This is a genomic window from Sphingomonas sp. Leaf9 (assembly GCF_001421355.1).
In the GTDB taxonomy this organism is placed as follows: domain Bacteria; phylum Pseudomonadota; class Alphaproteobacteria; order Sphingomonadales; family Sphingomonadaceae; genus Sphingomonas.
Genome location: NZ_LMKC01000003.1, coordinates 1 through 57,461, shown reverse-complemented (window position 1 = coordinate 57,461; position 57,461 = coordinate 1). Strand labels below are relative to the sequence as shown.

The 57,461-nt window shown below is 68.3% G+C and carries 52 protein-coding genes and 1 tRNA gene (1 of these 53 running past the window's edge); 4 read left to right on the top strand and 49 right to left on the bottom strand.

What is annotated here, in order from left to right; translation table 11 throughout:
• The 25 genes from ASE58_RS08125 to ASE58_RS08005 all read right to left on the bottom strand — a co-directional run.
• Positions 1 to 34: the 5' end (the start) of a deoxyguanosinetriphosphate triphosphohydrolase gene (locus tag ASE58_RS08125; protein WP_055819798.1), read on the bottom strand. Its footprint begins 1,127 nt before the window's first position; the window shows 34 of its 1,161 coding nt (coding positions 1–34); the start codon lies at positions 32 to 34; the stop codon falls past the left edge of the window.
• A complete protein-coding gene (locus tag ASE58_RS08120) occupies positions 31 to 1,971 on the bottom strand; it encodes an SPOR domain-containing protein (RefSeq protein WP_055819795.1) in 1,941 nt (646 codons plus the stop codon). Before ASE58_RS08120 ends, ASE58_RS08125 begins: the two co-directional genes overlap by 4 nt.
• Positions 1,972 to 2,464: 493 nt before the next feature.
• Positions 2,465 to 3,964: a cell division protein FtsZ gene (gene ftsZ / locus ASE58_RS08115; RefSeq protein WP_055819792.1), complete on the bottom strand. Its 1,500-nt coding sequence runs from the start codon at positions 3,962 to 3,964 to the stop codon at positions 2,465 to 2,467.
• A 110-nt stretch (positions 3,965 to 4,074) separates the two neighbouring features.
• Positions 4,075 to 5,334 carry a cell division protein FtsA gene (ftsA, locus tag ASE58_RS08110; protein WP_055755658.1) on the bottom strand — a complete coding sequence of 420 codons (1,260 nt, stop codon included), beginning with the start codon at positions 5,332 to 5,334 and terminating at the stop codon, positions 4,075 to 4,077.
• Positions 5,335 to 5,349: 15 nt separating this feature from the next.
• Positions 5,350 to 6,285 (bottom strand): cell division protein FtsQ/DivIB, encoded by a 936-nt coding sequence (locus ASE58_RS08105; protein WP_055819787.1) that lies wholly within the window; start codon positions 6,283 to 6,285, stop codon positions 5,350 to 5,352.
• Positions 6,282 to 7,205: a D-alanine--D-alanine ligase gene (locus ASE58_RS08100; protein WP_268795066.1), complete on the bottom strand. Its 924-nt coding sequence runs from the start codon at positions 7,203 to 7,205 to the stop codon at positions 6,282 to 6,284. Before ASE58_RS08100 ends, ASE58_RS08105 begins: the two co-directional genes overlap by 4 nt.
• Positions 7,202 to 7,690 (bottom strand): DUF4262 domain-containing protein, encoded by a 489-nt coding sequence (locus tag ASE58_RS08095; protein WP_055819784.1) that lies wholly within the window; start codon positions 7,688 to 7,690, stop codon positions 7,202 to 7,204. The genes ASE58_RS08100 and ASE58_RS08095 overlap by 4 nt, the downstream gene beginning before the upstream one ends.
• Positions 7,690 to 8,571, bottom strand: coding sequence for a UDP-N-acetylmuramate dehydrogenase (gene murB / locus ASE58_RS08090; RefSeq protein WP_200909339.1), 882 nt, complete (start codon positions 8,569 to 8,571; stop codon positions 7,690 to 7,692). The genes ASE58_RS08095 and murB overlap by 1 nt, the downstream gene beginning before the upstream one ends.
• The gene (locus tag ASE58_RS08085; protein ID WP_055819781.1) at positions 8,568 to 8,762 is read right to left on the bottom strand and encodes a hypothetical protein; all 195 of its coding nucleotides are present in this window, start codon (positions 8,760 to 8,762) and stop codon (positions 8,568 to 8,570) included. Before ASE58_RS08085 ends, murB begins: the two co-directional genes overlap by 4 nt.
• Complete coding sequence (murC, locus tag ASE58_RS08080; RefSeq protein ID WP_055819777.1) at positions 8,759 to 10,165, bottom strand: UDP-N-acetylmuramate--L-alanine ligase; 1,407 nt, start codon at positions 10,163 to 10,165, stop codon at positions 8,759 to 8,761. Before murC ends, ASE58_RS08085 begins: the two co-directional genes overlap by 4 nt.
• A 52-nt stretch (positions 10,166 to 10,217) precedes the next feature.
• Entirely contained in the window at positions 10,218 to 11,363 is a 1,146-nt protein-coding gene (gene murG / locus ASE58_RS08075) for an undecaprenyldiphospho-muramoylpentapeptide beta-N-acetylglucosaminyltransferase (protein ID WP_055819774.1), read from the bottom strand.
• Positions 11,360 to 12,583 (bottom strand): FtsW/RodA/SpoVE family cell cycle protein, encoded by a 1,224-nt coding sequence (locus ASE58_RS08070; RefSeq protein WP_200909338.1) that lies wholly within the window; start codon positions 12,581 to 12,583, stop codon positions 11,360 to 11,362. The genes murG and ASE58_RS08070 overlap by 4 nt, the downstream gene beginning before the upstream one ends.
• Positions 12,584 to 12,588: 5 nt before the next feature.
• Positions 12,589 to 13,944, bottom strand: coding sequence for a UDP-N-acetylmuramoyl-L-alanine--D-glutamate ligase (gene murD / locus ASE58_RS08065; protein WP_055819771.1), 1,356 nt, complete (start codon positions 13,942 to 13,944; stop codon positions 12,589 to 12,591).
• The gene (gene mraY, locus ASE58_RS08060) at positions 13,941 to 15,011 is read right to left on the bottom strand and encodes a phospho-N-acetylmuramoyl-pentapeptide-transferase (protein ID WP_055820980.1); all 1,071 of its coding nucleotides are present in this window, start codon (positions 15,009 to 15,011) and stop codon (positions 13,941 to 13,943) included. The genes murD and mraY overlap by 4 nt, the downstream gene beginning before the upstream one ends.
• A complete protein-coding gene (locus ASE58_RS08055; RefSeq protein WP_055820977.1) occupies positions 15,011 to 16,381 on the bottom strand; it encodes a UDP-N-acetylmuramoyl-tripeptide--D-alanyl-D-alanine ligase in 1,371 nt (456 codons plus the stop codon). The genes mraY and ASE58_RS08055 overlap by 1 nt, the downstream gene beginning before the upstream one ends.
• 1 nt (position 16,382) lies before the next feature.
• On the bottom strand, positions 16,383 to 17,798 hold the full coding sequence (locus tag ASE58_RS08050) for a UDP-N-acetylmuramoyl-L-alanyl-D-glutamate--2,6-diaminopimelate ligase (RefSeq protein ID WP_055819768.1): 1,416 nt from the start codon (positions 17,796 to 17,798) through the stop codon (positions 16,383 to 16,385).
• A complete protein-coding gene (locus ASE58_RS08045) occupies positions 17,795 to 19,510 on the bottom strand; it encodes a peptidoglycan D,D-transpeptidase FtsI family protein (protein ID WP_055819765.1) in 1,716 nt (571 codons plus the stop codon). The genes ASE58_RS08050 and ASE58_RS08045 overlap by 4 nt, the downstream gene beginning before the upstream one ends.
• Positions 19,507 to 20,076: a hypothetical protein gene (locus ASE58_RS08040; protein WP_055819762.1), complete on the bottom strand. Its 570-nt coding sequence runs from the start codon at positions 20,074 to 20,076 to the stop codon at positions 19,507 to 19,509. The genes ASE58_RS08045 and ASE58_RS08040 overlap by 4 nt, the downstream gene beginning before the upstream one ends.
• Complete coding sequence (gene rsmH, locus ASE58_RS08035; protein ID WP_055819759.1) at positions 20,076 to 21,026, bottom strand: 16S rRNA (cytosine(1402)-N(4))-methyltransferase RsmH; 951 nt, start codon at positions 21,024 to 21,026, stop codon at positions 20,076 to 20,078. Before rsmH ends, ASE58_RS08040 begins: the two co-directional genes overlap by 1 nt.
• Entirely contained in the window at positions 21,023 to 21,493 is a 471-nt protein-coding gene (locus tag ASE58_RS18130) for a division/cell wall cluster transcriptional repressor MraZ (RefSeq protein WP_162233517.1), read from the bottom strand. The genes rsmH and ASE58_RS18130 overlap by 4 nt, the downstream gene beginning before the upstream one ends.
• A gap of 393 nt (positions 21,494 to 21,886) precedes the next feature.
• Positions 21,887 to 22,168, bottom strand: coding sequence for a hypothetical protein (locus ASE58_RS08025; protein ID WP_235513541.1), 282 nt, complete (start codon positions 22,166 to 22,168; stop codon positions 21,887 to 21,889).
• A 12-nt stretch (positions 22,169 to 22,180) separates the two neighbouring features.
• Positions 22,181 to 23,173: a cysteine synthase A gene (locus ASE58_RS08020; protein ID WP_055819754.1), complete on the bottom strand. Its 993-nt coding sequence runs from the start codon at positions 23,171 to 23,173 to the stop codon at positions 22,181 to 22,183.
• 112 nt (positions 23,174 to 23,285) lie between these two features.
• Positions 23,286 to 24,077, bottom strand: coding sequence for a LysR family transcriptional regulator (locus ASE58_RS08015; protein WP_055755626.1), 792 nt, complete (start codon positions 24,075 to 24,077; stop codon positions 23,286 to 23,288).
• Complete coding sequence (gene apaG, locus ASE58_RS08010; protein WP_055819751.1) at positions 24,074 to 24,472, bottom strand: Co2+/Mg2+ efflux protein ApaG; 399 nt, start codon at positions 24,470 to 24,472, stop codon at positions 24,074 to 24,076. Before apaG ends, ASE58_RS08015 begins: the two co-directional genes overlap by 4 nt.
• A complete protein-coding gene (locus ASE58_RS08005) occupies positions 24,469 to 25,677 on the bottom strand; it encodes a trans-sulfuration enzyme family protein (protein ID WP_055819748.1) in 1,209 nt (402 codons plus the stop codon). The genes apaG and ASE58_RS08005 overlap by 4 nt, the downstream gene beginning before the upstream one ends.
• Positions 25,678 to 25,765: 88 nt before the next feature.
• Here ASE58_RS08005 and recJ point away from each other — a divergent pair, with 88 nt between their 5' ends.
• Together recJ and ASE58_RS07995 are read left to right on the top strand one after the other, a co-directional pair.
• Positions 25,766 to 27,529 carry a single-stranded-DNA-specific exonuclease RecJ gene (gene recJ, locus ASE58_RS08000; protein ID WP_055819746.1) on the top strand — a complete coding sequence of 588 codons (1,764 nt, stop codon included), beginning with the start codon at positions 25,766 to 25,768 and terminating at the stop codon, positions 27,527 to 27,529.
• Between the two features lie 69 nt (positions 27,530 to 27,598).
• A tRNA-Glu gene (locus ASE58_RS07995) sits at positions 27,599 to 27,673 on the top strand.
• A gap of 208 nt (positions 27,674 to 27,881) precedes the next feature.
• Here ASE58_RS07995 and ASE58_RS07990 read toward each other — a convergent pair.
• From ASE58_RS07990 to ASE58_RS07885, 21 genes are all read right to left on the bottom strand, one after another.
• The gene (locus ASE58_RS07990; RefSeq protein WP_055819743.1) at positions 27,882 to 28,427 is read right to left on the bottom strand and encodes a cytochrome b; all 546 of its coding nucleotides are present in this window, start codon (positions 28,425 to 28,427) and stop codon (positions 27,882 to 27,884) included.
• A gap of 42 nt (positions 28,428 to 28,469) precedes the next feature.
• Positions 28,470 to 29,600 carry a serine hydrolase domain-containing protein gene (locus ASE58_RS17510; RefSeq protein ID WP_082467815.1) on the bottom strand — a complete coding sequence of 377 codons (1,131 nt, stop codon included), beginning with the start codon at positions 29,598 to 29,600 and terminating at the stop codon, positions 28,470 to 28,472.
• 99 nt (positions 29,601 to 29,699) lie between these two features.
• On the bottom strand, positions 29,700 to 30,254 hold the full coding sequence (locus tag ASE58_RS07975; protein ID WP_055820972.1) for a rhodanese family protein: 555 nt from the start codon (positions 30,252 to 30,254) through the stop codon (positions 29,700 to 29,702).
• Positions 30,255 to 30,259: 5 nt separating this feature from the next.
• Complete coding sequence (locus ASE58_RS07970) at positions 30,260 to 30,574, bottom strand: ArsR/SmtB family transcription factor (RefSeq protein ID WP_055819738.1); 315 nt, start codon at positions 30,572 to 30,574, stop codon at positions 30,260 to 30,262.
• An 86-nt stretch (positions 30,575 to 30,660) separates the two neighbouring features.
• Positions 30,661 to 32,052, bottom strand: coding sequence for a coniferyl aldehyde dehydrogenase (locus ASE58_RS07965; protein ID WP_055819735.1), 1,392 nt, complete (start codon positions 32,050 to 32,052; stop codon positions 30,661 to 30,663).
• A gap of 136 nt (positions 32,053 to 32,188) precedes the next feature.
• Positions 32,189 to 35,401, bottom strand: a complete 3,213-nt coding sequence (locus ASE58_RS07960) for an efflux RND transporter permease subunit (RefSeq protein ID WP_055819733.1) — start codon at positions 35,399 to 35,401, stop codon at positions 32,189 to 32,191.
• 3 nt (positions 35,402 to 35,404) lie between these two features.
• Positions 35,405 to 36,550 (bottom strand): efflux RND transporter periplasmic adaptor subunit, encoded by a 1,146-nt coding sequence (locus ASE58_RS07955; protein ID WP_055819730.1) that lies wholly within the window; start codon positions 36,548 to 36,550, stop codon positions 35,405 to 35,407.
• Entirely contained in the window at positions 36,550 to 37,821 is a 1,272-nt protein-coding gene (locus tag ASE58_RS07950) for a TolC family protein (RefSeq protein WP_055819727.1), read from the bottom strand. The genes ASE58_RS07955 and ASE58_RS07950 overlap by 1 nt, the downstream gene beginning before the upstream one ends.
• A gap of 55 nt (positions 37,822 to 37,876) precedes the next feature.
• Positions 37,877 to 38,206: a hypothetical protein gene (locus tag ASE58_RS07945; protein ID WP_055819725.1), complete on the bottom strand. Its 330-nt coding sequence runs from the start codon at positions 38,204 to 38,206 to the stop codon at positions 37,877 to 37,879.
• Positions 38,207 to 38,267: 61 nt separating this feature from the next.
• Complete coding sequence (locus tag ASE58_RS07940) at positions 38,268 to 39,329, bottom strand: LacI family DNA-binding transcriptional regulator (protein ID WP_055820969.1); 1,062 nt, start codon at positions 39,327 to 39,329, stop codon at positions 38,268 to 38,270.
• Complete coding sequence (locus tag ASE58_RS07935) at positions 39,329 to 40,810, bottom strand: tryptophan halogenase family protein (protein ID WP_055819723.1); 1,482 nt, start codon at positions 40,808 to 40,810, stop codon at positions 39,329 to 39,331. Before ASE58_RS07935 ends, ASE58_RS07940 begins: the two co-directional genes overlap by 1 nt.
• The gene (locus ASE58_RS07930) at positions 40,807 to 41,814 is read right to left on the bottom strand and encodes a cupin-like domain-containing protein (RefSeq protein WP_055819720.1); all 1,008 of its coding nucleotides are present in this window, start codon (positions 41,812 to 41,814) and stop codon (positions 40,807 to 40,809) included. Before ASE58_RS07930 ends, ASE58_RS07935 begins: the two co-directional genes overlap by 4 nt.
• Positions 41,807 to 42,514 (bottom strand): SapC family protein, encoded by a 708-nt coding sequence (locus tag ASE58_RS07925; RefSeq protein WP_055819717.1) that lies wholly within the window; start codon positions 42,512 to 42,514, stop codon positions 41,807 to 41,809. The genes ASE58_RS07930 and ASE58_RS07925 overlap by 8 nt, the downstream gene beginning before the upstream one ends.
• Complete coding sequence (locus tag ASE58_RS07920) at positions 42,507 to 44,042, bottom strand: tryptophan halogenase family protein (protein WP_055819714.1); 1,536 nt, start codon at positions 44,040 to 44,042, stop codon at positions 42,507 to 42,509. Before ASE58_RS07920 ends, ASE58_RS07925 begins: the two co-directional genes overlap by 8 nt.
• A 63-nt stretch (positions 44,043 to 44,105) precedes the next feature.
• Positions 44,106 to 47,108 (bottom strand): TonB-dependent receptor, encoded by a 3,003-nt coding sequence (locus ASE58_RS07915; RefSeq protein ID WP_055819711.1) that lies wholly within the window; start codon positions 47,106 to 47,108, stop codon positions 44,106 to 44,108.
• Between the two features lie 235 nt (positions 47,109 to 47,343).
• Positions 47,344 to 48,195, bottom strand: coding sequence for an archaetidylserine decarboxylase (gene asd / locus ASE58_RS07910; protein ID WP_055819710.1), 852 nt, complete (start codon positions 48,193 to 48,195; stop codon positions 47,344 to 47,346).
• Between the two features lie 68 nt (positions 48,196 to 48,263).
• Positions 48,264 to 48,923, bottom strand: coding sequence for an alpha/beta fold hydrolase (locus ASE58_RS07905; protein ID WP_055819709.1), 660 nt, complete (start codon positions 48,921 to 48,923; stop codon positions 48,264 to 48,266).
• A 16-nt stretch (positions 48,924 to 48,939) separates the two neighbouring features.
• On the bottom strand, positions 48,940 to 49,584 hold the full coding sequence (locus tag ASE58_RS07900; RefSeq protein ID WP_055819707.1) for a TerC family protein: 645 nt from the start codon (positions 49,582 to 49,584) through the stop codon (positions 48,940 to 48,942).
• Positions 49,585 to 49,588: 4 nt separating this feature from the next.
• Positions 49,589 to 50,890 (bottom strand): CitMHS family transporter, encoded by a 1,302-nt coding sequence (locus ASE58_RS07895; RefSeq protein WP_055819705.1) that lies wholly within the window; start codon positions 50,888 to 50,890, stop codon positions 49,589 to 49,591.
• Between the two features lie 22 nt (positions 50,891 to 50,912).
• On the bottom strand, positions 50,913 to 52,409 hold the full coding sequence (locus tag ASE58_RS07890) for an OprO/OprP family phosphate-selective porin (protein WP_055819702.1): 1,497 nt from the start codon (positions 52,407 to 52,409) through the stop codon (positions 50,913 to 50,915).
• Positions 52,409 to 53,479 (bottom strand): ABC transporter substrate-binding protein, encoded by a 1,071-nt coding sequence (locus ASE58_RS07885; RefSeq protein ID WP_055819699.1) that lies wholly within the window; start codon positions 53,477 to 53,479, stop codon positions 52,409 to 52,411. Before ASE58_RS07885 ends, ASE58_RS07890 begins: the two co-directional genes overlap by 1 nt.
• A gap of 96 nt (positions 53,480 to 53,575) precedes the next feature.
• Here ASE58_RS07885 and ASE58_RS07880 point away from each other — a divergent pair, with 96 nt between their 5' ends.
• Positions 53,576 to 54,241 (top strand): response regulator, encoded by a 666-nt coding sequence (locus tag ASE58_RS07880; RefSeq protein ID WP_055819696.1) that lies wholly within the window; start codon positions 53,576 to 53,578, stop codon positions 54,239 to 54,241.
• Positions 54,231 to 55,601: a sensor histidine kinase gene (locus ASE58_RS07875; protein WP_055819691.1), complete on the top strand. Its 1,371-nt coding sequence runs from the start codon at positions 54,231 to 54,233 to the stop codon at positions 55,599 to 55,601. The genes ASE58_RS07880 and ASE58_RS07875 overlap by 11 nt, the downstream gene beginning before the upstream one ends.
• A gap of 96 nt (positions 55,602 to 55,697) precedes the next feature.
• On the opposite strand, the gene ASE58_RS07870 is transcribed toward ASE58_RS07875, so the two are convergent.
• The 3 genes from ASE58_RS07870 to ASE58_RS07860 all read right to left on the bottom strand — a co-directional run.
• Entirely contained in the window at positions 55,698 to 56,117 is a 420-nt protein-coding gene (locus tag ASE58_RS07870) for a hypothetical protein (RefSeq protein WP_055819689.1), read from the bottom strand.
• A 327-nt stretch (positions 56,118 to 56,444) separates the two neighbouring features.
• The gene (locus ASE58_RS07865) at positions 56,445 to 57,056 is read right to left on the bottom strand and encodes a TetR/AcrR family transcriptional regulator (protein WP_055819686.1); all 612 of its coding nucleotides are present in this window, start codon (positions 57,054 to 57,056) and stop codon (positions 56,445 to 56,447) included.
• A 47-nt stretch (positions 57,057 to 57,103) separates the two neighbouring features.
• The coding region (locus ASE58_RS07860) for a glycoside hydrolase family 125 protein (RefSeq protein ID WP_156347671.1) at positions 57,104 to 57,461 on the bottom strand (358 nt) is incomplete at its 5' end.

Genomic DNA, 57,461 nt, shown 5'->3' with positions numbered 1-57,461 from the left:
GCGCCTGCGGGTCGGTGGCATAGGATGCCCTCACTTGACGGGCACCCGTGCGACCTTCTGCCCCGCTTCGCTGGAGAAGGCGAACGCCTGCACCCCCGATTTGCGCAGCGTGTTCACGAAGTCCTGCGCCTCGGCATCGCTCTTGAACGGACCGGTCAGCAGGCGGTTGGTCGCGCGCAGCGGCGTGGTCCACGCTTGCCGCCCCTTCAGCGCCGGTGCCTTGGCGGCCATGACACCCCAGGCGGCGGGCAGGCCCGCCACATTCGCGCCGCCGGCGATCTGGACCCAGTGGCGTTCGGGGTCGGCGCGCTTGATCTGGGCGAGGCGGGCAACCTCGGCGGCCTCCGCCTTCTTCTCGTCGGCGATGCGCTTGGCCTCGGCCGCTTTCTTCGCGGTGGCGGCGCGGGCGGCGGCGAGCTTCTTCGCTTCGGCCGCCTCTGCCGCGCGGTCGGCGGCTTCGCGCGCCTGCGCCGCGCGGCGGGCAGCCTCGGCATCGGCGGCGAGCGTCGTGCTGCTGGCCGGCACCGCGGCCGGGGCCGGGGCCGGCGGCGGGCCGACGCCCAGTTCGGATGCAGGGATGTCGAGGTTGCGGATGATGCGGGCCAGTACGTCGTCGTTGGACGGTGCGCGGGCGGCGACGGTCGCGGCGGCGCTGGAGGCGGCGGGCGTTGCAGCGGGCGGGGTTGCCGGCGGGGTGCTGGCCACTTCGACCGGGGCGGCCGGGGTCGGTTCCGCCGGGCGGTCGACGATGGTGACCGGGACCGGGGCGGCGGCGACCTGCACCGGTGCGCGCGCAGCCTGTTCGGCGCGGTCGCGGGCGGCGAGCGCCTCGGCAGCGACACGGCGTTCCTCGGCCTGGCGCGCGGCCACGCGCTGGGCCTCGACGCGGGTCGCCTCCGCGATGCGGGCCTGTTCGGCCTGTTGCGCGGCAAGCTGCTGGCGCTGGGCCAGCGCGGTGCGGCGCGCGGCTTCGTCGGCGCGGGCCTGCGCCAGCTGCTGCGCCTGCAGGTCGGCGGCGCGGCGGATGGCTTCGGCCTGGGCGAGTTGGGCGGCCTGTGCCGCGCGCTGCCGCTCGGCCCGGCGTTCGGCATAGGTCGGCGTGCGGGTTGCGGTGCGCGCCGTGGCGGCGGACGCCACCGGCGCGGCCGACGCCAGCGCAACCGGCGGCGCGGTGCGTACCGGAGCAGGCAGCGGCGGGGCGAGACGGGCATCGGCCAGCCGCTCCGGCGTGGGCGCGAGGCGGCCGTAATGGACCGCGAACGCGCGGTCGGCCCCGGCCAGCTGCGGCAGGCGGCGGAAGAAGGGCGAGAGGCTGGCCGAGAAGCCGGGCAGCATGCTCGCGGTGATCTTGTCCGCGCCGGCGGCATCGCCCGACATGGCGAGGACGAAGGCGCGCACCCGCCACGCCGCACGGTCGCCCTTTTGCAGCAGCGGGTTCAGCACCGTCGTCGATTCGGCCACATTGCCGTCGATGCCGAGCGACAGGGCGAGACGGCGGATCACTTCGTCATCCTCGCCCATGCGCAATGCCTGCCGATAGTCGGCCTGCGCCAGCGAGCCGCGTCCGAGCAGGTCGTAGGCGAGGCCACGGTCGGCGAGATAGGGTGTCATCGATACCCCGGCCCGCTCGGCCGAGGCGAACATGGCCAGCGCCTCGCCCGGCCGCTCCATCGCCACCAGAGCGACGCCGCGCGCGGCGCGAATACGCGGGTCGTTGGGCGACGCCCGTTCGGCGCGCGCCAGGAACTGCATCGCCGCATCGGTATCGCCGAGCTTGCCCGACAGCCGCCCCGCTTCCACCAGCGCCGACACGTCGTTCGGGCTGCGGCCGAGGATGCGCATCTGTTCCGACAGCCGGTCGGCATTGGGCGTCAGCGGCTGCACGATCGCGCCGGGCTGGGCCAGCGCGGGCAAGGGCGCGGCGGTGGCGAGCAGCAGGGCGATGGCGCGGAGCGTGGGGAGCTGGGTCATGGGCCTGCCCGCTTAACCATGGGACGACTGAACGGGGAATGTTCGGGACCGCGATCCGGCGGTGAAGCGAGTGGTGGTGACGATGAAGCGAGGCCAAGGCGGCCAAAGTTCACAAAGTTCACACTCGTGCGCGTTTTGCGTGTCGTGTGGCGGTTGGCCTAGGCGGCCATGGGGTTGCAGGAAGGGAGGCGGCAGGCTGGCAGGATGCCGGGTTGTAGGAAAGTGGTTCGGTCTGTCCGGACATGGCCCGCATGGCCGCTGTACCTCACCCTGCCCCATACTCGTCACCCCGGACCTGATTCGGGGTCCCGCTTTCCTGGACTGCCGAAACAGCAGAAGAAGCGGGACCCCGGGTCAAGCCCGGGGTGACGTTTCGTGTGGGGTAGCCGACAATGGCCTCCCGCGGAGTTGGGCGACCCGGCGCGTTGGGCACGCCCTCCACCGTCCTGCGGACGGCCCCCCTCCCCCGCGTGGGGAGAGGAGTTCAGGCGTCTTACTGGTTGTTCTGGCGGTGCAGGAAGCGCGGGATGTCCAGCGGTTCCTTGGCATCATCGGTGCCGCGTGCCGGCGCGCGGCCGGCATTGGCCATGCGTTCGAACAGCGTGCCGCCGGGCTTGCGCGCCGGGGCTGCTTCTTCACGCGGCGCCTCGACCGGGGCGTCCGGGGTCAGCCAGCGGCGGCGACCGTCGTTCGACGATGCGCCGAAGTCGCTGGCCGGGGTCGGCGCGGGGATCGGTGCGGCGGCCTGTTCGGCACCCAGCACCAGCTCGTCCTCGTCCTGCGCCGCCGTGGCGGGCGTGTCGTAGGTCGAGTGCGGTACCATCCGTTCCGACGCCGACGGCTGGCTCGCGCCCTGCGGGAAGCGGTCCATCGGCTGCGGCGCGGGCGCTTCTTCCAGATGCTCGGCGGCGGCACCGCTCGGCGCGACCGGCGCGGGCGCAGGTGCGGCGGGACGACGCGGGGCGTTGAACGAGAAGGCGCGGGTCGGTTCGGCCTGTGCCGGCTGCGGTGCAGCCTGCGACGGGGCTTCGTCCTCGATGCCGGTCGCGACGACCGAGACGCGTATCTTGCCTTCCAGCTCGGAATTGAACGCCGAACCCCAGATGATGTTGGCGTCGTCGTCGACCAGTTCCCGGATATGGTTCGCGGCTTCGTCCACTTCGAGCAGGCGCATGTCGTCGCCGCCGGTGATCGACACGATCACGCCCTTGGCGCCGTTCAGCGACACGCCGTCGAGCAGCGGGTTGGCGATCGCCTGCTGGGCGGCTTCGATGGCGCGGTTGTCGCCCTCGGCCTCGCCGGTGCCCATCATCGCCTTGCCCATTTCCTGCATCACCGACCGCACGTCGGCGAAATCGAGGTTGATGAGGCCGGGCATGACCATCAGGTCGGTGATGCCGCGCACGCCCTGCTGCAACACTTCATCGGCCATTTCAAAGGCTTGCTTGAAGGTCGTGTTGGCGTTCGCGATCAGGAACAGGTTCTGGTTCGGGATGACGATCAGCGTATCGACATACTTCTGCAGTTCCTCGATGCCGGCCTCGGCCGACTTCGCGCGGCGCTTACCCTCGAACGCGAACGGACGGGTCACGACGCCTACGGTCAGGATGCCCATCTCGCGCGCGGCCTTGGCGATCACGGGAGCGGCGCCGGTGCCGGTGCCGCCGCCCATGCCGGCGGCGATGAAGCACATGTGCGCGCCCTCAAGCGACTTCTGCACCTGCTCGATCGTTTCCTCGGCCGCGGCGCGACCGATTTCGGGGCGGCTGCCGGCACCCAGCCCCTGCGTGATCTTCGCGCCCAGCTGGATGCGCTGCGGCGCTTCCGACTGCTTGAGCGCCTGTGCGTCGGTGTTCGCGACGAGGAACTCGACCCCCTGCACCTCGGCACGGATCATATTCGCGATCGCGTTGCCGCCGGCCCCGCCGACGCCGATCACGGTGATGCGCGGGGTCAGCTCGTCGACGTCGGGTGCCAGAAATTCGATGCTCATACTCGGTCTCCCTGTCCCGGCCGGCACCGGGCACAAAATTCGATAGGCGGTTGTGCATCAAGCCGAAGGACGATCCTAGCCCCTCCACCCGGCCCGATGGTAATAAATCGTCAATAGTTGGCGCGAAATGCGGTCAACAGACGCTGGAACAGTGCCCCCGTGCTGGGGCGCGACACCATTTGCTGGGTCGGCTGCAACGCGCGCAGATCGACCGGGTTCGACGCGGCGAACATGGCGAGCCCGGCGAGCGTCGCGAATCCCGGTCCCGAATGCGCATCGGGCAGCGCGACCAGCCCGCGTGCGCGGCCGACGCGCACCGGGCGGCCCAGCGCCTGCTGCGCATAGTCGGCGATGCCCTTCAGCTCGGCCCCGCCGCCGGTCAGCACGACCTGTCGCCCGACGGGATCGTCGAAGTTCAACCGGCGGAGTTCCTTGGAGATTTCGGCGACCAGCCGGTCGAGCCGCTGGCGGATGACCGAGATCAGCTGTGCGCGGGTGATGCGCGTGCCCTCCGCATCCTCGTCCGCGCGAACCGGGGCGACGTCGATCATGTCGTGATTGTCTCGCGGGGACATGTTGGCCGAGCCGTAGAAGCATTTCAGCCGCTCGGCCTGGGCACGGTTGGTGCCGAAGGCCGACGCCACGTCATCGGTGATGTCGCTGGCCCCCATCGCGATCGAGGCGAGACCGGTCAGGACGCCATTGGCGAAGACCGAGACATTGGTGATCCCCGCGCCGATTTCGACCAGCGCGACACCCAGTTCGCGCTCCTCTTCGGACAGGCAGGCAAGGCCGGTCGCGACCGGGGCGGCGACGATCGACTTGGTTTCGAGATGCGCCGAGCGGACGCACAGATCGAGGTTGCGCACCGGCGATCCTTCGGTGGCGACGACATGGATTTCGACGCCGAGGCGATCGGCGTGCAGGCCCTTCGGCTCCTTCACGCCGCCGAGACCGTCGAGCGTGTAGCGCATCGGCTGCGCGTGCAGCACCATGCGCTGCCCCGGATCGATCGCGTTGCGACCGGCCTTCAGCAGCGCATCGATATCCGACTGTTCGACGCGGTGGCCGCCCAGGTCGACCTCCAGCTTCACGATGTCGGACACGAGACCGCCGGCCGAGAAGCTGACCCACACATCCTCAATATTGAAGCCGGCGATGCGTTCGGCCTGTTCGACCGCTTCGCGTACCGCCGTCTCGGTCGCCTTCATGTCGGCGATATAGCCGCGCTTGACGCCGCGACTCTCACGCTGGCCGGTGCCGAGCACGGTCAGTTCGCCGCCCTCGCCCGGCTTCGCGATCAGCGCGGACACCTTCGACGTACCGATGTCGAGCGCGGTGATGATCCCTTCCGGTGCTACCTTCGCCATGTCCCTGCCCCCTTGTCAGTCGCCGTCGGCCGGTTTCGCGGTCGCGGTGCTGTTGCCCTGTGCTTCGCCCCCGTCGTCGCCATTATCCGGCGTCGCATGTTTCATCCGCACGACCAGTTTGGTCGGATCGCGCAGGTCGAACCGGTCATACCCCTTGCCCAGCAGGCCGAGCGTCCCGTCCAGCTGCGCGAACTTCACCAGCGCACGGGCCGATTCCTTGTCACCTTCGGGCAGAACCAGCCGCTCGCCGGTCTGGAACAGGATGTCCCAGCGGCGATTGCCGACCCACACCGCCGCCTTCACCACCGGTTTGAGCGCGGGTGCTGCGGCCATCAGCTTGCGATAGGCCGGTTCCTGCGCATTGGCACCGTCGCCGATGACGAGGGGCAGGCGCGGCATCTTGTTGGGCTGCACCCCGTCCAACAGCACGCCGCCCTCATCGATCAGCATCAGCTGGCCCTTGTTCTGCCAGACGGCGGCGGGGTCGCGTTCGACCACATCGACGACCAGCGTATCGGGCAAGCGGCGCGAGACGCGGGCATCGGCGATCCAGCCATAGTCGAGCAGCTTCTGCCGCGTCGCGTCGAGGTCGACCAGCGGCATCGCCCGCGACCGCTGGTCAAGGGCGACGGCGTAGACCGAGGTCGCGTCCATCCGCTTGAGGCCGGTCACCTCGATCTGTTCGACGCGGAAGCCCGCCGCGCCGACCGCTTCGGCCGCCGCGACGCCGATCGCGCCGAACAGGCCGAACCAGTTGGCGAGCGCCAGCGCAATGGCACCGGCGCCGGCGGTCAGGCTCCAGCCGACGATGCGGCGCGCGGTAGCGGCACCGCCGGGGAGCGCGGCGACGGCCTGATCGAGCACCGAGGCACGCACCGGGCGCTTCGCCTGGACCCGACGCTTGGGTTTGACGGTGCGGGTCTGGACGACGCGCTTGCCGGTCTGGGTCATCGCATCGCCTCTTCCACGATCCAGCCAACGAGTTGCTCATAGCTCATGCCGACATGGCGCGCCTGTTCGGGGACCAGGCTCAAGGGGGTCATGCCGGGCTGGGTATTGGTTTCGAGGACGAACAGGCCGTCAATGCCCTGATGGTCGTCCCAGCGGAAATCGGTACGCGACGCGCCCTTGCAGCCGAGCACGCGGTGCGCGGTGACGGCATAGGCCATGCAAGCCTGCGCGATGTCGTCGGGAATGTCGGCCGGGCAGACATGTTCGGTCATGCCGTCGGTATATTTGCTGTCGTAATCGTAGAAGCCGCTCTTGGGCTTGAGTTCCGTCACGCCCAGCGCGCGGTCGCCCAGCACGGCGGTGGTCAGCTCGCGACCGCGGATGAAGGGTTCGGCGAGGAGTTCGTCGAATTCCTGCCACGGCCCCTTCGAGGCTTGCGCGATCGGATTGCCATAGTTGCTGTCGTCGGTGACGATGGCGACACCGACCGACGATCCTTCGCTGACGGGTTTCAGGACATAGGGGCGCGGGAGCGGATCGCGTTCGTGGAGTTCGGCCGTTTTCACGATACGGCCGCCGGGCATCGGCACGCCAGCGGGCACGAGCGCGTGCTTTGTCAGCACCTTGTCGATCGCGATGACCGAGGTGGCGAGGCCGCTATGCGTGTAGCGCAGCCCCATCAGGTCCATCATGCCCTGCACCGTGCCGTCTTCGCCAGGCGATCCGTGGAGCGCGTTGAAGACGAGGTCGGGCTTCGCCTCGGTCAGGCGCGCGGCGATGTTGCGGTCCATGTCGATGCGGGTGACCTTGTGCCCGAGCGATTCGAGCGCGGTCGCGACGCCGGCGCCCGACATCAGCGAGACTTCGCGTTCCGACGACCAGCCGCCCATGAGGACGACGATGTTGAGGGGGTCGGTCACGATAATTGCCTCGGTTCGTAAAGTGCGGGTTGGATTTCGTCGAGATCGGCGCCGGGTTGCCACGGAAACAGCCCGTGACCGGCACCCGGCCAGACGATTTGGAACGCCTGCGTCATCGGGCCGCCGGTGCGATAATTTTCGAACCACATTGCCGATCCAAAATGTTCGGCATCAATCCGATCGGACGGGATTTCTCGAACTATGCAGGCGAAACCTTCGAGGAGTCCGTCGATCCGGATACCATCCACCAGTTTCAAACCCGCCCGGCACTGCGTCAAGGTTTCGTTCACCATGGAATGCGCGAGCTTGCGGGGTAAACCGTAGACGAGGACTTCAGGCTGTCCGACCGTCTCAGGGAATCCGATGGAGTAGGTGAAGTCCGGCAATTCGCCTTCGGGATCGAATACCGACATGACATGGCAGCCATGATCGCGGATGTTGCCCAGAATTTTGCGTTCATGCGCATTCAGGCGTTCGGCGGTCATCACGCCCGCCCTACCCGCTGGATTTCCCATTCGAGCGTCACGCCGGACTGGGCCAACACCTTTGCCCGCACGTCCTCGCCCAGCGCCTCGATATCGGCGCTGGTGGCGTTGCCGGTGTTGAGCAGGAAATTGCAGTGCTTTTCCGACACCTGCGCGTCGCCGCGCATCAGCCCGCGACAGCCGGCGGCGTCGACCAGCGCCCAGGCCTTGTGTCCTTCCGGGTTCTTGAAGGTCGATCCGCCGGTTTTCGATCGCAGCGGCTGCGAGGCTTCGCGTGCCGCCGCGATGCGGTCCATTTCGGCCTGGATCGCCTGGCTGTCGCCGGTTTCTCCACGGAAGGTGGCCGATACGACGATCGCGCCCTTGGGCAGGTCGCTGTGGCGGTAGCGGTAGTTGAGGTCTGCGTGTCCCAGCGTGGTCAGCGAGCCGTCGCGGGTCACGACCTGCGCCTCGACCAGTACGTCGGCGACCTCGCGGCCATAGGCGCCGCCGTTCATCCGCACGAAGCCACCGACCGTGCCGGGGATCGAGCGCAGGAATTCGACGCTGGCGATACCCGCATCGCGCGCGGTCGAGGAGACGAGGATGCCGCTCGCCCCGCCGCCGCAGGTGAGGGTCAGGCCGTCGGCCGATACCTTCGCGAACGGCTTGCCGAGGCGGACGACGACGCCGGGCACGCCGCCATCGCGGACGATCAGGTTGGAGCCGAGGCCCAGCCCCATCACCGGCACCGCCGGGTCGAGCGCGCGGAGGAAGTCGCAAAGGTCGTCCGTGTCGGCCGGTTCGAACAGCCACTCCGCCGCGCCGCCCGCCTTGAACCAGACGAGCGGGGCCAAAGGTGCGTTCGCGGTCAGTTTGCCACGGACCGGCGGCAGCGTCATTTGCCGCTGCCCCAGAAACGCGCCCACGCGGTCCACGCCTCTGCCTGCGCGTCGACGATCTGCTTGCCGACCTCCGTCAGGTCGCGCTGTTCGGCGGTGTCTAGGAGCTTCTTCGCGGCGTCCAGCTGCGCCTGCTGCGCACGCAGGATCTCGCGCTGCATCTCGATCGCGGTGGAGAACCAGTCGCTCATGCCAGCTTCTCGCCAATCGCGGCGGGCAGGCCGGCGGCGATCTTGGTGATGTCGCCCGCACCGAGGCAGACGATCAGGTCGCCGTCCTGCCCTTCCGCCGCGAGTGCCGATGCCAGCGCGTTCTTGTCCGCCGCGACCTGCGCCGAACGGTGGCCGCGCAGGCGGATGCCGTCGACCAAAGCCTCGGCGCTGACGCCCTCGACCGGCGCTTCGCCAGCGGCATAGACGGGGAGGACATGAACGGCGTCGGCGTCGTTGAACGCCTGTGCGAACTCATCTATCAGCGCACCCAGCCGCGAATAGCGGTGCGGCTGCACGACCGCGATCACACGGCCACCGGTCGCTTCGCGCGCGGCGGAAAGCACGGCACGGATTTCGACCGGGTGGTGGCCGTAATCGTCGATCACGGTCATGCCGGCGACCTCGCCGACACGGGTAAAGCGCCGCTTGACGCCCCCGAACTTGGCAAAGCCCTGCGCGATCGTCGCGTCGTCGAGGCCCAGTTCTGCCGCGACGGCGATCGCCGCCAGCGCGTTCTGGACGTTATGGCGGCCGGCCATCGGCAGGTGGATGCCCGAGATCGTGCGGGTGTTGCCGTCGCGGTCGCGCACCACGCAGTCGAAGCGGTTGCCGTCGCGGCCCGCGGTCACCTCGATGCCGCGCACGTCCGCCTGTGCCGCGAAGCCATAGGTGACGATGCGGCGGTCGCGGATGCGGGGGATCAGCGCCTGCACTTCCGGATGGTCGAGGCAGAGGACGGCGGCGCCGTAGAAGGGCACATTCTCGATGAACTCGACATAGGCGTCCTTCGCCCGGTCGAAGCTGCCATAATGGTCGAGATGTTCGGGGTCGATGTTGGTCACGACCGCGATCGTGCCGTCCAATCGCAGGAAGCTGCCGTCGCTTTCGTCCGCCTCGACCACCATCCAGTCCGACGCCCCCAGCCGAGCGTTCGAGCCGTAGCTGTTGATGATGCCGCCGTTGATGACGGTCGGGTCGACCCCGCCGGCATCGAGCAGCGCGGCGATCAGCGAGGTCGTCGTCGTCTTGCCATGCGTGCCCGCGACCGCGACCGTCGATTTCAGCCGCATCAGTTCGGCGAGCATCTCCGCGCGGCGGACCACCGGGATGCGCTTCGCCAGCGCATGGTCGCGCTCGGGGTTACCGGGCTTGATCGCGGTCGAGGTGACGACGACCGCCACGCCCTCCACATTCTCCGCGCGGTGGCCGATATGCACGTCGATGCCGCGCGCGCGGAGCCCATCGACGACATAGCCCTCGGCCACGTCCGATCCCTGCACCTTGTAGCCGAGGTTATGCATCACCTCGGCGATGCCCGACATGCCGATGCCGCCGATGCCGACGAAATGGATCGTGCCGATGTCGGTAGCGACGCCCTTCATCGGGCGCTCCCGATGAAGGGCGTCGCCCGTCCTGAGCTTGTCGAAGGGCCCTTCACGCAAATGCTTCCTTCTGTCGTTTGGCGGGGGCGACCTTGCCCACCTTTGCCGTGGGTGCGTCGATGCTCTCGACCAGATCGGCGAGGTCGCGGACGGCGAACGGGCGGCCGCAACTGCGCGCACGCGCCGCCGCATTGGCGAGGGCCGCGGGATCGAGGCCGAGCTTCTGGATCTGCTTGGCGAGTTCCGGCGCGGTGAACTGCGGCTGCTGGATCGAGCGCGCACCGCCTGCGCCCACGATCTCGCGGCAGTTCGCGGTCTGATGGTCGTCGGTCGCGCCGGGCAGCGGCACGAGGATCGCCGGGCGACCGGCGGCGGTCAACTCGGCAATGGTCGAGGCGCCAGCGCGGGCGATCACGACATGGCTCCATGCCAGCCGGTCGGGCAGGTCGGGCAGATAGGTCGCGATCTCGGCCGGAATGCCGTGTTCGGCATATTTCGCGCGCACCGCGTCGATATCCTCGATCCGCGCCTGATGCGTCACCTGCATCCGGCGGCGAAAGGCGACCGGCAGCAGCGCGAGGCCATCGGGCACGACCTGGCTAAGGATGCTCGCCCCCTGACTGCCGCCGGTGACCAGCACGCGGAAAATGCCTTCCTCGTCCAGCGCCGGATAGGGACGTTCGCGTAAGGCCAGGACGCTTGTCCGCACCGGGTTGCCGACCAGATGCGTCTTGGGGACGTGACTGTCCTTCAGCCGGTCGACCCGTTCATAGCTGGTGGCGATACCGTGCACGCTGCCCGCGACCAACCGGTTGACCCGGCCGAGAACGGCATTTTGTTCGTGGATAATCGTCGGCACCTTCTGCGCGAAGGCGGCCAGCAGCGCCGGGAGTGCGGGATAGCCGCCGAAGCCGATCACGGCGGAGGGGCGGAAGGTCTTGTACAGCTCGATCGCCATCGACCGCCCGGCCAGCATCTGCCGCGCGGCCTTCGCCCAGCCGATCGGCCCGCCACTCAGGCGCCCGGCGGGGAGGACATGGGTCTGGATACCGTCGAACAGGTCGGGAAAGCGCACGCCGCGTTCGTCGCTGACCAGTGCCACGCGGTGGCCGCGCCGGGTCAGTTCGGTCGCCAGCGCCGCGGCCGGGACCATATGCCCCCCGGTGCCCCCGGCGGCGAGGACATAATGCTTGCTCATTTCGCTCCGCTCCAGCGCTGTGGGCCGTAAGGTGAGCGGCTCAGATACGGGTTCCGGCGCGTGAAAGCGAGCAGCAGTCCCATGCCGATCGACAGCGCGATCATCGACGACCCGCCGTACGAGATGAACGGCAGCGTCATCCCCTTCGACGGGGCGATACCGACATTGACCGCCATGTTGATGAGCGCCTGCGCCCCGAACTGGATGGCGAGGCCGGCGGCGGCGAGCAGCTTGAACGCGTCCTCTTCATCCAGCAGTCGGACGAAGACGCGGACGACGATAGCCAGGAAGATGACGGCGATGATCGCGCAGGCGATCAGGCCGAATTCCTCGCCCACCACGGCAAAGATATAGTCGGTATGCGCCTCGGGCAGCTTGAACTTCACCCGGCCGCCGCCCGGACCCGTGCCGATCACGCCACCGGCGGTCAGCACGGCATGGGCCATGTCGACCTGATAACTGTCGGTTGCGGCACTCGCCGGATCGGGGAACAGGAAGCCGTCGATGCGAACGCGCGCCGTGCCGTAGAAGGTGTAGGCGGCGGCGACCATGCCGACCCCCGCCGCCGCCAGCAGCGCCATGGTCCGTACCGGGATGCCCGCGATCACCAGCAACGCCGCCCACACGCCGCAAAAGATCACGGTCTGTCCGAAATCGGGCTGGAGCATCAGGCAACCTGCGATCACGGCGGTCAACGCACCGGTGACCCACAACATCGGCAGCTGCGGGTCCTTTGCGCGCAGCGACAGCAGCCAAGCGGTCGTCACGATGAACATCGGTTTCAGGAACTCGGACGGCTGGAACTGCCCGACGCCGAGGTTGATCCACCGCCGCGCGCCGTTCGCCTCCACGCCGACGAACGGTGTGACCATCAGCGCCAGCACCAGCACAGCGGCACCCAGCAGGCATAGCCGCCGCGCGACCGTCACCGGCAGCATCGACACGACGATCATCACCGGGAAGGAGAGCGCGATCCACCCCGCCTGACGCCAGAAATACATCATCGGCGGCACGGTGACGTCGCCACCGGAATAGCGCACGGCGGAGGCAGGCGAGGCGGCGGCGACCGCGACCAGGCCGATGGCGATCAGCACCATCGCGATCAGCAGCAGCACCCGGTCGACTTCGCGGAACCACGCGCCGATCGGCGAGCGCGCACTGCGCCCCTGCAACGTTTCCACCCGTTGGCGCAGTGCCCGGACGTCGCGCCCGCGGCCCATATCGGTCATGCCAATGCCCCCACCGCCGCTGCGAAGGCACGCCCCCGCGCTTCGAAATCGCTGAACTGGTCGAACGACGCACATGCCGGCGACAGCAGCACGGTATCGCCGGGTCGCGCCGCTGTCGCGGCCAATTTTACCGCTTCGTCCAATGTGTTGGCGATGGTTACCGGAAGGTAGGGCGCGAGCAGCTCGGCAAAGCGCTCGGCCGCGGTGCCGATGGTATAGGCGTGGACGACATTGCCGAAACCGGGGCGGCAGGCGTCAAGGTCGTCGGACTTGGCGAGGCCGCCGACGATCCAGTGGATGCGCTGGAACGCATTGAGCGCGGGCGCGGTGGAATCGGGGTTCGTCGCCTTGCTGTCGTCGACATAGGCGACGCCGTTCACATCGGCGACATGCGCCATGCGGTGCGGGAGCGCGCGGTAGCTCCGGAGGCCGTCGCGGATGGTGTCGGCGTCGAGGCCGAGCGCTTCGCACACCGCAATGGCTGCAGCCGCGTTCTGCGCATTGTGCGGGCCGGCGAGTGCGGGACCATGGGCGGGCGCGTCGGCGGGTACGGCGATACGGGTCGCGTGCGGCAGCGTGTCGGCGATGGCGGCGGACGTCGTGTCGCCGGTGCCGATGATCGCCGCATGACCGGCTGACTGCATCGCGAACAGCCGGGCCTTCGACGCGGCATAGGCTTCGAACCCGGCATAGCGGTCGAGATGGTCGGGCGTGATGTTGAGCAGCACCGCGACGTCGCAGTCGAGGCTGTAGGTCAGGTCGATCTGGTAGCTCGACAGTTCGAGGACATAGACCCCGCCCGCCGGCAACGGGTCCTGCGCAAGGATCGGCAGACCGATATTGCCGCCCATGCGCGTGGGGACGCCGGCCTGGTCGAGGATATGGTGGATCAGCGCAGTGGTGGTCGACTTGCCGTTGGTGCCGGTGATGCCGACGACCTTGTGTGGGGGCAGGTCGCCGCGGGCCTGCGCGAAGAGTTCGATGTCGCCGATGATCGGCGTGTCGCTAGCGTGCTGGGCGATCGGATGCCGGTTGAGCGGGACACCGGGCGACACGACGACGCCATCGAAACCGGTGAGGTCGATCGTCAGCGGGTCGGCAAACACCAAAGCCCTCTCCCCCATGGGGGAGAGGGTTGGGAGAGGGGGTGTCGCGGGCGATGTCGTAGAAGAAGCCCCCTCTCCCCGACCCTCTCCCCGCAAGCGGAGAGAGGGAGAACGGCGCGCCTCATCCCCGTCCCACGCGACGACCTCCGCGCCACCGGCCAGCAGCGCACGCACCGTCGCCGCACCGGAGCGCGCGAGGCCCAGCACCGCGAACCGTTTCCCCGCCCAGGCGGCAGCGGTAATCACCGCAGCTTCAGCGTCGAGAGGCCGGCGAGCGCCAGCACGAAGGCGATGATCCAGAAGCGGATCACGACCGTCGCCTCGGCCCAGCCGAGTTGTTCGAAATGATGGTGGATCGGCGCCATGCGGAAGATGCGCTTGCCGGTACGCTTGTACCAGAAGACCTGGATGATGACGGAGAGCGCCTCGACCACGAACAGGCCGCCGATGATCGCCAGCACGATTTCGTGATGCGACGACACCGCGATCGCGCCGAGTGCACCGCCGAGTGCCAGACTGCCGGTATCGCCCATGAACACCGCCGCCGGGGGGGCGTTGTACCACAGGAACGCCAGCCCCGCCCCGACGATCGCACCGCAGAACAGCGCCAGATCGCCCGCGCCCAGCACGTGCGGGATGCCGAGATACGCGGCAAACTTCGCATTGCCGACCATGTAGACGATCAGCATCAGCGCGACCGAGGCGATGATGACCGGCATCGTCGCCAATCCGTCGAGGCCGTCGGTCAGGTTCACCGCATTGCCGAACGCGACGATCGTGAAGGCGGCGAACAGGATGTAGAACGGCCCCAGATCGATCGCGACGTTCGAGAAGAACGGCACGTAGAGCATCGTGCCGGTCTGGCGGATGATGATCCAGCTGGCGATGCCGGCGATCAGGAATTCGAGGAGCAGGCGCGTGCGCCCGGAAACGCCCGCTGTGCTGGCCTTCCGCACCTTGTCATAATCGTCGAGGAAGCCGATCGCGGCGAACCCCAGCGTCACGAACAGGCAGGCCCAGACGAAGGGATTGGCGAGGTCCATCCACAGCAGGACCGAGGTCGCGAGCGCGGTCAGGATCATCAGCCCGCCCATGGTCGGCGTGCCGCGCTTGGCGAGGTGGCTCTGCGGCCCGTCAAGGCGGATCGGCTGCCCTTTCCCCTGGCGCACGCGCAGCCAGCCGATGAAGCGCGGGCCGATGACCAGCCCGATCAGCAGCGCCGTCGCCGTCGCCGCGCCGGTGCGGAACGACAGGTAGCGGAAGAGGTTCAGAACCCCCGGAAAGCCGAGATATTCGGCGATTTCGTACAACATCAGCCCTGGCCCCACAGGTCGGCGACGACCCGCGCCAGCCCCACCCCGTTCGATCCCTTTACGAGTACCGCATCCCCCGGCAGCAGCAGGTCGGACAGGACCTGCGCGGCGGTGGCGGCGTCGGGCACATGGACGGTTTCGATGCGGCCCTCAAGCGCCTTGGCGAGCGGAAGCATCCCCTGCCCCACCAGCACGGCGCGCGAAACGCCCGCTTCGTCGATGGGGACCGCAAGGGCAGCGTGATAGGCGTCCGACGACTCGCCCAGCTCGCGCATCTCACCAAGCACCGCGATGCGGCGATCGGCGCGTTCGGCGGCCAGCACCTTCAGCGTCGCGCGCATCGATGCGGGGTTGGCGTTGTAGCTTTCGTCGATCAGCAACGCCTCGCCGCCCGCCAGCGTCAGCTTGCGGCGGGCACCGCGCCCGGCGAGACCGGCAAGGTCGGCCAGTGCCAGCCCGGCAACGCCAAGGTCCCCGCCGATCGCGTCGACCGCCGCCATGACGGCCAGCGAATTGGCGACCCAATGTTCGCCCGGCGGGGCCAGCGTATAGCTCACCTCCCGCGTGCCCAGCCGCGCGGTGACGAAGCTGTCGCCGCCCGACATGCGGACATGCTCGATCGCACGGACATCGGCGCCTTCGCGCAGGCCGAAGGTCACGATCCTGGCGGCATGGGGCCGCGCGGCGGCGATCAACGTGTCGCGGTGCGGGCTGTCGAAGGGGATGATGGCAATGCCGCCCTCGACCAGTCCTTCGAAAATCTCGCCCTTAGCGCGGGCGATCGCGTCCTCGCCGGTGAAGAATTCGGTATGGGCGGGTGCGATGGTGGTGACGATCGCCACTTCGGGGCGGACGAGCCGGGTCAACTGCGCCAGTTCGCCCGCATGGTTCATGCCCATTTCAAACACCGCCGCCTGGGTCGCGGCCGGCATCCGGGCGAGGCTCAGCGGCACGCCGGTATGGTTGTTGTAGCTTTTGACCGAACGATGCGCATGGCCGTGGGTGATCCGGTCGAGCGCGGCGTAGAGCGCTTCCTTCGTCCCGGTCTTGCCGACAGATCCGGTCACGCCGATGATCCGCGAGGTCGTGCGCGCGCGTGACGCGGTGGCGAGCTGGTTCAACGCGACGGTGGTGTCGTCGACCAACACATGCGGGCCGTCGACCGGCCGATCGGCGATCGCCCCCGCCGCCCCTTGCGCGAACGCCTGGCCCACGAAGCGGTGGCCATCGGTGGCCTCACCCGACAGCGCGACGAAGAGGTCACCCGGCCCCACTTCGCGGCTGTCGAAGGCGACACCGTTGGCGGCGAAATCGGTGGAGGCGGTGCCCCCGGTCGCGGCGGCGATGGCGGCGGCGGTCCAGAGCGGCAGGTCAGCCGGCACAGTCACGCGCCACCTGTACGTCGTCGAACGGCAGGATCATGTCGCCGACGATCTGGCCCTGTTCATGGCCCTTGCCCGCGATCAGCACGATGTCGCCCGGCTGCGCCATCTCGCACGCTGCGCGGATCGCGGCGCGGCGGTCGCCGATCTCGGTCGCACCCGGCGCGCCGGCCAGTACCTGCGCCCGAATCTGCGCCGCATCCTCGGTACGGGGATTGTCATCGGTGACGATCGCGACGTCGGCCTGCGCCGCCACGACCTCGCCCATCGGCACACGCTTGCCATTGTCGCGGTCGCCGCCCGCGCCGAACACGACGATCAGCCGCCCCTCGGCATGGGGGCGCAGCGCGGCGATGGCGGCTTCGAGCGCATCGGGCGTATGGGCATAATCGACATAGACCGGCGCGCCGTTGGGCAGGATCACCGCACGCTCCAGCCGCCCGCGCACCGGCTGCAACCGGGCGAGTCCGGCGAGCGTCGCCGCGAGCGATCCGCCGGTCGCCAGCACCAGGCCGGCGGCGGTCAGCGCGTTCGCCGCCTGATACGCGCCGATCAGCGGCAGTTGCACCTTGTGGGTCGCGCCTTCCGCCTCGATCGTCAGCGCCTGTCCCAGCAAGCTCGGTTCCCGCCCGGTCAGGCGCAGCGTCTCACCATGTTCGCCGACGGTGATGAGGCGGTTGCCGCGCACCCGCGCCAGATCCATCACCCGGTCGGCATGGGGATCGTCGATCCACACCACTGCCGTACCGTCATCGGCCAGCACTTCGGAAAACAGGCGTAGCTTGGCGGTTAGGTAGCTCGCCATGTCGCCATGATAGTCGAGGTGATCGCGGCTGAGATTGGTGAAGGCGGCGGCGCGCACCGGCAGCCCCTCGGTACGATATTGCGACAGGCCGTGGCTCGACGCCTCGAACGCGACATGGGTCACGCCCTCGCGCGCAAGGCCCGCGACGTTCGACAGGAAGGTGACGATGTCGGGCGTGGTCAACCCGGTCACGACGCGTTCGTCGGCGGTGGTGACGCCCAGCGTGCCGATCGATGCGGCGTGATGGCCCTGCATCCGCCACAGCTGGCGCACCATTTCGACGGTGCTGGTCTTGCCGTTGGTGCCGGTCACCGCGACGCAGGTCGGCGGGAATGGCGCGAAGAATTGCGCGGCGGCGCGGGCAAACGCCTCGCGCGGGTCCTGCGCCGCGATATGGACCGCGCCGTCCACGACCGCTTCGGGCCGCGCCACGACGGCGATCGCGCCGGCGGCGATGGCGGCGGGGATGAAGTCCTCGCCATTTACCCGTGCGCCTTCGAACGCGCCGAAAATCGTGCCGGGTGCGACCTTGCGATGATCGATCGCGAAGCCGGTCACCGTCTGCGGCTCATCGCCGCCCGTGATGGTTCCTAATTTCATTCGACGTTCGCCAGCTTCTTCGCATCCCCCGGCGCCCGCCACAGCAGCGAACGCAGTCCGGCGAGGTCAATATCGGCATTGCCGTCGGGAATCACCCCCAGCAACGGCCCGGTACGCGAAATCACCCGGCTGACCACCGGCGCGGCGGTCCATGCGGCCGTGGTGAAGCCGAAGGTTTCCTTTGTCCCCTTCGGGCTGTCGAGCATGGCGATCACGACATAGCGCGGGCGATCCATCGGAAAGACGGCGGCAAAGGTCGAAACGTTGACCTTCTTCGAATAGCCGCCGCCTGCGCCGACGGTTTCGGCGGTCCCAGTCTTGCCGCCGACGCGGAAGCCGGGTGCCTCGGCCTTCTTCCCCGTACCGTCGGTGACGATCAGGCGCAGCAGGCCGCGCATCTTGGCGCTGGTCGCTTCCGAAAACACGCGGCTGCCGGCCGGGGCCTGACCGGGCTTCAGCTTCAGCATCGTCGCCGGCCGCCAGATGCCGCCATTGACCAGGGCGGCATAGGCGCTGGCGAGGTGCAACGGCGTCACCGCGATGCCATGGCCATAGGCGGTGGTCATCGTGGTCGTGCGGCCCCAGTAATGCGGCCAGATGGTACGCGACTTTTCCAGTTCGATATCGGGTGCGGTGTCGAAATGCAGCGCGCGGAACAGCTTTTCCATCCGCGCCTGCCCCATTTCGTCGGCGATGCGGGCGGTGCCGATGTTCGACGAATGGACGAGGATTTCCGGCACGTCGAGCCACCGCTTCTGCGCATGGTCGTCGCGGATGCGGAAGCCGCCGACGGCCAGCGGCTGCGTCGCGTCATAGCGCTTGGACAACGACGGCACGACGCCGCTGTCGAGGGCGGCGGCCATGGTCAGCGGCTTGAACGCCGACCCCAGCTCGTACACGCCCTGCGTCACCGTGTTCATCTGTCCGGTGTTGGCGGTCACGGCGTTGGGGTTGAACGTCGGCAGCGATGTCATGGCGATCACTTCGCCGGTATCGCTGTCCAGCACGATGCCGCCGGCACCGCGCGCCTGGAACACCGCCATCGCGTTGGCGAGTTCGCTTTCCAGTGCGGCCTGCACCCGCAGGTCGAGGCTGAGTGCGACTGGGCGCCCACGCTCGGCCGGGTCGACCAGTCGGCCGTTCAGATACTTCTCCATGCCGCGCACGCCGCGCCCGTCCATGTCGAGATAGCCGAGCGCATGGGCCGCCATCGCGCTTTGCGGATAGAGGCGTTCCGGTTCGCGGCCCAGCACGATGCCCGGATCGCCCAGCGCATTCACCGCCTGCACCAGTTCGGGCAGCGCGCGGCGGCGCAGATAGACGAAATTGCGCTCCAGGTTCAGCTGCGCATAATAATAGCCGACGTCATGTTCGGGCATCAGCGCGGCGAGCTGCTGCGCCAGCTGCTTCTTGTCGCCGATCACCTTGTCCGGGCGTACCGCGATCGACCAGGCGTCGATGGTGCGGGCGAGCGGCGCGCCGTTGCGATCGACCAGATCGCCGCGCAGCGGAACTAGCGCCGCCTCCGCCGCGATCGCCGAACGCGGCTCGGCCGCGACCGCCAGCAGCATCAGCCGCGCGAGAATGACCGTGACGCCCGCCGCAAACAGCAGCATCAGCACCATCAACCGGTAATGGGCGATGTTGACCAATGTGTGCCGCGCACCATCTGATCGTTGCTGGTTGAGGGGGGGCGCCACGACGACGATCACGGCCGGGCCGCTTCCTTGCGCGCCGACCGGGCGAGATCGGCCATGGTCGCGTCGCTGAGCAGCGTGCGGTCGAGCATCGCCACCGCCCGCGCCTTGGCCGGGATTACCGCTGCCGTGCGCACCGCGCCGACCGGCTTCACCGCCGGCTTGCCCTTTTCCCCCTTGGCCGGGATCGCAACGGGCGCGGCGGCGAGGGTCGGTTCGGGCGCAGCGGCGGCCATTTCCATTGGCGCGCTGGGCACGACATAGGCGAGTGCGACATTGCCCCCCTCGGTACGGCCGGGCAGCGACGCCAGCTGATGCTCGCCGCCGACATATTGTTCGGCGCGCGGCGCGGCGAGCGCCAGCACGTCACCGTTCCAGCGTTCCAGCTGCGCCATGTTCGCGCGGGTGTCGAATTCGGTTTCCAGCGCGCGGATGTCCTTGCGCGCCTGCACGATCGAGCGCTCGACCGCCTCGACCCGGCCGCGTTCCGCCGCACCCTGCGAGATGACGAGATAGAAGGCCGGCGCCATCACGCCGACCGCCACCAGTTTGCCCAACGTCCCGAACCCGAACGCACCCATCACATCGCACTCCCGTTCGAACTCCACGGCGCGGACGCCGTGCGAAGGCCCGAGCGCAGCGTAGCCGACCGTGCGCGCGGGTTAATCGAAATTTCTTCGTCACTTGGCCGCACCGCCTTGGCGATGTCGCCAAAGCTGGGCGCCGGCCCCTGCGCCACGACCGGGCGATGGCGCGAGCCTGCCGGCATCGCCCCGCCGCGCTCCCGCAGGAACCGCTTCACGATCCGGTCCTCGAGGCTGTGGAAGCTGACCACCGACAGCCGTCCGCCGGGGCGCAGCACCCGTTCCGCCGCGGCGAGGCCAGCGGTCAGTTCGCCCAGCTCGTCGTTCAGGTGGATGCGGATCGCCTGGAACGCACGGGTCGCCGGGTCCTTCTTTTCATGCAGACGATGGCCGAGCGCGCGGCGGACCACGGCGGCCAGTTCGCCGGTGCGCTCCAGCGGCCGTGCGCCGACGATGAAGTTCGCGACGCGGCGATGGCGCGGCTCCTCGCCATAGCGGTCGAGTACGTCCGAAATCTCGGCCTCGGCGGCGGTGTTCAGCCACTCGGCGGCGGTGATCCCCTCACGACTCATTCGCATGTCGAGCGGGCCGTCATACTGGAACGAAAAGCCGCGATCGGCCTGATCGAGCTGCATCGACGATACGCCGATATCCATCACGACGCCATCGACCGTATCGATATCGCGCGCGGCCAGTTCGCTCGCCATCGCCGAAAAGGGAGCACGGATCAGCGTCAGGCGATCGCCCGCCTCGGCCAGCAGCGGCGCGGCGGCATCGTGCGCGGTCGGATCGCGGTCGAACGCGATCACCCGCGCACCGGCGGTCAGCATCGCGCGGGTATAGCCGCCCGCGCCGAAGGTCGCGTCGACATGGACCTCGCCCGGCTGGATCGCCAGCGCGGCGACCGCTTCGGTCATCAGGACGGGGACGTGCGGCGCGTCGGTCACAACAGCCCCTTTTCTTCCATCAGGAATTCGCACAGCTCGCGCGTGTCGGCGTCGATCTCCATGTCGGCGATCAGCGTGTGCGGGTCCCAGATGTTGAACGTGTCGCCGCGCCCGTGGAAGAACGCCCATTTGTCGATCTTGGCACGACGGCGATAGAAGGTCGGCAGGACGAACCGCCCCGCGCTGTCGAACGGTGCGGTTTCGAGGTTGCCGAACGCCTTGCCCGCGACGTTATAGTCGGTGTCGGCGTCCTCGTCGCTGCCCTGGGGTTTGCGCGAATAGAGGATCTTTGGCCAGGCGGCATCGAACGCGCTGAGGCAGACATGCTTGGCGTGCCGCTTTAGCAGCAGTTCGCGGGCGTCGGCGTTCTTCTCCAGCACCGAGCGCAGCTTGGCAGGCACCGCGACGCGACCCTTCGCGTCGACTGCCTGTAGCCCGTAGCTCAGGTAGAGTTCCCTCTCCAACACAGCCCCTGTTCGGTCACGCAGGAGAAGCGTCGACCGCCGGCAAATACGCGCCGGGCAGTGTGTAACGACGATCCCAGGACCTGCCCCCTGTGACGCCCCGAGACGTACCAAAATGCAACATGGGTAACAATGGGAGAAGTTGGGTGAGAGTGGGAAAAAGCACCACTCGGATAGCGGATTCTGGGATGTACGTTGTTTGTTCTCACCGTATTTTTGGGTGAGCGCGGGCGCAGCGATGGGACCATGCCCCACCGGCGATGGGACGGAATGGGAAGGCGTGGGAAATGCGGGCCGATCCGCTACCCGAGCGAAGGCCGGGACCTGCAATGGCGCCTGTCACCCGCGATCGTCGGGTAAGCCCGGTTTTCGACGGGACGACGTGCGTGGCCGGGATCAGCGAATCTCGGGAGTCGCGATATTCCCGCCGGGCGCGGCCCCAGGCGAAATGCCGAGTTCGGCCAGCGGCTCGTCCGGGTTACCGGTCGGAGTGAGATTCGCGACCGCCAGGTTGGCCTGTTCCTCGACCGTCGCGACATCCTCGCCGATCGGCGCCTCGTCGATCGCCGAGCGGAACAGGGCGCTGGCGAGCACGATCAGCAGCACGACCAGCACCAGTCCGGTCGCGCCGACGCGCAGGCGTTGCAATAATTGGGATTGGTCCGATCGCGGCGTCATCTGGGCGCGGTGTTACGCCGAAGTCGCCGCGCTGTCGACCGCCAACCTCTTGGACGCCAGCCATTCGGGATTGTACAGCGTGGACAGATAGCGAAAGCCGGTATCGCACAGGATCGTCGCCACCCGGCTGCCCGGCCCCAATTGCCGCGCCAGCAGCACCGCCCCCGCGACATTGATCCCCGACGACAGGCCGAGGCACAGCCCCTCCTCCGCCAGCAGCCGGCGGACCCAGACCATGCCCTCCTCATCCGACACCCTGAACTGGGTATCGATCGGCGCGCCGTCGAGGTTCGCGGTGATCCGCCCCTGCCCGATCCCCTCGGCGACCGACGATCCTTCGGAGCGCAACTCGCCGTGCGCATAATAATCGTACAGCGCCGCGCCGTGCGGATCGGTCAGCGCAATGGTGACCGATTCGTCCTTCTCCTTCAGCCCCAGCCCGACGCCGGCCAGCGTACCGCCGGTCCCCGCCGCGCAGGTGAAGCCATCGATCCGCCCGTCCATCTGTTCCCAGATTTCGGCAGCGGTCCCGACGATATGCGCGCGGCGATTGGCGATATTGTCGAACTGGTTCGCCCAGATCGCGTTCGGCGTTTCCTCGGCGATACGCCTGCTGGTGTGCACGAAATGGCCGGGATTCGAATAGGGCGCGGCCGGCACCAGTACCAGTTCGGCGCCCAGCGCGCGCAGCGTGTCCATCTTCTCGCGGCTCTGCGTCTCGGGCATCACGATGATCGTGCGATAGCCCTTGGCATTGGCGACCAGCGCAAGGCCGATGCCGGTATTGCCCGCCGTCCCCTCGACGATCGTCCCGCCCGGCTGGATGAGGCCCCGCGCCTCCGCGTCCTCGACGATCGACAGCGCGGCGCGATCCTTCACGCTCGCGCCAGGATTGGCGAATTCGCACTTGGCGAAAATCTCCGCCCCCGCCGCTTCGCTCGGCCCCTTCAGCCGGACGAGCGGAGTGTTGCCGATCAGGGCGAGCGTATCGAGAGCAGTATGCATGGCTTCCAGATGGCGCGGACGGCGCAACACGGCAAGGCGGCGGCGCGGTAGAATGGGTTGAGGGCAGGCAATAGTGGCTTTGAGGGGTAGCTTGGGGGGGGTGGCCTGGGCGCTACCCCGCCAGTACGTCGACCAGCGCCTTCACCTTCGCCTGCCGCCACTGTGGCAACGGCGCGACCAGCCAATAGCCGAGCCGCCCGGACTTCGGCTCACCAGTCACCGCGACGCGCCCGGCGGCGATGTCATCGCGGGCGAGCAGTTCGGGCACGGTCGCCCGCCCCAACCCCGCCGCCGCCGCATCGATCGCGAGACCGGCATCGGCGACGCGGACCAGCGCGGTCGCATCCTCGGGGTTGCAGCCGGGCCAGCCGATGCGGGTATCCGCCCCGCCGCCGACGCGCTCGACGGTGACCATGCCGTCCGATTCGAGCGCCTCGCCCTCATGCGCGCCCGGCCCCTCGCCCCAGCGGATCGCGAGGTCGAGATTGGCTTCGGTGAAGTCGAGCGCATCGTCCGCCGCGACCAGCGCAAAGCGCAGTTCGGGATCGGCGGCGGCAATGCGCGACAGGCGCGGGAGCAGCCATTTTTGCGTGACGTCGCGCGGCGCGGCAATGGTCAGCGACTTGGACGATTGCCCCGCCTGCATCGCGCGCACCGCTTCCTCGAATTGCAGGAAACCGCCGCGCAGCGCAGCCAACCCGGCCTCACCCTCCGGCGTCAGTTCGAGGCCACGGGTCGTGCGGCGGAACAGGACGACGCCCAGCGTATCCTCCAGCGCGCGGACCTGCTGGCCGACGGCGGCCGGGGTCACCGCCAGTTCGTCGGCGGCGCGGGTGAACGACAGGTGGCGTGCAGCGGCGTCCAGCACGCGCAGCCCGTTCAGCGGAAGGTGCGTCCGCTTCATGCGCCGACCGCCGGTGCCAGCAGCCCGAAGCGCGGGATGGCGACGTCGAACGTGTCCCCGTCATCGGCCAGCATGTGATAGCTCCCCTGCATCGCCCCGCTGGAGGTCGACAGCGGACAGCCCGACACATAATCGAAGCTGCCGCCTGGTTCGATCACGGGCAATTCGCCGATCACGCCCTCGCCCTCCACGCTATGCCGTTCGCCCCGCCCGTCGGTGATGATCCAATGGCGGGTGAGCAGCTGCACCGTCCGCTCCGAATCATTCTCGATCCGGATGTGATAGGCCCAGAACCAGCGCCCCTGCGCCGGCTGCGACTGTTCGGGCAGATAGGTCGCCGATACCCGCACCACGATACCGCCGGTCGTCGCCTCGTGCGGGAACAGCGCCTTCATAGGGCGACCGCCCGCAATGCCTGATCCAGATCGGCGATCAGGTCTTCGGGGTCCTCGAGGCCGACATTGATGCGGATCATGCCCTCGGAAATACCCATCTCGATCCGCTTTTCCTCGGCCACGCCCGAATGGGTGGTGGAGGCGGGATGCGTCATCAGCGAGCGCGAATCGCCGATGTTGTTCGAGATATCGATCAGCTGCAGCGCATCGAGCAGACCGTGCGCCTGTTGCCGCCCGCCATCGAGTTCGAACGAGAAGATCGGCCCGGCCATCTTCATCTGACGCATGCACAAGTCGTGCTGCGGATGGCTCGGCAGGCCGGGCGCGTTGATCTTCGGCACGCGCTTTTCCAGGAAGCTCGCGACCTTCAGCGCGTTTTCCGACTGGCGCATGACCCGCAGGTCGAGCGTCTCCAGCCCCTTGAGCACCACCCACGCGTTGAACGCGCTGAGCGTCGGCCCGGTGTTGCGGGTGAAGGGCAGCAGCACGTCGTCGATGAACGCTTTCGTCCCACAGACGGCACCGGCGAGGACGCGGCCCTGCCCTTCCATCAGCTTGGTCGCGCTATAGGCCACCACGTCCGCACCGAATTCCATCGGGCGTTGCAGCGCGGGACTGGCAAAGGCGTTGTCGACCACGGTCACGATCCCGCGCTCGCGCGCCGCCGCGCAGATCGCGGTCAGGTCGGCGACGTCCATCGTCGGATTGGCCGGCGTTTCGAAGAACCAGACTTTCGTATTCGGGCGGCTGGCATCGATGAACGCCTGCGGATCGCGCGCATCGACCACATCGGTTTCAATGCCGAACTTCGGCAGCAACGTGTCGGTCAGCCAGCGGCACGACCCGAACGCGGCACGCCCGCCGACCAGATGGTCGCCCGCCGACAGCTGGCTGAGCAAGGCCGCGGTCATCGCCGCCATGCCGGTTGCCATGGTGCGGCAGCTCTCCGCCCCTTCGAGCAGGGCGATGCGCTCCTCCAGCATCTCAACCGTCGGGTTCTGCAGCCGCGAATAGGTCATGCCGACCTGTTCGCCGGCGAACCGCGCGGCGGCATCGCCGGCACAGTCATAGGCATAGCCCGAGGTGAGGAACAACGCCTCCGACGTCTCGCCATATTCGCTGCGCGCGGTGCCCCCGCGCACGGCCTGCGTTGCGGGACGCCAGGTGGCGGTGATGCTGCGGTCTTGTCCGGTCTTGCGCTTCATGGCGCCGTCTTTGCGCGTTTGGCCCTCAAATTTCCAGAGGAGATGCGCCCCGCTGGACCCACCTGCCCCCACGGGGTACAGCGCGGCGATGCGTTCCGTACTCAATGTGCATCGCTCCATCCTGGGCCAGCCGTGGCGCTGGCGCGGGTTGGAGGGCGATGTGTGCGACGACGGGTTCGTCGCCGACGATCTCGTCACCCGTATCCTGCTGGCCCGTGGCTGCCCGCGCGAAGGCCTTGCCGCGCACAAGGCACCCAGCATCCGCGAATTCATGCCCGATCCGTCGATCTTCCGCGACATGGACCGCGCCGCAGATCGGCTCGCCGATGCGGTGATGGCGCAGGAGCCGGTTGCGATCTTCGGCGATTACGACGTCGATGGCGCGACGTCGGCCGCGCTGCTGGTGCGCTTGCTGCGCGACCTGGGCCTTGCCGCCCGCCCCTATATCCCCGACCGGCAGCGTGAGGGATATGGCCCCAACGCGCCGGCAATGCTGCGGCTGGCAGGCGAAGGCGCGACGCTGATCGTCACGGTCGACTGCGGCGCGCAGGCGTTCGAGGCACTGGCCGCCACCCGCGACGCCGGGGTCGATGTGCTGGTGGTCGACCATCACCAATGCACCAGCGCGCTTCCCCCCGCGCTCGCCATCGTCAACCCGAACCGGCTGGATGAGGGCGAAGGCGCGGCGCACGGCCATCTGGCGGCGGTCGGGGTCGCGTTCCTGCTGGCGGCGGCGCTGGTGCGGACGCTGCGCGCACGCGGTTTCTTTGCCGGGCGTCCCGAACCGAAGCTGCTCGACCTCCTCGACCTCGTGGCGCTCGGCACCGTCGCCGACGTGGCGCAGTTGCGCGGGCTGAACCGGGCGTTCGTGGCGCAGGGGCTGAAGGTCATGGCGCGGCGACAGAATATCGGGATCGCCGCGCTGATCGAGGCATCGCGCCTGACCCGCGCGCCGACCGCCACCGACCTCGGTTTTGCATTGGGGCCACGCATCAATGCCGGCGGGCGGGTCGGCAAGTCCGATCTCGGCGTTCGCCTGCTGACGACGCAGGACCCGGAGGAAGCGCGCACCCTTGCGGTCGAACTCGATCGGCTGAACGAGGACCGCCGGTTGATCGAAGGCGATGTGCAGGCATCGGCCGACCTGTCGGCCCGCGCGCAGGAATCGCGCGGTTGCGTGGTGGTGTCCGGACGCGGCTGGCATCCGGGCGTCATCGGCATCGTTGCCGGGCGGCTGAAGGAAAAGCTCGGCCGCCCGGTGCTGGTGATCGCCATCGACGACCATGGCATGGGCAAGGGTTCGGGCCGGTCGATCCCCGGCGTCGACATGGGTGCGGCGATCCTTGCGGCGAAGGAACTCGGGCTGGTCAGCGCGGGCGGCGGCCATGCGGCGGCGGCGGGCGTGACCGTGGCGGAGGACGCGATCCCCGCGCTCGCCGACTTCCTGCACCAGCGCATGGCCGAACCGGTCGAGCGCGCCCGCGAGGACCGCGCGCTACTGGTCGATGCGGTGCTCGCCCCCGGCGGGGTCAGCCCGCTGCTGATCGAGGCGCTGGAGGCCGGCGGCCCCTATGGCATGGGCTGGCCCGCCCCGCGCGTGGCGGCGGGGCCGGTGCGGATTGTGAAGGCGGATGTGGTCGGCAACGGCCATGTCCGCGCGATCCTGACCGGCGACGATGGCCGCCGGTTCAAGGGCGTGGCCTTTCGCCAGGCCGAAACCGATCTGGGCATGGCGCTGCTGGGCGCACCGCCGCACCGCAAGCTGTGGCTGGCAGGCCGCGCAAAGCTCGACGATTGGGGCAGCCGCCCGGCCGCCGAACTGCATATCGACGACATGGCGTGGGCGGATTGAACAAAAAATCTGAAATAGCTGTTGACCGATCGCCGACCCTCTTCTAACAGCCCGTCCACGCCACCAGATGGCCCCTTCGTCTAGCGGTTAGGACGCGGCCCTTTCACGGCTGAAACACGGGTTCGATTCCCGTAGGGGTCACCACTCCAGCGACACGTCGCGGAGTTTGACGGTAGATGGCGGCAATCAAAGCCTTGTAAAATCGTCTGGCATCGGCTGGTGCGACGCGTGCCCGGACGACGACCTGCTCGCCGAGATGGATCATCGAGGCGTGGCGGTCGAACGATACCGCCGTGCGCCCGTATAGTGGTTTCTTCGGCTGCCAGTTCGGTATCGACCGCCGCCTGCGTCGTCAGAGCATCCGCGGCAGCACATCGGTGTCACGGCCGCGATCGAGGAAGCGATGTTTGACCACGCCCGCGACGTGCAGCGCCACCAGTGCCAGCAGCGTATAGGCCAGCACCGCGTGCGCCTGTGCGAACAGCGCGAAGGCATGATCGTTCTTGGGCAGCAGTTCGGGCAGTTCGAGGCCGAAGAACGGCACGCCATCGCTCTGCGTGAACGAGCTGGACATGGCATAGCCCATCAGCGGCACGACGACGACCAGCGTCAGCATCGCATATTGGACGATGCCGGACAGGCGATTTTCCCACCGCGCCAGCCCGGCCGGATGCGGCGGCACGGTCGATCGACGGCGCACGGTCAGCGCAATGCCGCCGATCAGGAAGGCGAGGACACCGAATTCCTTGTGGACGGGATACAGCCAGATGAACTTTGCGGCCACATCGTCGGACAGCGACGTCATCGTCCAGCCCAGCGCGATCAGTCCGAGGATCAGGGCGGCGCGTGTCCAGTGGAGCAGACGCATCGGCAGGGAATAGCGGTCGGGGCGGGTCATCACGGCATTCTCTCGGGTCGGATATCTGCGCATCGGCGACGGTCATTTCAGCCAGCTGAAGGCATCGAATTCGCGTGTGAAGACGGCGCGCGCTGCACGCTCATACACCCGGCGCCCGGCATCGCCGTTGGTGAGGACCACGACCGCCACGCCCGATGCCAGGTCCTTGACGAACAGGTTCGCCACCCCGTCATTCGCGCCCCAGTGCCAGGCGAAACGCCGCCCGCCACCGCTTTCCAATCCCCAGCCCAGACCCCAGTCGAGCGTTCCCTGCACGCGAACGGCCTTGGTCGACAGCGCCGGGTAACGCTTCGCGAACGCCAGGAACCGCGCATAGTCGCTGGCGGTGGTCCACAGCCCGGCGGCCATGTTGGGCGTCATGAACACGGGCATCGCCGGCTTGCCGAGCGCGATGGCCGCCTTCTCCCGCTCGGCCAGCGTCCACCGGTCGACCGGCTTTGCCGGGCCGGCATCGCGCCGAATCGCATAGGCCGCAGGCCCCTGGCCGGTGAGGACGCCGCCGCCGCCATCATGCGCCCAAGCAACCGGCGGCGTGGCACCCCGCGCCCAGCCGTAAGTGCTCCGGGCCATGCCCGCCGGTCGCAGGACGCGCGCCTCGACCTGCTGCGCGGCGGTCTGGCCCGACACGGCCTCGACCAACCGACCGAGCAGCACGAAACCCTCTCCGGAATAGCGGAACCGGGTTCCGGGCGCGAACGCGCTGATCAACGGCTCGCCCGCTTCGTCGCGCCAGTTGGGCAGGCCGCTGGCATGGGAAAGCAGGTGGCGCGGCGTGATCGTCCGCGTCGCGGCATCGGTGGTGAAGGCGACATGCTCCGCGACGGGCCGGTCGAGGTCGATCAGTCCCTCCCCCGCCATGTCGAGGATCGCGACCGCGAGAACGACCTTGGACAGCGATGCCGCTTCGAACAGGGTATCGGGCATCGCCCGCGCCGACCCCGCCTTTGCATAGCCCACCGCACCGGAGGCGATCGCGCCGGCACCGTCCAACATGGCCCAGCTCACGCCCGGAACGGACACCAAATCCATCCATGCTGGCAGGTCGGCAAAGGTGCCGGAGGTCGTAGCGGTTGCGGCATCGGCCGCCACCGCCATGGCGAGCGTCCCGAGGCACGGGGCAGCGAGCATCGTCCGCCGGGACACCAGATCCATTCATCAACTCCTGTCAGCGACCTGCCCGATGACATACAGGTTCGGCGCGGACAGGCCAGTCGGGACCACCAGCGTAATCCGCGACGACGAGCAGCGGTTCTACCGCGGATCGAAGCTGGATCGTGGCGCTGTCGATGCGGCCACCGCGCGCCGGTTCCACGGCATGACCTGGAGCAACCGGGCCATGCCGCACCAGCCGGTTACGCCAGCGAACATCAGCCCGGACCCGACGAACGCCGACAGCGCGAAGAAACCGGGCGCGACGAACAGGCCGAGGAGGACGCCCGACAGCACCAGCGCACCGGCAGTGATCTGCACCTGCCGCATGATCTCCAGCGGTTGCGAACGGTCGGCGATGGTCGGCAGCCCGGCACGCCGCCAGCCATCGATGCCGCCACCTAGCAGGAACGCCGGGGCGCCGCCGGCCGCGGTGACCAATTGCGCGGCATTGGCCGTCGTGCGCATCCCCGTGCGGCAGTGGAAGACGACCGGTCGGCCATCACGCGGCAGGTCGGCGATGCGATCGAGCGGCAGGCTGATCGCGCCGGGAATACGCTCGCGGGCATGTTCGTCGGCACCACGAATGTCGATCAGGCGCGCACCGCGATCAATCGCGAGGCGGGCATCGGCGGGGGAAAGCGGCGTCGCGGTCACGGGCATCAATCCTTGCAATAGAGCTGGTAAAGGGTGGCGAGCAGCGTCTCGACCCGCGGATCGGCGATCCGGTACCACAGCGTCTGGCTCTCCCGCCGAAAGGCGATGAGCCCCTCGTCCCGCATCTTGGCGAGATGTTGCGAGCAGGCGGATTGCGACAGGCCGACATCACGCCCGAGGTCGCCGACCGTCATCTCCCCATGTTCGACCAGCTTGCACAGCAGCATCAGTCGCCGGCTATTGCCGATCGCCTTCAGCGTATCGGCGACCGCCCCAGCCTTTTTCTCGAACGTCGCGATGTCCATCGGCGGCCTGAGCATGATCGCACTTCCTTAAGGATATGCTTATGTAGCATCTTCTAATATGGAAGCAACGCCTTGGCGAGACCGCTGATACGCCAAAGGCGTCACAGGCGACGCAGCAGCCCCATCAGCCGTTCGAAACTCGTGCCATAGGGTGGCCTGAACAGCGCGGTTCCGGCGATGCGCGATTGATGGAAGATCGGCTTCAGGTGGCTGAAGGTGCGGAATCCCCATTCGCCGTGATAGGCGCCGATCCCGCTGGCGCCGACGCCACCAAAGGGCTGCTCCTCCTGCACCAGATGCCACAGGCAGTCGTTGATCGTGACGCCGCCGGCATGGGTTTCGCGCAGGATACGGTCGCGTCGCACGGCGTCGCTGCCGAACCAGTAGAGCGCCAGCGGACGATCCCCCGCCGTGACATGGGCGATGGCGGCGTCGATGCCGTCATATTCGACGATCGGCAGGACGGGACCGAAAATCTCCTCCTGCATCGCCTGCATGGCGCGCGTCGCGCCCAGCAGCAGGGTCGGTGGAAACTTCGGCCCTGCATCCGCCCCTTCGCCAATGGTCACGACCTCCGCGCCAAGGGCACGCGCATCCTCGACCATCGCGGTGAGGCGGTCGCGGTGCCGGGGGGAGATGATCGCGCTGTAGTCGGGCGTTTCCGGCATTTCCGGGTAGAGCCGCCGCACCGCCGCGACGATCGCGTGCACGACCTCCTGCCCCCGCCCGCGCGGCACCAACAGGTAGTCCGGCGCGACACAGGTCTGCCCGGCGTTCAGCAGCTTGGCGAACGCGATCCGGCCCGCCGCCTGCACAATGTCGGCGCTGTCGTCGATGATCGCGGGCGACTTGCCGCCCAGTTCGAGCGTGACCGGCGTCAGATTGGCGGCGGCGGCCTTCGCCACCTCGCGCCCGATGGTGGTGGAGCCGGTGAAGAACAGGTGATCGAACGGCAGCGAGGTGAACGCGCGTCCGACCTCCGCCCCGCCCGTCACCACGTCCACCTCGGCCGGATCGAAATAGCGCGCGACCAGCCGTTCGAGCAGCGCGGAGAAATGCGGGGTCAGTTCGGACGGCTTCAGCATCACCCGATTGCCCGCCGCCAACGCGGCGACGCAGGGGCCGAGTGCAAGCTGGAACGGATAATTCCACGGCGAGACGATGCCGACCACGCCCAACGGCTGCGGCATTAGCCGGTTATACGCCGGGCGGAATTGCAGCGCGGTCGGGACGGCGCGTGTCCGGGTCCAGCGTTTGAGGTGCGATCGGGCATGACGGATCGCACCCGACACGACGAACAATTCGGCCAGCCGGGTTTCGTGCGCCGAACGACCGCCGAAGTCCTGGTCGATCGCCGCGACGATCGCATCCTCATGCTCGCGAGTCAGCGCATCGAGCCGGTCGAGCCGCGATCGCCGTTCCGCGAGGACTGGCCACGGTTCGGTCCCGAACGCGGCGCGCTGCCCGGCCAGGCGTGCGGTCAGGTCCGTCATGGCGTCTCCTCACGGGGCTTGGCCGGCGCGTCGGGGATGACGCGCCGGCCGGATTGGTGGCAAGGATAACGCGAGCGTTTCCGCTAACGATCCGCGCAACCTGCGCGCCGCTGTGACGCGCCCCCGTCGTGGGGAATTACGCCACGACCGCCGCCCCAGCGCCCTCCCCCTCCTCCTGCGCCCGCGTCCGGCCGAAGCGGGCGTAGAGCGTCGGCAGCACGAACAGGGTGAGGAGCGTTGCCGAGACGAGACCGCCGATGACGACGGTGGCCAGCGGCTTCTGCACCTCCGCCCCCGCGCCATGGCCGAGCGCCATCGGCACGAACCCCAGGCTGGCGACCAGCGCCGTCATCGCGACCGGCCGCAACCGCTGCATCGCGCCGATCCGCGCGGCATCGGCCCGCGACATGCCGGTGCGCAGCAGGTCCTGGATCGAGCTGAGCATCACGAGGCCGTTGAGCACCGCGATCCCCGACAGCGCGACGAACCCGACCGCCGCCGATATCGAGAAGTCCATCCCCCGCGCAAACAGCAGCAGGATGCCGCCGACCAGCGCGAACGGCACGCCGGTGAACACGATCGCCGCATCGCGCAGATTGCCGAGTGCACCATAGAGCAGCAGCAGGATGAGGACGAAGCAGGCCGGCACGACGAGCTTCAACCGTTCGCTGGCGGAGGCGAGGTTTTCGAACTGGCCGCCCCACTGCAGATAGCTGCCGGCCGGCAGGCGGACCTCGTTCGCGATCGTCGCCTGCGCATCCGCCACGACCGATCCGACGTCGCGTCCCCGCACATTGGCCTGCACAACGACGCGCCGCTTGCCGTTTTCGCGGCTGATCTGGTTCGGGCCATCGACGATGCGCAAGGTCGCGACGCTGGCCAGCGGCACGAACGCCCCGCCCGCCACCTGCACCTGCACCTGCGCCAGCCGGTTCAGATCGGCGCGGTCGGTGTCGGACAGGCGGATGACGACCGGGAAGCGCCGGTCGCCTTCGAAGATCATGCCGGCCGTGCGCCCGCCGATCGTGGCGGTCACCGTGTCCTGCACATCCTGCGCGGTGACGCCCAGCCGCGCCATCGCATCGCGATTTATCCGGATGTCCAGCATCGGCAGGCCGGCGGTCTGTTCGACCTTCACGTCGACCGCCCCCGCCGTCCGGCGCAGCACCCCGGCGATCTGGTCGGCGGTGCGGTTCATGGTGGCGAAGTCGTCGCCGAATACCTTGACCGCGATATCACCGCGCACGCCCGCGATCAGTTCGTTGAAGCGCATCTGGATCGGCTGCGTGATTTCATAGGCGTTGCCGGGGATGCGGGCGAGCTGCGTCTCCAGCCGTTCGACCAGCGCGTCCTTGGTCAGACCGGGGTCGGGCCACTGGTCGCGCGGTTTCAGGATGACGAACATATCGGTGGCATTGGGCGGCATCGGATCGGATGCCAGTTCGGCGGTGCCGGTCTTGGAAAAGACGAAGCGCACCTCGGGCTGCTTCGCCATCAGCCGCTCGATCGGTACCTGCATCGCCTGGCTCTGCTGCACCGACGTCGCGGGGATGCGGAGCGCCTGGATCAGCAGGTCGCCTTCGTCGAGCTGCGGCAGGAACACCTGCCCCAGCGTCGAGAATGCCAGTGCGCCGACCAGCAGGCTGGCGACGCCTGCACCGATGGTGATCGTCGGGCGGCGCATCGCCCGCGCGAGGCCGGGTTCGTAGCGCCGCTTCAGCCACGCGACGATCCGGCCATCCTGTTCCTCCACCCGCTTCGTCAGCAGGCACGCGATCATCGCCGGAACGAAGGTGATCGACAGGATGAAGGCAAAGGCGAGCGCGATGATGACGGTCAGCGCCATCGGCACGAACGTCTTGCCCTCGACCCCGGTCAGCGTGAGCAGCGGGATATAGACGAGGACGATGATCGCCTGTCCATAGACCGACGGGCGGATCATCTCCCGCGCCGCCGCCGCGACCGTCTCCAGCCGCTCGGGCACGGACAACAGCCGCCCGGCTTGATGCTGACGCTCGGCCAGCCGGCGCAGCGCGTTTTCGACGATGATGACCGCTCCGTCGACGATCAGCCCGAAATCGAGCGCGCCCAGGCTCATCAGGTTGGCCGACACGCCGAGGCGCAACATGCCGAAGCCGGTCAGCATCATCGTGACCGGGATGACCAGCGCCGCGATCAGCGCCGCCCGGAAATTGCCGAGCAGCAGAAACAGCACGACGACGACCAGCAGCGCGCCCTCGCTCAAATTACGGGCAACCGTCGCGATGGTGGCGTTGACCAGCGCGGTGCGGTCCAGCACCGGCTGCACCACCACGTCGGGCGGCAGCGAGGCGTTGATCGCCTGCAACCGGTCGGCGACGGCGGTCGCGACCGTGCGGCTGTTCTCACCGATCCGCATGACGGCGGTGCCGACCACGACCTCGGTCCCGTTTTCCGATGCCGATCCCATGCGCACCGCCTGCCCGGCGCGCACGGTTGCGACCTGATCCAGCGTGATCGGCACGCCCTCGCGAGTCGCCACCACACTTTGCGCCAGTTCGCTGGCGTTGCGGATCAGCGCATCCGACCGCACGGCCAGCCCCTCGCCGTTACGGCTGACGAAGCCGCCGCCGACGCTGGAGTTGCTGCGTTCGAGCGCGGTCGCGAGGTCGTTGAGCGTGAGGCCCAGCGCCGCCAGCCGCTGTACGTCGGGCACCACCAGATATTGCTTGGTATAGCCACCGATCGAATCGATCCCGGCGACGCCCGGCACGGTCTTGAGCAGCGGGGTGACGATCCAGTCCTGCGCGGTGCGCAGATAGGTCGCCTTGTCCTCTTCGCTGGTCAGCCGTTCGCCTTCGGGGGTGATGTAGCTGCCATCGGGCTGCTGCCCCGGCTCGCCCGGACGGTGACGGTCGTCGGCGCGGTGTTGCAGGCGGACAGTGTACATGTACACCTCGCCCAGGCCGGTCGAGATCGGCCCCATTTCCGGCGTGACCCCACCGGGCAGCGCCTCCGCCACGCCCTGCAACCGTTCACCGACCTGCGCCCGCGCGAAATAGATGTCGGTCGCATCGGAGAAGACCGCCGTCACCTGCGCAAAGCCGTTGCGGCTGAGCGAACGGGTATGGTCGAGGCCGGGGATCCCGGCGAGCGCGGTTTCGATCGGGAAGCTGACCTGCTTCTCGACCAGTTCGGGCGACAGCGCGGGCGCGCGGACGTTGATCTGCACCTGGTTGTTGGTGATGTCGGGAACGGCGTCGATCGGCAGGCGATAGAGCGACCAGGCACCGATGACGGCGGCGATGGCGGTGAGGAGCAGGACGAGCCAGCGCTTCTCGACCGCCCAGGTGACGATGGGTGCGATCATGGCTCAGTCCTCATGCTCCGCTTCGCCCTTGCCGAGCTCCGCCTTCAGGGTGAAGCTGCCGGTGGTGGCGATCCGTTCGGTGCCGGTCAGGCCGGATTTGAGGACGATGGTGTCGCCCGCCGCATCGCCAAGCGTCACCGGCGTCGCGCGGAACCCGCCCGCCGTCCGCACGAACACGACGTCGCGCCCGTCGATCGTCTGGACCGCCGTGGTCGGCACGCGTACCTTGCCGTCGCCTTCGCCGCCGGACAGCTGGACCGCCGCCATCACCGCTTCGCCGACGCGCCACGTGCCCGCCCGATTGTCGAGCGTGGCGATGACAGGGACCAGCCGGGTCTGCGGGTCGAGCGCGGGCGACACGAAGCCGATCCGTGCCGTCGAACGCCGGCCGGCGGCAGTGACCGCCACGACATTGCCCGGCCGCACCCGCCCCGCATCCTCAGGCCGCAGGTTCAGCGACAACGACACCCGCCCCAGATCGGCCACCCGGTACAGCTCCGTATCCGCCGCGACCGTCTGGCCCAGCGTCACCGGCCGCGCGATGACCCGCCCCGACAGCGGCGCGACGATGGCGAGGCGGTTGAGCGCACCGCCGCCGCCGCCCGCCGCCGACACCTGGCTCTGCGCCTGCGTCAGCGCGATGCGGGCTTCGGTTGCGGCGGTGCGCGCGGCGATCAGGTCCTGTTCGGGCGAAACGCGCTGGGCGAACAGCCGCTGTTCGCGCGCGAGCGTCGCCTGGGCCAGTTGCAACCGCGCCCTCGCCGCCGCGACATCGCCCTTCAGCTGCGCGGCCTCACGACTTTCGAGGATGGCCAGCGTCTGGCCGCGCGCCACCGCTTCGCCGAGGTTGCGATTGAGCGCGACGATCCGGCCCGAAATCGCGGCGGAGACGACCTGCGTCGCCTGTGGATCGCCCTCGATCGTGGCGGGCAGGTCGACGGTCGCGGCACCGCCGACGATCGGGCGACCGATCTGGATGCCCGCCGCCGCGATCTGGTCCGCCGACAGCGTGACGGAGCCGTCGTCGGCATGGCCGGCCTCGGCATGCTGGTCGTTGGCCGGGGGTTGGGCGGCGGGTTCGCCGCTGTCGCCGCAACCGGTCAACAGGGCCGCGAGCGCGACGGCGCCCGCAAGAGAGAAGGAGCGCATCAGAAATTGGTCCCGGTGATGGGCACGGGGGCGGTCAGCCGCTCCAGCCGTGCGCGTGCAATATGATAGCTGGCGAGCGCGTCGATCGCCGCCAGCCGCGTATCGGCCAGCGTCCGTTCGGCATCGAGCAGGTCGAGCTGGCCGAACTTCCCCTCGCGGTATCCGATGCGGGCGATCCGCGCCGCTTCCTGCGCGGCGGACAGCGCCGGTCCCGATGCCGCCCGTGCCAGCGTCGCGGCATTCGCCACCTCCGCCCGCGCATCGGCGATCGCCTGTTCGACGTCGAGCACGGCCATCCGGCGCACCGCCTCGGCGCGGGTCCGCTCGGCCGCGGCCTGTCCGATCGCCGCCCGCCCGGTATTGAAGACCGGGATCGGCACCGACAGGCTGAAGACGGCGGCCATGTCGTTCGTCGCCTCCAGCCGCCGTACCGCTGGGCCTACATCGAGGTCCGGCACGCGGTTCGCCCGCGCCAGCCGGACGCCCGCGTCGGCAACGGCCAGATCGGCATCGGCGGCGGCAAGCGCGAGCGTACCGTTTGCCTGTACCGGCACCTCCGGCCCGGCCACGGGTGCCGGCACGCGGTCGATCAGGGCCGGGTCGAGGGCGATGTCGATCGCCCGCCCGATCCGCCGCGCGAGATTGCCGCGCACCGTGTCGGCCAGCCGGGCGGTTCGCTCGACCTGCGCCGCCGCCGTAATCCGCACCACATCGGCCCGCTGCTGTTCGAGCGGCGATGCGCGCCCGGCCTGCACCCGGATCGATGCAGCGCGCAGCGCGGCTTCGGCGATGCCCAGCTGGTCGCGCGCCGTCGCCAGCCGCCGGTCGGCAGCGACCGCCTCGACATACAGCTCGCTCACCTGCGCCCGAACGTCGGCGGCCGCGATCGCGGCCTGCAATTCGGCGCGCGACAATTGCGCCGTCGCGACGGCGACCCGTGCGCCACGCTTGCCGCCCAGCTCGATCGGGACCATCACGCCGACGGTCGTCTCCGCGCTGCGCAGTCCGCGAAACGCGCCGGACCCGGCGATATTCTCCACCTGTCCCTGCACGACCGGATTGGGACGCAGCCCGGCGACCTCCCGCCCGGCGCGGGCGGCATCGACCGCCGCATCGGCCGCCTGAAGCGCCGGCGCGGCTCCGCCGGCCGCCGCCACCGCCTGATCGAGCGTCAGCATCCCGCCGGCCGGCGCGGGTGGCGCGCCGGTCTGCGCCTGCGCCACACCGGCACAGGACGCCGCGACCAGCATGGCCGCAAGCAAATCTTTCATTCCGAAACTTCCTGACTGGGTTCAGCGAACCGGCATCAGCCGGCGGCGAAACGGGTCAGGCGCGTGGCGGTCGCGGCAATACGCTGTCGTGCAATCCCGCCAGCAGGGTTGCATCCCAGCGATGGCCGGGGGACAGGTCGGGGGCGTGCGCCTGCACGGCGACGGCCATGGCGGGGGTGCCAAGGTCGTGGGCGTGGCAGCCACTGTGATGATGCGGCAGCGCGTTGTCGCCATCGCCCGGCACTTCGTCGCCATCGCCCGGCTGATGCAGCGACAGTTCGATCCCGGCGGCACTGCCACCGGTCGGTTCGGCCGCGTGCGCCATCGCCGACCAGCCGGCAAGGACCAGCATCAGACAGGCGAGGAAAGGCATCAGCGCGCGCATCGTGCGTACCGATAGCAGCCGCCCCCCGCCCTGTAACCCCCAAGATCGCGCGTCGGCGACGTCAGCGGTTCCGGGAATGCGGCGGCGGGGCGGTGGAGGCGCGGATCGTGAGTTCGGCGGCAACCGACTGCGGCGCGACGGGATGCTCGCCCTGCGCCTGTTCGGCGATGATCCGTTCGACCGCCAGCGCGGCGACGGTGGCGATCGGCTGGGTCACCGCGGTGATCGGCGGCGTCGCGAAACGAACGATCGGCGTGTCGTCGAAGCTGACGATCGACAGGTCGTCCGGCACCGCCAGCCCCAGTTCGCGCGCGCGGTCGAGCGTGGCGATCGCCATCTGGTCGCTGCTGGCGATGATCGCGCTCGGCGGATCGCCGGCGGCCAGCAGAGTGTCGGCGGCATCCCGGCCCGACGCATAGTCGAAATTGCCCGGCGCCAGCAGGTCGTCGGCAAGGCCCGCCTCCGCCATTGCCCCACGCCAGCCGGTGACGCGCCAGCCGCTGAGTTCATAATCGCTCGCCCCGGCGATAAAGCCGATGCGGCGATGGCCCAGCGCGACCAGATGCGCGGTCGCCATCCGCGCGGCATCCTCATCGCCCATGACCAGCGAGAACCCCGGCCCCGGCGTCAGCGACCCGATCCGCGCGATGCTGATCCCCTGCCGTTCCAGCAGGTCGAGGATCACCGGGTCCTGCGAATGCGGCGGGGTCAGGATCACGCCATCGGGCCGGAGCGCACCGATGGCGCCCAGCAATTCGCGTTCGATATGGTCGCTATGCGTGTCGACCAGTTCGAGGATCAGGCGATAGCCATGGCGGCCGCAGGTCAGCATGCCCCCCAGCAGCATCTGATCCACCCAGTCGGTGCCCTCACGGCTCTGCCAGCCGGCGATGGTGCGGTCGCGGTCGTTGAGCGCCAGGATCAGGCGCGATTTCGACCCGCCCATGCGCTGCGCCGCGATCAGCGGGACATAACCCAGCCGACTGATCGACCCGCGCACCCGCTCCGCCATTTCCGGACGGACATTGGGTTCGTTGTTGATGACCCGGCTGACCGTCTGCAACGACACGCCCGCATCGGCCGCGACATGCTTGATCGTCACCGCCTGACGCCGACGCGGCATCAGGGGCGATCCGCCGGGCAATAGCGCGCGACATAGTCGCCATGCGGCGGCATCGTCGCGACGGTATCGGCGACCTGCCGCCGGATCATCGACAGCAACCGGTCGAGTTCGCCGTCGCTGAGCTTCCCCGCGATCGGGTGATGCCCCTCCGGTACGATCCCCTGCCCCATCATCACCTGCACCCAGCTATTCTCGCCGAACAATTCCTCGTTCCGGCGGAATACCCGTCCGCTCTGGCGGAACAAATCGATTTTCTGTTGCAGGCTCTCCGGCACGTCCATCGCGGCACATTGCCGCCAGAACGGGGAATCGCGACGGTCGGTGACCTTGTAGTGCAGGATCAGGAAGTCGCGGATCTGCTCCATGTCCTGCAATTGCTGGTCGTTGAACTCAGCCACGTCAGCGGGCTGCACACCACCTTGCGGGAACAGTCGGATCAGGCGCAGCACAGCGCGCTGGATCAGGTGGATGCTGGTCGATTCCAGCGGCTCCATGAACCCGCCCGACAGGCCGATGGCGACGCAGTTGCGATGCCATTGCCGCCGCCTTGCCCCGGTCGTGAAGCGCAGGAAATTGGGTTCGGTCCTCACCCCTCCCTCGACATTGCCGAGCAGCCGGTCGAGCGCGGCGTCGCGCTCCAGATAGCGGCTGCAATAGACGATGCCGTTGCCGACCCGGTGCTGGAGCGGAATGCGCCATTGCCACCCGGCATCATGCGCCATCGCCCGGGTATAGGGCAGCGGCGGCCCGACGCTCTCCGTCTGCACCGCGATCGCCGCGTCGCACGGCAGCCAGTGGGTCCAGTCGTCATAGCCGGCGTGCAACGCCCCCTCGATCAGCAGCGCGCGAAAGCCGGTGCAGTCGAGGAACAGGTCACCCTCGACCCGGCGATCCCCGTCGAGCAGCAGCGCGGCGATGTTGCCGGTCTCGGCGTTCAGCTCGACACGGGCGATGCGCCCCTCGATCCGCTGCGTGCCGTCGCGCTCGGCCATGGTGCGCAGGAATTGCGCATAACGACCGGAATCGAGCTGATAGGCATAGTTGGTCGCATCGTTCGGCAGATGCGCGAACCTGCCCTGCAACGCCGCGACCAGCTCGGTGCAATAGTCGTCATAGGGCTGGTCATGCCCGCGCGTGCGCCCGTTCAGCCAGTAATGCTGAAACCCTGCAGCCCAGTGATCGCGCCCGGTCGTGCCGAACGAATGGAAATAGCGGCTGTCGGGGGTATGCCAGCCATCGAACAGGATACCGAGTTTGAAGGTCGCGGCGGTGGCGGCCATGAACTCGGCCTCGTTGATGCCGAGCAGCCGGTTGTAGGTGACCAGCGGCGGGATGGTCGATTCCCCCACCCCGACCGTGCCGATCGCTTCGGATTCGACCAACGTCACCTCGACCATATGGCCCATCGTCCGGGCGATGGCGGCGGCGGCCATCCAGCCGGCGGTGCCGCCGCCGGCGACGACGACGCGGGTGACGCTCATTTCGCCAGCTGCCGCAGCAGAAAGTTGCGCAGCCGCCCGGCGCTCTCGGCGGTCAACGGATCGAGCACGCCACGCCCGCCCTCCGGAATATGCGCGGTCACCGCGTCGTCGTTGGTAAAGACATAATGGTCGAACACCGCGCGCCAATGCGCCTTCTGGTCATCGGGCAGGTCGCGAATGGCAAGGATCGCGTGGTGCAGCGCATCCTGCGGCTGGCCCAGCCAGCGCGGCTGATCGCGCCACCAATAGTTGACCAGGATGTTGAACGCCTCCAGCCCCTCGACATGATGCCACCATAGCGAGGGTATGTGGATCGCATCGCCGGGGGCCAGTTCCGCGACTTGGGCATGGGCCAGCGCCTCAGCAAAACGCGGATGGCGCACAAGGTCCGGCGCGCTGAAATCAACCATCGACACCGCGCGACCGGCAGGCGTGTTGTCGAGCGGCCCGAGATGCAGATTGGCGAACTGGTCGGGCGGGAACAACGTAAAGCGCCGCCGCCCCGCCGCCACGCAGGCGAGGTTCGCAGGCAGGTCGTTATGCGCGGCGATGCGGGTGCGCGTGCCGATCCAGATGCTGGCCAGCGGTTCGCGGCTGCCAAGGTCGACGCGGTTCGCCTCGTCCAGCCCGTCGAAGAACCCGCGCATGTCGATCGAGGCGAGGTAGATCGGCCGGGGATCGTCGGCCTGTTCTACCCGCGCCATTTCCCCCAATATGTCGGGCAGTTTCGCGCGGACGGTGGCGAAGTTCATCGCCATCGCATCGTCGTAGAACAGCCGCCCACCACTGCCGGGCTGACCGACCGACACGGTGAAGGGCACATCGCGGTGATGCCGCACCAGATAGTCGCGTGCCGCCTGCGAAGAGTCGCGCGCCGCCTGCACCAGCGGCCAGTCGGACACCAGCCCGCGCACCACGAACGGCGCGGTCGCCTCGCGCATCAGCCGGTCGAGCGTGGCGGCGTCGGGTGCCTCGACCTCGGCGATGGGGGGCAGCTCAGCCATGCCGGTTCTTGCGCGCGATCAGCGCGGGCAGGTTCGCCAGCGACGCGATCGCCATGTAGATCGGCAGCAGATGCCCGTCGGCGTTCAACCGGCCGAGCGTTGCGGCGTCCAGCTCGGCGACCCGCTCCTCGGCAATGCTATGGAACCCGACCAGCCGGTTGGTTGCCCCGCTGTCGAGCGTGACCTCCAGCGTGAAGGGTTCGAGCAGGCCGTAGCGGTCTAGCGCGTCCATGAACGCCGCCGACCCGCGATAGCCGGCGTCCAGCGCCCCCAGCCGTTCGAGGATCTCATCGAGGTACGGCGACGGCCGCCCTTCGCGATCGAAGATCCGCACGCCGTCGTCGGTAGCGATGCGCGGGCTGGCCATGTCGATCACCGCCTTGGGCGTCGTGTCGGCACCCGGCGCGCCGCCGATCAGGAACGGCTGAATATCGATCGACAGCGGCAGATAGGATGCGTCCCACCGGCCATCGGCGAGGAACAGGTTCTCGCCCGCGTCGAACCCGAACAGCGCCAGCGCCACGAAGCCGTCGCGTTCGCGGTTCTGGCGGAACAGGATCGGGTAGCTGCCCTGCACCTGCCGGAACTCGTCGGGCACGATCAGCGCGGTCATCACCCCGTCGCCCAGCGCGACCGAGCGTTCGCGACGGACCCGCAGCTCGCGGTGCGCGGCGACGTTCAGCAGTTGATGGTCAGACATGGGCAATCCCAGCAGGAGGGGTGAGCACGCGCAGATAGGCGCGGTTGGTCGGCAGGCTGGCGGCAAGCGTCCGGCTGCGTTGCCGCACCTGATGCAGCGCGGCGTCGGCACCGGGGGCGGCACGCAGCGGACCGGCGGGCGGCGGAGCGAACCCCATGCCGTACAGCACATATTGGTGGCTGGCCGCCGGGAACACCTCGTCCGCATGGGCGAAGTCAGCGGGCGACGGCGGTTGCGTCCGCCACAGGTCCAGCTGATCCTGCAACGAGGCGGTCCAGCTCGCCGGGTCGCGATGCGCCCGCCAGTACGGCGTGTCGCGATCGCTCAAGACATAATGTAGCTTAAGGAAGTCGACGATCCGATCCCAGCGATAGCGGAACAGCGCATTGAAGCGCTGCGCATGGTGCGCCATCGCGCCCCGCTCCACCGGAAAGCGGTCCAGCAGCGCATCGATTGACAGCTCGATCAGCACGATGGCCGACGCTTCGAGCGGTTCGAGGAAACCGGCAGACAGCCCGATCGCCACGCAATTGCCCTGCCAGAACCGCTCGCGATGCGCCGAGCGGAAGCGCAGCTGGCGGAACGACAGGTGGTCGGGATCGACGCCCGGCGCGGTGCGCGACAAATAGCCACGCAAAGTCGCCGCCGCCGCATCGTCGCTGAGGTGATCGGATGCATAAACGCAACCGATCCCGCGCCGACTGGGCAAGCCGATGTCCCAGAGCCAGCCGGCATCATGCGCGGTCGCGTTGGTCTGCGACGCGATCGGGCTGTCGGGCGCGACCGGTACCTGCACCGCCAGCGCGCGGTCGTTGAACAGGATCGGCGTGCGATCGATCGTGCCCACACCGTAATGCCCGCCGATCAGCAGCGCGGCATGGCCGGTGCAATCGAGGAACAGGTCGCCCGCGATCCGCCCCGACTGCCGCGTAACGACGGCGGCGATATCACCACCCTCCCCCGCCTCGACCGCCGTCACATGATCGCGGACATGGGTCACGCCCAGCCGGTTGCAGGCGGTGTCCCGCAACAGCGTCGCGAACTTGCCCGCGTCGAGGTGATAGCCATAGTTGAGCGCCCCGGCATAGGGCGGCATCGCCGGCTGGCGCGGGGCCAGGTCGTCGGCACAGACCAGCGCCTGGGCACAGACCGCCTCGGCAAAACGCCCCTCGCGCCATCCCCGCAGCAGGTCGGCGGCGGGCAGATCGGCGGGTGCGGTAAAGGGGTGGTAATAAAAATCATCGGGGCCGCCGGTACGCCACCCGTCGAAGCGCGACCCCTGTTTGAACGACGCATCGGCGGCGCGCAGGAAGGTCGCTTCGTCGATGCCGATCCGCGCCAGCGTGCCGCGCATCGTCGGCCACGTCCCCTCGCCCACGCCGATCGTCGCGACGTCGGGGGATTCGACCAGCGTGACCGACAGTGGCGCGTCGGCCTGCCGGTCGGCCGCCGCCGCGATGCGGCATGCCGCCAGCCACCCGGCGGTGCCCCCGCCGACGACCACGATCCGTCTCACCCGCTGCGTCACGCGATACTGGTCCCGTCTTCGGTTACCGGGCGGCACGCGGCCGCCCGGTAACGCTTCGTGGCGTCAGAAGCTGAAGCGCACGCCGCCGGTATAGCGCGCGAAGCCCGGCTGCGCGAACGTCACGAAGTTTTCGTTGCGACGATGGCCGCGACGGCCTTCACCGGTCAGGTTGATCGCTTCGGCGAACAGCGTCAGCCCCTTGCGGAACTCGTAGCTGACGCTCGCATCGATCTGGCCATAGGCTTCGACGTATAGCGGGTTGGGGTTGCCCCCGGCGTAGAACTTGTCGCGCCAGTTATACGCGACACGCCCCTGCAACCCGGCCTTGTCGTAGAACAGCACCGCGTTCGCACTGTCGCTGAGACCGGCCAGCGCGAACTGGCCGACATTGGGGTCGAGCGCGTTGTTGAACTTCGCGTCGCCCCGCACGATCGTATAGTTCAGGATCGTGCCGAAGCCGGTGTCCCAGAAGCTGTGCTGGATCGCGAATTCGAACCCGTCGAGCGTTGCCGTCTGGTCCGAATTGAACGGCGTGCCGACGCGGAAGTCGACCAACCCGTCTTCGGCCAGCCCCAGAATGCGCCCGGTATAATAGCCGTTCACGTCGAGGATCGGCTGCCCCGCCGCGTTGCGCGCAACCTCCACGCCCTGCGTGAAGTTGCGCAGGATATAGTCGCGGATGCGGCCCGTATCGGTGGTGCCGCCCAGCGCCGCCTGCGCCGCACGGAAACGCGGGCCATCGGCCGGATCGCGCAGGTCGAATGCCGAGCGCTGCACTTCCTGCGAGTTGATGAAGTTACTCACCTTCTTGCGGAAATAGCCGGCCGAGACATAGCTGGTCGGGGCGTAATACCACTCGGCCGACACATCGATATTCTTCGACAGGAACGGCACGAGGTTCGGATTACCCTGCAACCCGCCGCCGCCGGCGATGCCGAACTGGCGGTTGAGCGTCAGGCCACCCTGCAGGCTGCTATAGTCGGCGCGGGTGATGGTGTGGCTGTACGATCCGCGCAGCTTGACGTTGTTCAGCACCTCGATGTCGAAATCGACCGCCGGCAGCCAGTTGTCGTAGCTGCCCTTGTTGGTCAGGAAGTTGCTCTGGTTCGAATAGACGATGTTGAATTCGCCCTGCGCGACCCATGCCGTGCCGACCGGGATCGGCGTCAGCGAAGCCGAGCTGACCGTCGTCTGGTCATAGCGCACACCCGCGATCAGGTGCGCACGACGGCCGAGCAAGTCGAACGCGTTATTGACCTGGATGAACGGAGAGATCGTCTTTTCGGTGATGCGGCGATCGGCCTCGAACGGGGCCAGGCAATTGCCGTCGCCGCCGCAGATGCCGAACTTCTGGTCGAGCAGGCCGACCATCCGTTCGAAATCGAATTTGTAATAGGCCGGGATGATCCCGTCCTTCGCCCCGTCGACACCCCGGAACTTGTCGGGCAGCGAGACGCGGGTGAACAGATCGTCGGGCAGGTCCGCCGGGGTGCCGACGCCGCCCCAGGTGTCGTTCTGCACGAAACCATAGGCCGAGCGGACCTTGTTGTTGACGTACGAGAAACCGAAATCGATCGAATCGAGGAAGTCGCCGTCATGGTCGTAATGACCGCTCAGCTGCACCTGGTTGATCTCGTCGCGGAAATACGCGTTGCGGAACGAATTGCCAGTGGCGTTGATGAGCGCGGGGTTCAGCGCATCGACCCCCGGCTGCATCACGTAGGAGATGACCGGCAGGTCCTTGGTGAAGTCCACCGTCTGTGACGCGACGCCGAAGATCGCCGAGCCGACCGAGGTGCTGGAGCCGAACTTGTTCGTCGGCTTCGATTCCGCGGTCGAATGATGCGCGTCGAGCGTCACGGTGACGCCGCCCGGTGCCTCCCACTTCAGGTTACCGCCCAGCGACTTGTTCTCGCTGACGTTCGCGGTCAGCGAGCCGCTGTACGACAGGTCCTTACCCGGCCCGAAGCGCTCGGTGTAGAACACCGGGCCGGCGGCGGGGCCATCGGTCCACTCGCTGGTCGTATCGCCGAAGTTGAACCAGATGCCGACGCTGCTGTCACGTGCCTCCACCTTGTTGCGTGAATAGGTGAAGTCGACCGTGGCGGTCAGCGATTCGACCGGGCGGTACTGCAGCACGACCTGCCCGTTGATCCGCTCGCGGCGAATGTCGGTCAGGTTGTACGCCGCGCTCTGCGGCACTTCATAGACGTCGGTCGGACCCGGACGGTTGATGACGTTCGGCCCTTCGGCACCCAGCGTCCCCCAGTCGTTTTCGGTGCCGAGGAACGCGTTGCCGAAGCCGACCGACCCGGTATTCACGCTGGCGTTGCGCTTCTGATAGCTGCCCGACACCAGGAACCCGAACTGGTCCTCGCTCCCGAACGTGCTGCTGAACACGCCCGACAGTTCCGGCGTGATCTGATCCTTGCCGTTCTGCGACGTGTCGACCATGCCCTTGGCCGCGACCGATCCGCGGATGCCGGGGCGATCGAGCGGGCGCGGCGTCTTGATGTTGATCGTCGACCCGATGCCGCCCGACGGCACGGCGGCGCGGCCGGTCTTGTAGACCTCGACCCCGGCAATGCCTTCGGATGCGATGTTGGCGAAGTCGTACGACCGCGAGGCCGGCGCGCTGGCACCGTCGCCCAGCGTCGAGGTCGGCAGCTGGCGACCGTTCAGCACGACCAGGTTATATTCGGGACCGAAGCCGCGCACGGTAACGGTCGAGCCTTCGCCATTGGCGCGGTCGATCGACACGCCGGTGATGCGCTGGAGCGATTCGGCGAGGTTGGTGTCGGGGAACTTGCCGATATCCTCGGCGCTGATCGCGTCGACCACGCCCTGCGCATTGCGCTTGATGTTCAGCGCGTCGCGCAGGCTGGCGCGGATGCCGGTGACGAGAATCTCGTCGCCTTCGGCTTGGGCGGGAGTGTCCTGCGCGTCCGCCGCGACCGGCACTGCGGTAGCATCCTGTGCGAAGGCGGGCGCCGATACGGCGACCAGTGCGCCGGCGGATGCGCCGATCATCCAACGCGAAACGGTGCGAGTGGCGGTGCCACGCATGTCATTCCTCCCCTAAAAGCCCGCGCATCCCAATTTGTGCGCTTATTGGGAACGTTCACTTGAATAGGCACCCAGCCAAGTCAAGCTGGCCGTAATGCTTTATGTGAACATTCTCATGGGGTGATGCAGGATGGACACGTTGATTGCGTTGTCAGGCCGCGGACGCACTCCGACCGACCGCGATCGGTCCTAGACACATGGATTCGGCGAAGGCCGGGCGCTATCCCGGCCACCCTCAGCGTGGACGATGACCCATCGGCTCGCCCAGCCGCACCGTACGCTCGGGCGCCCAGTCCGGCGTGAACGCGATCCGGTCGCGTTCGAACAGCATCACGACGGTCGACCCGAGCAGGAAGCGCCCCATCTCCTCGCCTTTCGCCAGCGTGATATCGCGGTCGGTGTAGCGCCAGTCGGACGGCTTGCCCGTGCGCTTGGCATTGACGACGCCGTGCCACGGGGTCGCGATGCTGCCGACGATCGTCGCGCCGACCAGCACCATGACGAACAGGCCGTGTTCGGCGGACTCGAATACGCACACCACCCGCTCGTTGCGCGCGAACAGGTTCGGCACGCCGCGCGCGGTGACCGGGTTCACCGAGAACAGCGCACCTGGCACATGAATCATCCGCAACAACCGCCCGTCGCAGGGCATATGCAGCCGGTGATAGTCCTTCGGCGACAGGTACAGGTTGGCGAAGCTGCCATGCTGGAACCGCCCGGCCAGTTCGGCATCGCCGCCGACCAGATCGGTGGTGGTGAAGCGATGCCCTTTCGCCTGCACCATATGATGATCGTCGATCGGCCCCAGCTGGCTGATCGCCCCGTCGACCGGGCAGACGAAATCCGCCGCCGCGATCGGGCGGGCACCGGGCTTCAGCGGGCGGGTGAAGAAGTCGTTGAACGTTGCATAGCTGGCGATGTCCGGGTTCGCCGCCTCCCCCATGTCGACACCATATTTGCCGACGAACCAGTGGATCAACCGCGTGGTCATCGCCCCGCCCCGCGCACCGGCGATGCGACCGGCAAGGACGGTCAGCCGTTGCTTTGGCAGGACATGTTGCAGCAGCACCTTCAGGGTATCGGACATCGACTTCTCGGGCAGCGATCGGGGACAGCCCTTGTACGGGCTTTATCGGCCGCGTCGATCCTTTGCGCTCAGCCCTCGCCCAGCCAGTCGCGCAGCAGCATCGTGACCTCGCCCGACCGCTCCATCGGCGATAGGTGCCCGCAATTGCGGATGACGTGGAAGCGCGCGCCGGGAATGCGGTCGGCCAGCGCCCGTGCATCCTCGACCCGGCAGATACGGTCGCGGTCACCGACCGCGACCAGCGTCGGCACGCGCACGGCGGCGATGGCGGCGTCGAGATCGGGCCGGGCGAGCAGCGCGCGCTGCTGCCGTTCGAACACTTCGGCCCCCACCCGCTCGGCCATCGCCTGCACGGGGCCGCTGATGATCGGCGTCAGCATCGGGTCGGCATGGGGTGCCGTGGCAAGCAGCCCCTGTTCGCCGACCGTCCGCGCCCGCATTTCCATCGAGGCGCGCGTCCCGAACAGCGCGACCCGCTGCACCCGGTCGGGCGCCTGGCGGATCATCTCCAGCGCGACATAGCCGCCCAGGCTGACGCCCGCGACCGCGAAGCGCGGCGGGGCATGCGCCAGCACCCGCGCCGCCATCGCCGACAGGCTGTCGTCGACGGAAAGGTCGCCGAGTTCGGGATGCGTCACATCGCCCAGGTCGACGACCTGCCGCGCCCAGAGCTGCCCGTCGCAGCCCATGGCGGGCAGCAGGACGAGCGGTATCGAAGGATGGATCATGGAAGCTCCTGCAAGGTCAGGCGAATAACGTCAGCAGCCCGCGCGCCGGGTCGGTCAGCCCCTCGACGATCATCCGGCACGCGACATAGAGAATGACGGCAAGGCCGACATAGGCGACCCAGCGATAGCGTTCGATCACGCGCGCCAACACGTTGGCGGCGATCCCCATCAGCGCGACCGACAGGATCAGCCCGACCGCGAGGATGCCGGGATGGTCCCGCGCCGCACCGGCGACCGCCAGCACATTGTCGAGGCTCATCGACACATCGGCGATGGCAACGGCCCAGGCGGCACTGGCGAAGCTGCGCGGCGCGACCTGCACCACAGCATCCTCACCGCCGCCTTCGCGTAACTCGCGCCACATCTTCCACGCGACCCACACCAGCAGCAGCCCGCCGGCAAAGACCAGGCCGGTCACCTGCAACAGCTGCGTGACCAGCAGCGCAAAGGCGACGCGCAGCAGCAGCGCCGCGCCGACCCCGATCAGGATCACCTTGCGCCGCATCTCGGCGGGAAGCCCCGCCGCCAGCGCGCCGACGACGATCGCATTGTCGGCGGCCAGCATCACGTCGATCAGCACGACCTGTCCGAACGCCGCCAGGGCGGACGGACTACCGATATTGGCGAAGTCGCTGACGATCTGGTTCCAGAGTTCGTTCATCGGCTCAGCTGACGAACGGGAAGGCGAGCACGACCATGCCGACGATCGTCATCACGACGCAGACCACCGTCGCCGGGATCAGCGTGAAGCGCTGGTGATCGGCGAGGTCGATGCCGGCCAGGCTGACCAGCAGATAGGTCGACGGCACCAGCGGGCTGAGCAGGTGGACCGGCTGGCCCATCAGCGACGCGCGGGCAATCGCGATCGGCTCCACGCCGTAGTGCGAACCGGCTTCCGCCAGGATCGGGAGCATCCCGAAATAGAAGGCGTCGTTGGAGATGAAGAAGGTGAACGGCAAGCTGAGCAGCGCGGTGATCGGTGCCATGTACGGCCCGAGTGCCGGCGGGATGAAGCCGACGACTTCCTTGCTCATCGCCTCCACCATGCCGGTGCCCGACAGGATGCCGGTGAAGATGCCGGCGGCAAAGATCAGCGACACGACCGACAGGACGTTGCCGGCATGGGCGGCGATTCGCTCCTTCTGTTCGGCGACCTGCGGATAGTTGACGATCATCGCGATGGCGAACGCCAGCATCATCAGCACCGACAGCGGCAGCACGCCCAGCACCAGCCCGGCGATCAGCGCGACGGTCAGCGCGCCGTTGAACCAGCGCAGATGATAGCGGCGGGCCTCGGGAAACTGCGACACGGCCATGCCGGTGAAGGCGGTCGGCTCGTTCGCCTTGACGTGCCCGATGCGGCGACGCTCCTTGCGCCCGAACCAGATGGCAAGGCCGATCAGGAAGGCGAGACCGGCGATCATGCCGGGGATCAGCGGCAGGAACAGCGTGGCCGGATCGAGCTTCAGCGCGCTGGCGGCCCGCGCGGTCGGCCCGCCCCACGGCGTCAGGTTCATGACCCCGCTGGTGCTCATCAGCAGGCAGCACAGGTACAGCCGGTTCATGTCATAGCGTTTGTAGAGCGGCAGCAACGCGGCGATGGTGATGATATAGGTCGTCGACCCATCGCCATCCAAACTGACGATCGCGCACAGCACGACGGTGCCGACCAGGATCAGCAGCGGGTCGCCATGCACGACCTTCAACAGCCGGTTGACCAGCGGGTCGAACAGCCCGGTATCGGTCATGATCGAAAAGAACAGGATCGCGAACAGCAGCATCACGCCGGTCGGCGCGAGGTTCTTGATCCCGTCGATCATCATGTCGCCCAGGCCACCGGCGAATCCGGCGAACAGGGCAAAGGCGGTGGGGACGGTAATCAGCGCGACCAGCGGGGTCATCCGCTTGGTCATGATGAGCGTCATGAAGGTGGCCACCATCAGGAAGCCGAGCAGCGCGAGGTTCATGGGCGTAATGCTCCCTGAAGGATCAGAAGGTGACGGCGATACGGGTCATGACGGTCTGGCCGTCATCGGGCCCGACATAGGCGCCGGCGCGATTGTCGGTGTTCCAGTGGACCAGATTGGCCTGGAAGCGGGTGAAGCTGTTGAGATACCAGTTGGCGCCGATCGTCGCCGCCCAGCCCTGCCCGCCGGTCAGCAGGTCGGTGTAATCGAGATTTTCGTAGCGCGCGGTCAGCTCGATCGCGCCGGGTCCGCCCTCGAAGATCGGGCGGAGCACCTTGGGCTGGCCGAAACTGCCCAGCCGGGGGTTATAGGGCGGCAGGTCGCCGGTGATGAACCAGCCCCCCGACAGGCTCCACGCCTTGCTGACGAAATCGGGGCGGCCGGCGTCGAGGCGCGCATGCCGCTGCCCCGCCTCGCCCATCAGCCACACCGGGCCGACATAGCCGCCGAGTTCGAGGCCGTAGCCGGTGGTGCCGGTCCCGCCGGTCAGCGTCCCCGACGATACGCGCAGCGCGCCGTTGAAGCGGCCGCCGATCACCGTGTTGCGGGTGAGCGTCGTCGCGCCGGCGGCAAGTCCTTCGTCGAACCCCCATGCGCCCAGGTGCAGGACGCTGTTGCCGGTCTTGATCGGATTCCAGTGGACACGGGCGAGCGCGGTGCGGCTGTCATTGCCCGACTGGTTGCCGTCGATCCGGTCGCCGGTGACGGTCAGCGACGCGTGACCCGTCTTCCAGAACAGGCGCGGCATGATGCCGACGCCGTAGAAGCCGCGCTGCGGGATGATCGCGGTCGACACGACGGTGCGTTCCATGAACGGCGTCGAATCCGAACCCGTCGACCCTTCGAACCCGCGATCGTTGAACAGGTGGCCGGCGCGCACATCGTAATCGAGGCCGGGTGCGATCCGGTTGCGCCAGCCGATGAACGCGGTGACGATGTCGACCTCGTTCTCCGAAAAATCGGTTTCGAACTGGTAGAAGAAATGCGTCCCCACCCCGCCTTCGAGGCCGAGGCGCAGCGCGCGCATCCCCGTCGTGGTGATGTTGCGGCCGGTATAGTCCGATCCGAAGGTCGAGCTGACATCGGTCAGGATGCGCCCGCGCGGCTTGAAGGTGTAGATGCCGTCCGCCGAGTGGAACACCGGCAGCCCCGCGCCCCATTCGGTGGTGACGCCCGCCGCATTGGCCTGTCGCGCCTGCGCCACGTCGCGCTCCGCCGGGCCGGGCGGCACCAGCTGCGGCGCGAACGGGCTGGTGACGTTACGCCCGGTCTGCGACGGAACCGGTACCGGGGCCTGTGCCACCGCAACCGGGGCGGTCGCCGCAGCCTGGGCCGGGGACGGCTGGGCAGCGGCGACCTGCGCGCCCTCCAGCCGGTCGAGCCGGGTGCGCAGCGCCGCGATCTCTTCGGCCTGCGCCTTCACCAGCGCGGCCAGTTCTTCCTGGCTCGGCGCCTGCGCCAATGCCGGGGTGGCGCAGATCAGCGCCGCGATCGCGCAACCGCTACGAAACAACGTCATCACTTGGTTCCTTGGGTCAGGATCGCGCGCCATTCGGCGAGGAATCGCCGACGCTTGATCGTATCGAGATTGACGAGCAGGCCGGGGCCGACCCGGATCGGGCGCTGCTGTTCGGTGGACAGGCGCGGCGCGCGGATATCGCTGCGCACCGGCAGCAGCCATTGCTTCGCCAGCAGCGTCTGCCCGTCCCGCGACAGCAGGAAATCGAGGAACAGCTTGGCCGCCGCCGGGCGCTGCGCATCGCGGGCGATGAACGCGACGCGCGAGGCGATCAGGGTATAGTCGCGCGGGAACACGACCCCGATCCGGGGATCGCGCTTCGCCGCGGCCAGCGCATAGGGGCCGACGACATTATACGCGATGGCGATGCGGCCATCAGCCACCGCCGCCAGCATCGGCTCGGTCGTCGCCGACAACCACGGCCGCGTCGCCGCCATCGCCTGCACCAGCGACCTCGTGTCGCGGGTGATCGCATAATCCTCGGTCAGATACAGATAGCCGACGTTCGATCGCGCCGGATCATAGGTCGCGACCTTGCCGGTCAGCGGCACGCGCCCCGCGCGCAGCAGCGCCTCGAACGCCTCATGCGTGCGCGGCACGCGCCCGGCGGGGATCAGCCGGCGATTATAGACGAAGGCGACCGGTTCGGCGGTGACGCCGTACCCCATATTCTTCCACACCGCGTTCGACGGCAGCGCCGGTTTCTCGGGGCTTTGATACGCCTGCGCATAGCCGTCGTTGATCAGCTTCGCCTGCAAATCCATGCCCGACGACCAGACCAGATCGGCGCCCGGCCGGCCGCTGCGCGCTTCCATGACGACCCGGCGATAGATTTCGCGCGACTCGAGGTCTTCGTAGCGGACGGTGACGCCGGGATAGGTCTGCTGGAACAGCGCGATCAGCGGCGCCATCGCCGCGGCATCGGCATTGCCATAGACGCGCACGCCCCGTTCCGCCCGCGCGGCATCGACCAGCGCGTCATAGGATCGCGGATAGCCCGCCGGCCGCTGCGCCGTGGCCGGCACCGCATATCCGAACAGGATCACCAACAGGATCGTAAGAGCTTTCATCCAGGTCCTCTCGCTTCCCGCATCTGGGTTCGGGTAAGCTTGCAGCATGTCGTACGAACCGAACCTGTCACCCGCCTTTCACCGCACGGCGTCCCGATGCGAATCCTGATCGTCGAGGATGACGCGCCGCTGGCGCGCAGCATCGTCGCGCTGCTGCGCGGCGCGGGCCATGCGGTCGACCATGTGGGTGGCGGCGAGGATGCGCTGATGGTGCTGGCGACCGAACCCTATGCGCTGGTCGTGCTCGACGTCGGCCTGCCCGACATGGACGGGTTTGCAGTTTTGCAGGCGTTGCGACGGCGGGGCGACAAGGTGCCGGTGCTGATGCTGACCGCGCGCGACGCGCTGGACGACCGGGTGCGCGGGCTGGACCTCGGCGCCGACGATTACCTGCGCAAACCCTTTGCGCCCGAGGAGCTGGAGGCGCGCATCCGGGCACTCGGCCGTCGGCGCGGCGGCGATCCGGTGCCCGAACTGGTCATCGGTACCCTCTCGCTCAACCGCTCGACCGGACAGGCGCAGGTCGGCAGTCGGACGCTGGACCTCAGGCGGCGCGAATGGGCGGTGCTCGATGCGCTCGCCACCCGCGCCGGACAGATCGTGCCACGCGAAACGCTGCAATCCGAAGTGTTCGGCTATGACGATCCGGTCGGCCCCAACGCGATCGAGGTGAACATCACCCGGCTGCGCGGCAAGCTTGCCCCTGACGGGCCGGCGATCCGTACGGTACGCGGCGTCGGCTATCTGCTCGATGCCGGCTGATCCCGGCCGCGCCCCGGCGCTGCGCACCCGGCTGCTCGCCGCGATGCTGGCGCCGATGCTCGCCATCGCCGTCCTGCTGGGGGTCGCGGGCGCGGCGCTGATCGCCGATGTCGTGCGGCGCACCAACGACCGCGTGCTGGGCGGCGCGCTGGGCGCGATCGCCGAGACGGTGCAGGTGGAGGCGGGTGAGGTCACCATGGACCTGCCCGCCGCCGCATTCGGGATGCTGGAGAATAGCGAGCGCGACAATGTGTATTACCGGATCGCAGTCGGCGACCGGCTGCTGACCGGCTATGCCGACCTGTCCGCCCCGCGCATCGCCGACCTCGCGCTCGACACGCCCCGGTTTCGCGACGCCAGCTACCGCGACCAGCCGATCCGCATCGCCGAGGTCCGCCGCTCGCTGCCGCGCATCGGCCAGCCGGTGATCGTGCAGGTCGCCGAGACGCTGGACGGTCGTCACGCGTTGCAACGCCGGCTGTTGCTGGCGCTGATCGTCGGCGAACTCGCGCTGGTCGGCGTGGCGATGCTGCTGATCCGTCCGGCACTCGGATGGAGTCTGCGCCCGCTGTCCCGCCTGCGCGGCGTGGTTGCAGCGCGCGACACCCGCGCCACGCCCGACCTGTCGCCGCTCGCCACCGGGCCGTTGCCGGTCGAACTGCGACCATTGGCGCAGGCGTTCGACCACCTCCTCGCCCGACTGGACAGCGCGACCGCGGGCATGCGCCGCTTCACCGCCGATGCCTCGCACCAGATGCGGACCCCGCTGGCGGTGCTAAAATTGCAGGTAACGCTGGCCCGGCGCGGCGACCCGGCGGCGCTGGGCGAAATCGCCGATGCCGCCGACCGACTGGAACATCTGGTCAAGCAGCTGCTGGCCCTCGCCCGCGCCGAAGAAGCCGGGACCGCCCCGCCGTTCGAACCCGTCGACCTGCGCGAACTGGCCATCGCCGTCCTCAACCGCCGCATCGCGCAGGCGATCGAGGCGGGAGTCGAGGTCGACCTCGACGCCGACCACGCGCCGAGCGTCCGGAGCCACCGCACCCTGTTGTTCGAAATCCTGTCGAACCTGCTCGACAACGCGATCCGCTATAACCGGCGCGGCGGCCGGGTGGTGATCGCGCTGGCAACGACGCCACAGGGGGTTGCGGTCACCGTCGCCGATGACGGACCCGGCCTGCCCGCCGCCGATTTGGAGCAACTGGGCAACCGCTTCACCCGCCTGTCGAGCAGCCAGGGGAGCGAGGGTAGCGGGCTGGGCTTCGCGATCGTCCGTTCCGCCGCCCAGCGGCTGGGGCTGTCGATCGCGGTTGCCGACAACCGGCCGGGGCTGCGCGTGACGTTGCTGTTCGCCGGATAGAGCGGTTTCCGACCATGTTGGATCACCTTCGCGTTAGCGGTCGGCCGCAGGGCGATGACGGTGGTGCGAGATAGTCGGAAACCGCGCTAGCCGCGATCAGTGCTCGCCGTGCCGCCGGGTCCGTGCGTCCGATACCGCAGCACCGATGCTCGCCACCATCGTTTCATATTGTTCGGTGGTGAAGCCGGCGCGCAGGAACGCGGTCAGTTCGTGGGTCGGCACCGCAAAGCCGCGATGCCAGCTGAGCACCGCCATCCGCCGCAGCGCCTCCAGCCGGGGATCGGCCAGCGTCGGCGACCGCCCGCCCCGCCCGAATACCCGGCCCAGCGCGATCGACAGGGGCGACGGTTCGCGCAGCGACGCCATCCGATCGCCCTGCGCCAGCGCGACGACTGACCATTCGAGCGCGGTCAGCCCGGTCGCGGCGGCTTTCTTGGGGCTGGCATCGGGCGCCATGACATCGGCACCGATGAACGGTGACAGGATCGGGTCGCTGGAGAAATGAAGATAGGCCATGAAGTTCCTCCCGTTTGCGGCAGCACCCCTCACCCGGCAGGCAACATCGTGCCGCCGCCAAGGCCCCTTGCGGGTGACGCCGAATAGCTGGACGCAGACCGTCGCTTCCCACGGCACGGTCGCCGGACGGGGGCAGGTCTGTCGACGATGAAAAATGGGTGGCGCGTGCCGCCGGGTTACCGGGACGACGCGCGGAAAGCAGGTTCGGGCATAGCGGCATCCTTGCGAAAGCCGGAGGTGGTCACGTCGGCCACCCCTTCTATACTGACCGGTATATTAACAGCGAAACGAGTCGTCAACGACTTTTATACCGGTCGGTAGAATATACTATTGTCCCGGCCACATCATCAGGCTGGTCGCGGCCACGCGCTCCAAATCGGCGCGGGTCGCGCCCGATCCGGCCTGCACCGCCATCCCCTGCAGGATCGCGAAAAGATATCCGGTCAGGCCGGCGATATCAACATGGTCGGGCAGGTCGCCGTCGCGCTTGGCCTGTTCGAACCGTTCGACCAGTGCGGCCTGTGACGATGCGCGCCGTTGCAGGATATCGGCCTTGATCGATCCCGCCTCGGCCCCGCACGCATTCATGCTGATGACGCCCAGGCACCCCTTGGGATCGCAACTGCTGGTCTGCGCCTCGATCGCGCCGCGCAGGATGGTTTCGGCAACGCCGCGCGCGGTCGGCTGCTGCAATGCCTTGCGCATATATTCCAGCTTCTCGGCCTCATAGAGGTCGAGCGCCTTGTGGAACAGCGCCTCCTTGTTGCCGAACGCGGCGTACAGGCTCGGCTTGGTAATCCCCATCGCGTCGGTCAGGTCGGCCATCGACGCGCCGTCATAGCCCTTGGACCAGAAGACGCCGAGCGCCGCCGCCAGCGCCCGATCGGTGCAGAATTCTCTGGGGCGGCCCTTGGCGGCGGCCGTGACGGTCTTTTCCATAACGGCTGGTACATATTCCTTTCCGCCGCCCGGACAAGCCCCCTGTGTCAAACGGCGATGCGGTCCAGCGGTGCCTTGAGCAGCTGCGGCCGGGTGGCGGCGAGGTGGAGGATGAACTCGCCGAATAGGCCATTGGCCCAGGCGAACCAGTCGCGGGTGAACTTGGCCGAATCGTCCTTTTCAAACGCCTCGTGGATAAAGCCGGTGCCGGCATGGGTCCGCTTCAGCGTCGCGAGGCATTTSAGGATCGTCGCATCGTCGGTGGCGGTCAGCCCGCGCACGATCAGCGACATCGGCCAGATATARTCCATGCCCTGGTGCGGCCCGCCGATCCCCTCGCCCGCGCGCCCCTTGAAGAACCACGGGTTGGCCTCGCTCCACGCCGCCGCCGCCGTCCGCTGCCAC

Bases quoted from the DNA above. Each gene is read 5' to 3' on its own strand.
- ASE58_RS07990 (WP_055819743.1), bottom strand. From the start codon at position 28,427: ATGACCCGCCCCGACCGCTATTCCCTGCCGATGCGTCTGCTCCACTGG.
- ASE58_RS08020 (WP_055819754.1), bottom strand. From the start codon at position 23,173: ATGCATACTGCTCTCGATACGCTCGCCCTGATCGGCAACACTCCGCTC.
- ASE58_RS08005 (WP_055819748.1), bottom strand. From the start codon at position 25,677: ATGAAGCGCAAGACCGGACAAGACCGCAGCATCACCGCCACCTGGCGT.
- ASE58_RS07930 (WP_055819720.1), bottom strand. From the start codon at position 41,814: ATGGCTGAGCTGCCCCCCATCGCCGAGGTCGAGGCACCCGACGCCGCC.
- ASE58_RS07890 (WP_055819702.1), bottom strand. From the start codon at position 52,409: ATGACGTTGTTTCGTAGCGGTTGCGCGATCGCGGCGCTGATCTGCGCC.
- ASE58_RS07950 (WP_055819727.1), bottom strand. From the start codon at position 37,821: ATGAAAGATTTGCTTGCGGCCATGCTGGTCGCGGCGTCCTGTGCCGGT.
- ASE58_RS08085 (WP_055819781.1), bottom strand. From the start codon at position 8,762: ATGAGCGACTGGTTCTCCACCGCGATCGAGATGCAGCGCGAGATCCTG.
- murB (WP_200909339.1), bottom strand. From the start codon at position 8,571: ATGACGCTGCCGCCGGTCCGTGGCAAACTGACCGCGAACGCACCTTTG.
- ASE58_RS17510 (WP_082467815.1), bottom strand. From the start codon at position 29,600: ATGGATCTGGTGTCCCGGCGGACGATGCTCGCTGCCCCGTGCCTCGGG.
- ASE58_RS07885 (WP_055819699.1), bottom strand. From the start codon at position 53,479: ATGAAAGCTCTTACGATCCTGTTGGTGATCCTGTTCGGATATGCGGTG.
- ASE58_RS08105 (WP_055819787.1), bottom strand. From the start codon at position 6,285: ATGACCCAGACCGGCAAGCGCGTCGTCCAGACCCGCACCGTCAAACCC.
- ASE58_RS08050 (WP_055819768.1), bottom strand. From the start codon at position 17,798: ATGAAATTAGGAACCATCACGGGCGGCGATGAGCCGCAGACGGTGACC.
- ASE58_RS07940 (WP_055820969.1), bottom strand. From the start codon at position 39,329: ATGCCGCGTCGGCGTCAGGCGGTGACGATCAAGCATGTCGCGGCCGAT.
- ftsZ (WP_055819792.1), bottom strand. From the start codon at position 3,964: ATGAGCATCGAATTTCTGGCACCCGACGTCGACGAGCTGACCCCGCGC.
- murG (WP_055819774.1), bottom strand. From the start codon at position 11,363: ATGAGCAAGCATTATGTCCTCGCCGCCGGGGGCACCGGGGGGCATATG.
- ASE58_RS07865 (WP_055819686.1), bottom strand. From the start codon at position 57,056: ATGGAAAAGACCGTCACGGCCGCCGCCAAGGGCCGCCCCAGAGAATTC.
- murC (WP_055819777.1), bottom strand. From the start codon at position 10,165: ATGAAGGGCGTCGCTACCGACATCGGCACGATCCATTTCGTCGGCATC.
- ASE58_RS07875 (WP_055819691.1), top strand. From the start codon at position 54,231: ATGCCGGCTGATCCCGGCCGCGCCCCGGCGCTGCGCACCCGGCTGCTC.
- mraY (WP_055820980.1), bottom strand. From the start codon at position 15,011: ATGTTGTACGAAATCGCCGAATATCTCGGCTTTCCGGGGGTTCTGAAC.
- ASE58_RS08095 (WP_055819784.1), bottom strand. From the start codon at position 7,690: ATGACCGCCGAACGCCTGAATGCGCATGAACGCAAAATTCTGGGCAAC.
- ASE58_RS08040 (WP_055819762.1), bottom strand. From the start codon at position 20,076: ATGGGTGCGTTCGGGTTCGGGACGTTGGGCAAACTGGTGGCGGTCGGC.
- ASE58_RS08120 (WP_055819795.1), bottom strand. From the start codon at position 1,971: ATGACCCAGCTCCCCACGCTCCGCGCCATCGCCCTGCTGCTCGCCACC.
- ASE58_RS07965 (WP_055819735.1), bottom strand. From the start codon at position 32,052: ATGACGGACCTGACCGCACGCCTGGCCGGGCAGCGCGCCGCGTTCGGG.
- ftsA (WP_055755658.1), bottom strand. From the start codon at position 5,334: ATGGCGAAGGTAGCACCGGAAGGGATCATCACCGCGCTCGACATCGGT.
- recJ (WP_055819746.1), top strand. From the start codon at position 25,766: ATGCGTTCCGTACTCAATGTGCATCGCTCCATCCTGGGCCAGCCGTGG.
- ASE58_RS08070 (WP_200909338.1), bottom strand. From the start codon at position 12,583: ATGGGCCGCGGGCGCGACGTCCGGGCACTGCGCCAACGGGTGGAAACG.
- ASE58_RS07880 (WP_055819696.1), top strand. From the start codon at position 53,576: ATGCGAATCCTGATCGTCGAGGATGACGCGCCGCTGGCGCGCAGCATC.
- ASE58_RS07905 (WP_055819709.1), bottom strand. From the start codon at position 48,923: ATGATCCATCCTTCGATACCGCTCGTCCTGCTGCCCGCCATGGGCTGC.
- ASE58_RS07960 (WP_055819733.1), bottom strand. From the start codon at position 35,401: ATGATCGCACCCATCGTCACCTGGGCGGTCGAGAAGCGCTGGCTCGTC.
- ASE58_RS07900 (WP_055819707.1), bottom strand. From the start codon at position 49,584: ATGAACGAACTCTGGAACCAGATCGTCAGCGACTTCGCCAATATCGGT.
- ASE58_RS08015 (WP_055755626.1), bottom strand. From the start codon at position 24,077: ATGAAGCGGACGCACCTTCCGCTGAACGGGCTGCGCGTGCTGGACGCC.
- ASE58_RS08025 (WP_235513541.1), bottom strand. From the start codon at position 22,168: ATGACGCCGCGATCGGACCAATCCCAATTATTGCAACGCCTGCGCGTC.
- ASE58_RS07935 (WP_055819723.1), bottom strand. From the start codon at position 40,810: ATGAGCGTCACCCGCGTCGTCGTCGCCGGCGGCGGCACCGCCGGCTGG.
- ASE58_RS07955 (WP_055819730.1), bottom strand. From the start codon at position 36,550: ATGCGCTCCTTCTCTCTTGCGGGCGCCGTCGCGCTCGCGGCCCTGTTG.
- ASE58_RS07870 (WP_055819689.1), bottom strand. From the start codon at position 56,117: ATGGCCTATCTTCATTTCTCCAGCGACCCGATCCTGTCACCGTTCATC.
- ASE58_RS07925 (WP_055819717.1), bottom strand. From the start codon at position 42,514: ATGTCTGACCATCAACTGCTGAACGTCGCCGCGCACCGCGAGCTGCGG.
- apaG (WP_055819751.1), bottom strand. From the start codon at position 24,472: ATGAAGGCGCTGTTCCCGCACGAGGCGACGACCGGCGGTATCGTGGTG.
- ASE58_RS07970 (WP_055819738.1), bottom strand. From the start codon at position 30,574: ATGCTCAGGCCGCCGATGGACATCGCGACGTTCGAGAAAAAGGCTGGG.
- ASE58_RS07945 (WP_055819725.1), bottom strand. From the start codon at position 38,206: ATGCGCGCGCTGATGCCTTTCCTCGCCTGTCTGATGCTGGTCCTTGCC.
- ASE58_RS07895 (WP_055819705.1), bottom strand. From the start codon at position 50,890: ATGAACCTCGCGCTGCTCGGCTTCCTGATGGTGGCCACCTTCATGACG.
- ASE58_RS07915 (WP_055819711.1), bottom strand. From the start codon at position 47,108: ATGCGTGGCACCGCCACTCGCACCGTTTCGCGTTGGATGATCGGCGCA.
- asd (WP_055819710.1), bottom strand. From the start codon at position 48,195: ATGTCCGATACCCTGAAGGTGCTGCTGCAACATGTCCTGCCAAAGCAA.